The sequence below is a fragment of the Ruegeria sp. CL6 genome, assembly GCF_056536465.1.
This window is the reverse complement of sequence record NZ_JBQFPR010000004.1, coordinates 401,232-458,902: the sequence shown is the minus strand read 5'-3', so window position 1 is coordinate 458,902 and position 57,671 is coordinate 401,232. Positions and strand designations below refer to the sequence as shown.

50 protein-coding genes and 1 tRNA gene (2 of these 51 cut by a window edge) are annotated in these 57,671 nt (G+C 55.5%); 33 read left to right on the top strand and 18 right to left on the bottom strand.

The window, feature by feature from the left end:
* The 6 genes from ACR0LH_RS14355 to rpmH all read right to left on the bottom strand — a co-directional run.
* Positions 1-25 carry the start of a putative bifunctional diguanylate cyclase/phosphodiesterase gene (locus ACR0LH_RS14355; protein WP_480721495.1) on the bottom strand. It extends 1,520 nt beyond the left edge of the window, so only the first 25 of its 1,545 coding nucleotides appear in the window; the start codon lies at positions 23-25; the stop codon falls past the left edge of the window.
* 71 nt (positions 26-96) lie between these two features.
* Positions 97-990 carry a tRNA 2-thiocytidine(32) synthetase TtcA gene (gene ttcA, locus ACR0LH_RS14350; RefSeq protein ID WP_480721494.1) on the bottom strand — a complete coding sequence of 298 codons (894 nt, stop codon included), beginning with the start codon at positions 988-990 and terminating at the stop codon, positions 97-99.
* A 44-nt stretch (positions 991-1,034) separates the two neighbouring features.
* Positions 1,035-2,651: an acyl-CoA dehydrogenase family protein gene (locus ACR0LH_RS14345; RefSeq protein ID WP_480721492.1), complete on the bottom strand. Its 1,617-nt coding sequence runs from the start codon at positions 2,649-2,651 to the stop codon at positions 1,035-1,037.
* A gap of 56 nt (positions 2,652-2,707) precedes the next feature.
* Complete coding sequence (gene yidD / locus ACR0LH_RS14340) at positions 2,708-2,965, bottom strand: membrane protein insertion efficiency factor YidD (protein WP_480721490.1); 258 nt, start codon at positions 2,963-2,965, stop codon at positions 2,708-2,710.
* The gene (gene rnpA / locus ACR0LH_RS14335; protein WP_480721488.1) at positions 2,962-3,387 is read right to left on the bottom strand and encodes a ribonuclease P protein component; all 426 of its coding nucleotides are present in this window, start codon (positions 3,385-3,387) and stop codon (positions 2,962-2,964) included. Before rnpA ends, yidD begins: the two co-directional genes overlap by 4 nt.
* Before the next feature lie 25 nt (positions 3,388-3,412).
* Positions 3,413-3,547, bottom strand: coding sequence for a 50S ribosomal protein L34 (rpmH, locus tag ACR0LH_RS14330; RefSeq protein WP_005980833.1), 135 nt, complete (start codon positions 3,545-3,547; stop codon positions 3,413-3,415).
* A 297-nt stretch (positions 3,548-3,844) separates the two neighbouring features.
* On the opposite strand from rpmH, the gene ACR0LH_RS14325 reads away from it, so the two are divergent.
* From ACR0LH_RS14325 to ACR0LH_RS14310, 4 genes are all read left to right on the top strand, one after another.
* Positions 3,845-4,576, top strand: coding sequence for a TVP38/TMEM64 family protein (locus ACR0LH_RS14325; protein WP_480721522.1), 732 nt, complete (start codon positions 3,845-3,847; stop codon positions 4,574-4,576).
* 4 nt (positions 4,577-4,580) lie between these two features.
* Complete coding sequence (locus ACR0LH_RS14320; protein ID WP_480721487.1) at positions 4,581-5,999, top strand: dihydrolipoyl dehydrogenase family protein; 1,419 nt, start codon at positions 4,581-4,583, stop codon at positions 5,997-5,999.
* An 18-nt stretch (positions 6,000-6,017) separates the two neighbouring features.
* Positions 6,018-7,400: a sensor histidine kinase gene (locus tag ACR0LH_RS14315; RefSeq protein ID WP_480721485.1), complete on the top strand. Its 1,383-nt coding sequence runs from the start codon at positions 6,018-6,020 to the stop codon at positions 7,398-7,400.
* A 64-nt stretch (positions 7,401-7,464) separates the two neighbouring features.
* Positions 7,465-7,541: transfer RNA gene (locus tag ACR0LH_RS14310), tRNA-Arg, on the top strand.
* Positions 7,542-8,400: 859 nt separating this feature from the next.
* Here ACR0LH_RS14310 and ACR0LH_RS14305 read toward each other — a convergent pair.
* Complete coding sequence (locus ACR0LH_RS14305) at positions 8,401-8,985, bottom strand: RES family NAD+ phosphorylase (protein ID WP_170387141.1); 585 nt, start codon at positions 8,983-8,985, stop codon at positions 8,401-8,403.
* 67 nt (positions 8,986-9,052) lie between these two features.
* Here ACR0LH_RS14305 and ACR0LH_RS14300 point away from each other — a divergent pair, with 67 nt between their 5' ends.
* A complete protein-coding gene (locus ACR0LH_RS14300; protein WP_480721483.1) occupies positions 9,053-10,594 on the top strand; it encodes a M81 family metallopeptidase in 1,542 nt (513 codons plus the stop codon).
* On the opposite strand, the gene ACR0LH_RS14295 is transcribed toward ACR0LH_RS14300, so the two are convergent.
* A complete protein-coding gene (locus tag ACR0LH_RS14295) occupies positions 10,591-11,502 on the bottom strand; it encodes a LysR family transcriptional regulator (RefSeq protein ID WP_170387145.1) in 912 nt (303 codons plus the stop codon). The genes ACR0LH_RS14300 and ACR0LH_RS14295 overlap by 4 nt on opposite strands.
* A gap of 181 nt (positions 11,503-11,683) precedes the next feature.
* On the opposite strand from ACR0LH_RS14295, the gene ACR0LH_RS14290 reads away from it, so the two are divergent.
* The 8 genes from ACR0LH_RS14290 (at position 11,684) to ACR0LH_RS14255 (ending at position 21,733) form a co-directional block, all read left to right on the top strand.
* Positions 11,684-13,264 (top strand): ABC transporter substrate-binding protein, encoded by a 1,581-nt coding sequence (locus ACR0LH_RS14290; protein ID WP_170387147.1) that lies wholly within the window; start codon positions 11,684-11,686, stop codon positions 13,262-13,264.
* A 60-nt stretch (positions 13,265-13,324) separates the two neighbouring features.
* On the top strand, positions 13,325-14,302 hold the full coding sequence (locus ACR0LH_RS14285) for an ABC transporter permease (RefSeq protein ID WP_170482633.1): 978 nt from the start codon (positions 13,325-13,327) through the stop codon (positions 14,300-14,302).
* The gene (locus ACR0LH_RS14280; RefSeq protein WP_170387150.1) at positions 14,299-15,222 is read left to right on the top strand and encodes an ABC transporter permease; all 924 of its coding nucleotides are present in this window, start codon (positions 14,299-14,301) and stop codon (positions 15,220-15,222) included. Before ACR0LH_RS14285 ends, ACR0LH_RS14280 begins: the two co-directional genes overlap by 4 nt.
* A complete protein-coding gene (locus tag ACR0LH_RS14275; protein ID WP_170387152.1) occupies positions 15,219-16,196 on the top strand; it encodes an ABC transporter ATP-binding protein in 978 nt (325 codons plus the stop codon). The genes ACR0LH_RS14280 and ACR0LH_RS14275 overlap by 4 nt, the downstream gene beginning before the upstream one ends.
* The gene (locus tag ACR0LH_RS14270) at positions 16,193-17,197 is read left to right on the top strand and encodes an ABC transporter ATP-binding protein (protein ID WP_170387154.1); all 1,005 of its coding nucleotides are present in this window, start codon (positions 16,193-16,195) and stop codon (positions 17,195-17,197) included. Before ACR0LH_RS14275 ends, ACR0LH_RS14270 begins: the two co-directional genes overlap by 4 nt.
* Before the next feature lie 20 nt (positions 17,198-17,217).
* Positions 17,218-18,624: an amidohydrolase gene (locus ACR0LH_RS14265; RefSeq protein ID WP_170387156.1), complete on the top strand. Its 1,407-nt coding sequence runs from the start codon at positions 17,218-17,220 to the stop codon at positions 18,622-18,624.
* Between the two features lie 12 nt (positions 18,625-18,636).
* The gene (locus tag ACR0LH_RS14260) at positions 18,637-20,022 is read left to right on the top strand and encodes a M20 family metallopeptidase (protein ID WP_480721480.1); all 1,386 of its coding nucleotides are present in this window, start codon (positions 18,637-18,639) and stop codon (positions 20,020-20,022) included.
* 400 nt (positions 20,023-20,422) lie between these two features.
* Positions 20,423-21,733, top strand: coding sequence for an MFS transporter (locus ACR0LH_RS14255; protein WP_170387160.1), 1,311 nt, complete (start codon positions 20,423-20,425; stop codon positions 21,731-21,733).
* Positions 21,734-21,938: 205 nt separating this feature from the next.
* On the opposite strand, the gene ACR0LH_RS14250 is transcribed toward ACR0LH_RS14255, so the two are convergent.
* Entirely contained in the window at positions 21,939-22,490 is a 552-nt protein-coding gene (locus ACR0LH_RS14250) for a 2OG-Fe(II) oxygenase (RefSeq protein ID WP_170387162.1), read from the bottom strand.
* 520 nt (positions 22,491-23,010) lie between these two features.
* Between ACR0LH_RS14250 and iadA the strand changes: the two genes are divergently transcribed.
* The 6 genes from iadA (at position 23,011) to ACR0LH_RS14220 (ending at position 31,418) form a co-directional block, all read left to right on the top strand.
* On the top strand, positions 23,011-24,177 hold the full coding sequence (iadA, locus tag ACR0LH_RS14245; RefSeq protein ID WP_170387164.1) for a beta-aspartyl-peptidase: 1,167 nt from the start codon (positions 23,011-23,013) through the stop codon (positions 24,175-24,177).
* 55 nt (positions 24,178-24,232) lie between these two features.
* The gene (locus ACR0LH_RS14240; RefSeq protein ID WP_170387166.1) at positions 24,233-25,123 is read left to right on the top strand and encodes a cyanophycinase; all 891 of its coding nucleotides are present in this window, start codon (positions 24,233-24,235) and stop codon (positions 25,121-25,123) included.
* 20 nt (positions 25,124-25,143) lie between these two features.
* Entirely contained in the window at positions 25,144-27,945 is a 2,802-nt protein-coding gene (gene cphA / locus ACR0LH_RS14235) for a cyanophycin synthetase (protein WP_480721478.1), read from the top strand.
* Between the two features lie 14 nt (positions 27,946-27,959).
* Complete coding sequence (locus ACR0LH_RS14230) at positions 27,960-29,696, top strand: Mur ligase family protein (protein WP_480721476.1); 1,737 nt, start codon at positions 27,960-27,962, stop codon at positions 29,694-29,696.
* 486 nt (positions 29,697-30,182) lie between these two features.
* Positions 30,183-31,004, top strand: a complete 822-nt coding sequence (locus ACR0LH_RS14225) for an ankyrin repeat domain-containing protein (protein WP_170623321.1) — start codon at positions 30,183-30,185, stop codon at positions 31,002-31,004.
* Between the two features lie 237 nt (positions 31,005-31,241).
* The gene (locus tag ACR0LH_RS14220; RefSeq protein WP_170586705.1) at positions 31,242-31,418 is read left to right on the top strand and encodes a hypothetical protein; all 177 of its coding nucleotides are present in this window, start codon (positions 31,242-31,244) and stop codon (positions 31,416-31,418) included.
* 487 nt (positions 31,419-31,905) lie between these two features.
* Here the strand turns inward: ACR0LH_RS14220 and ACR0LH_RS14215 are convergent, their stop codons facing one another.
* The 3 genes from ACR0LH_RS14215 to ACR0LH_RS14205 form a co-directional block, all read right to left on the bottom strand.
* Complete coding sequence (locus ACR0LH_RS14215) at positions 31,906-32,406, bottom strand: VapE domain-containing protein (protein WP_480721475.1); 501 nt, start codon at positions 32,404-32,406, stop codon at positions 31,906-31,908.
* On the bottom strand, positions 32,339-32,920 hold the full coding sequence (locus ACR0LH_RS14210; RefSeq protein WP_480721474.1) for a flavodoxin domain-containing protein: 582 nt from the start codon (positions 32,918-32,920) through the stop codon (positions 32,339-32,341). Before ACR0LH_RS14210 ends, ACR0LH_RS14215 begins: the two co-directional genes overlap by 68 nt.
* A gap of 336 nt (positions 32,921-33,256) precedes the next feature.
* Positions 33,257-34,561, bottom strand: a complete 1,305-nt coding sequence (locus tag ACR0LH_RS14205; protein WP_170697088.1) for a ferredoxin reductase family protein — start codon at positions 34,559-34,561, stop codon at positions 33,257-33,259.
* Positions 34,562-34,925: 364 nt separating this feature from the next.
* On the opposite strand from ACR0LH_RS14205, the gene ACR0LH_RS14200 reads away from it, so the two are divergent.
* Positions 34,926-35,345, top strand: coding sequence for an Hsp20/alpha crystallin family protein (locus ACR0LH_RS14200; protein WP_170697089.1), 420 nt, complete (start codon positions 34,926-34,928; stop codon positions 35,343-35,345).
* Between the two features lie 219 nt (positions 35,346-35,564).
* Positions 35,565-37,157 carry a S1 family peptidase gene (locus ACR0LH_RS14195; RefSeq protein ID WP_170697090.1) on the top strand — a complete coding sequence of 531 codons (1,593 nt, stop codon included), beginning with the start codon at positions 35,565-35,567 and terminating at the stop codon, positions 37,155-37,157.
* Here the strand turns inward: ACR0LH_RS14195 and ACR0LH_RS14190 are convergent, their stop codons facing one another.
* Both ACR0LH_RS14190 and ACR0LH_RS14185 read right to left on the bottom strand, forming a co-directional pair.
* On the bottom strand, positions 37,158-38,774 hold the full coding sequence (locus tag ACR0LH_RS14190; RefSeq protein WP_170697091.1) for an MFS transporter: 1,617 nt from the start codon (positions 38,772-38,774) through the stop codon (positions 37,158-37,160).
* A gap of 43 nt (positions 38,775-38,817) precedes the next feature.
* A complete protein-coding gene (locus ACR0LH_RS14185; RefSeq protein ID WP_480721472.1) occupies positions 38,818-40,185 on the bottom strand; it encodes an APC family permease in 1,368 nt (455 codons plus the stop codon).
* 290 nt (positions 40,186-40,475) lie between these two features.
* Here ACR0LH_RS14185 and ACR0LH_RS14180 point away from each other — a divergent pair, with 290 nt between their 5' ends.
* Together ACR0LH_RS14180 and ACR0LH_RS14175 are read left to right on the top strand one after the other, a co-directional pair.
* Positions 40,476-42,080, top strand: coding sequence for a Na/Pi symporter (locus ACR0LH_RS14180; RefSeq protein WP_170568048.1), 1,605 nt, complete (start codon positions 40,476-40,478; stop codon positions 42,078-42,080).
* A gap of 160 nt (positions 42,081-42,240) precedes the next feature.
* On the top strand, positions 42,241-42,648 hold the full coding sequence (locus ACR0LH_RS14175) for a c-type cytochrome (RefSeq protein ID WP_170697093.1): 408 nt from the start codon (positions 42,241-42,243) through the stop codon (positions 42,646-42,648).
* Positions 42,649-42,663: 15 nt separating this feature from the next.
* Here ACR0LH_RS14175 and ACR0LH_RS14170 read toward each other — a convergent pair whose 3' ends face one another.
* The gene (locus tag ACR0LH_RS14170) at positions 42,664-43,821 is read right to left on the bottom strand and encodes a cation:proton antiporter domain-containing protein (RefSeq protein ID WP_170697094.1); all 1,158 of its coding nucleotides are present in this window, start codon (positions 43,819-43,821) and stop codon (positions 42,664-42,666) included.
* A 200-nt stretch (positions 43,822-44,021) separates the two neighbouring features.
* Between ACR0LH_RS14170 and ACR0LH_RS14165 the strand changes: the two genes are divergently transcribed.
* From ACR0LH_RS14165 to ACR0LH_RS14155, 3 genes are all read left to right on the top strand, one after another.
* Entirely contained in the window at positions 44,022-44,471 is a 450-nt protein-coding gene (locus ACR0LH_RS14165; protein WP_170697095.1) for a phasin family protein, read from the top strand.
* 57 nt (positions 44,472-44,528) lie between these two features.
* Entirely contained in the window at positions 44,529-44,936 is a 408-nt protein-coding gene (locus ACR0LH_RS14160; RefSeq protein WP_170697096.1) for a universal stress protein, read from the top strand.
* Positions 44,937-45,531: 595 nt separating this feature from the next.
* Complete coding sequence (locus ACR0LH_RS14155; protein WP_480721470.1) at positions 45,532-46,164, top strand: glutathione S-transferase family protein; 633 nt, start codon at positions 45,532-45,534, stop codon at positions 46,162-46,164.
* Positions 46,165-46,444: 280 nt separating this feature from the next.
* Here ACR0LH_RS14155 and ACR0LH_RS14150 read toward each other — a convergent pair whose 3' ends face one another.
* Entirely contained in the window at positions 46,445-47,407 is a 963-nt protein-coding gene (locus tag ACR0LH_RS14150; protein ID WP_480721469.1) for a PLP-dependent cysteine synthase family protein, read from the bottom strand.
* Between the two features lie 494 nt (positions 47,408-47,901).
* Between ACR0LH_RS14150 and ACR0LH_RS14145 the strand changes: the two genes are divergently transcribed.
* Positions 47,902-49,881, top strand: coding sequence for a bifunctional 2',3'-cyclic-nucleotide 2'-phosphodiesterase/3'-nucleotidase (locus tag ACR0LH_RS14145; RefSeq protein WP_480721467.1), 1,980 nt, complete (start codon positions 47,902-47,904; stop codon positions 49,879-49,881).
* A gap of 229 nt (positions 49,882-50,110) precedes the next feature.
* On the opposite strand, the gene ACR0LH_RS14140 is transcribed toward ACR0LH_RS14145, so the two are convergent.
* Entirely contained in the window at positions 50,111-51,172 is a 1,062-nt protein-coding gene (locus ACR0LH_RS14140) for a LacI family transcriptional regulator (protein WP_170387231.1), read from the bottom strand.
* A gap of 170 nt (positions 51,173-51,342) precedes the next feature.
* On the opposite strand from ACR0LH_RS14140, the gene ACR0LH_RS14135 reads away from it, so the two are divergent.
* The 6 genes from ACR0LH_RS14135 to ACR0LH_RS14110 all read left to right on the top strand — a co-directional run bounded on the left by ACR0LH_RS14135 (position 51,343) and on the right by ACR0LH_RS14110 (position 57,451).
* On the top strand, positions 51,343-52,569 hold the full coding sequence (locus tag ACR0LH_RS14135) for an ABC transporter substrate-binding protein (protein WP_170387233.1): 1,227 nt from the start codon (positions 51,343-51,345) through the stop codon (positions 52,567-52,569).
* 69 nt (positions 52,570-52,638) lie between these two features.
* Positions 52,639-53,532, top strand: a complete 894-nt coding sequence (locus ACR0LH_RS14130; protein ID WP_170387234.1) for a carbohydrate ABC transporter permease — start codon at positions 52,639-52,641, stop codon at positions 53,530-53,532.
* The gene (locus ACR0LH_RS14125; RefSeq protein WP_170387236.1) at positions 53,525-54,430 is read left to right on the top strand and encodes a carbohydrate ABC transporter permease; all 906 of its coding nucleotides are present in this window, start codon (positions 53,525-53,527) and stop codon (positions 54,428-54,430) included. Before ACR0LH_RS14130 ends, ACR0LH_RS14125 begins: the two co-directional genes overlap by 8 nt.
* 6 nt (positions 54,431-54,436) lie before the next feature.
* Complete coding sequence (locus tag ACR0LH_RS14120) at positions 54,437-55,513, top strand: ABC transporter ATP-binding protein (protein ID WP_170620711.1); 1,077 nt, start codon at positions 54,437-54,439, stop codon at positions 55,511-55,513.
* Positions 55,514-55,565: 52 nt separating this feature from the next.
* Entirely contained in the window at positions 55,566-56,306 is a 741-nt protein-coding gene (locus tag ACR0LH_RS14115; protein ID WP_170387240.1) for a sugar phosphate isomerase/epimerase family protein, read from the top strand.
* 11 nt (positions 56,307-56,317) lie between these two features.
* Positions 56,318-57,451: a Gfo/Idh/MocA family protein gene (locus ACR0LH_RS14110; RefSeq protein WP_171240538.1), complete on the top strand. Its 1,134-nt coding sequence runs from the start codon at positions 56,318-56,320 to the stop codon at positions 57,449-57,451.
* 36 nt (positions 57,452-57,487) lie between these two features.
* Here ACR0LH_RS14110 and ACR0LH_RS14105 read toward each other — a convergent pair whose 3' ends face one another.
* On the bottom strand, positions 57,488-57,671 hold the 3' portion of the coding sequence (locus tag ACR0LH_RS14105; protein ID WP_480721465.1) for a hypothetical protein. It continues 1,253 nt past the right edge of the window; the window shows 184 of its 1,437 coding nt (coding positions 1,254-1,437); its start codon lies off the right edge, out of view — the gene reads right to left on this strand; it ends in the stop codon at positions 57,488-57,490.

Here is a 57,671-nt window from a genome sequence, read left to right as displayed (position 1 = left end):
TGTTAATAGAGAAATGTTTCCACATCAGTTTTCCGGGCCTTTCCCTTGGGCATCGCACGCTCAGGGTAACCGTAGAAAACCATTCTGAGTCAGTCGTTAACGCAACCGAGGAATTTTGTCCTCATTTTCGTCATTTTTGTCAGTGTTCAGGCTCAGACCTGCGAAATCGAAAAGCTTTGGGTCCAGAAGGTGCGAAGGTCGTGCGTTGGTCAGCGCGCGAAACATCACTTGTCTGCGTCCCGGGCTGTTCTTCTCCCATTGATCCAGAATCTGTTTTACCTGCTGGCGTTGCAGCCCGTCCTGACTGCCGCACAGGTCACAGGGGATGATGGGATAGTTCATTGCGTTGGCGAATTTCTCGCAATCGGCCTCGGCCACATGTGCCAGAGGACGATAGACAAACAAATCGCCCTCTTCGTTCACCAGTTTGGGCGGCATCGTCGCCAGACGTCCGCCGTGGAACAGGTTCATGAAGAACGTCTCGAGGATATCGTCGCGGTGATGGCCCAGCACAACGGCTGAACAACCTTCCTCCCGCGCGATGCGATACAGATTGCCCCGGCGCAGGCGCGAACACAGAGCGCAATAGGTGCGGTCCTGCGGAACCTTGTCCATGACGACGGAATAGGTGTCCTGATATTCGATCCGGTGGGGAACGCCCATCCGCTCTAGGAATTCAGGCAGGACGGTGGCGGGAAAGCCGGGTTGCCCCTGATCCAGATTGCAGGCCAGCAGGTCAACCGGCAGCAGGCCGCGCCACTTCAGCTCATAAAGAACGGCCAGCAGGGTATAGCTGTCTTTGCCGCCCGAGAGACACACCAGCCAGCGAGGGGGCTTGCCGTCTTTGTCATGGGCCGAAGAATCCACCATCCCGTAGTGTTCGATCGCTTCGCGGGTCTGGCGCACGATGCGCTTGCGCAGCTTCTTGAACTCGGTCGTCGAGGGCGCGCCAGCAAAGAGCGGATGGATATCGTCAGCTTCGTCAAACATGCGCAGCCCCTACAATAGTTGGCGGAACCCGGCAAGTGGGCGGGTCATTCCAAGCGCCCGAGCAGCGCGTTCGTATCCAGACCTGCGACCGACCCTGCGATCCGACCGCTGTGTTCCGCGATTCTGGTGGCGACAAAGCCATCGGCTACGGGGCCGGGCGCATGTCGCAGCAACTGGGACGCGGTCAACAATAGCGCTGTTCGTTCTGCGAACCAGCGCGCCTCGGTTTCGGGGGGGATGCCCGGCCAGCGGTCGCGATGTGCCTTTAGCGCAGCGTCGTATTCCCGATCCGCACCCGTTGTGGCGTTCAGTTCCGCTTGCAGAACCTCGGCGGCCAGCGGCTCTCGCGCCAAGGTTCGCAGGATGTCGAGGCAGATCACGTTCCCGGACCCTTCCCAGATCCCGTTCAGGGGGGCTTCGCGGTAGATCAGCGGCAGGGCGGTGTCTTCGACGTATCCCATGCCGCCCAGAATCTCCAGGGCTTCAACGGCGACGACGGGACAACGTTTGTTGTTCAGAAACTTGGCCAGCGCGACACCGATGCGGGCCAAAGCGCGGTCCTCGGCAGAGGCGCCGTCAAACGCTTGGGCGACGCGCAGTCCCAGCGTCAGTGCGCCCTCCCAGTCCAGCACCAGATCGGCAAGAACGGCGCGCATCAGCGGCTGGTCGATCAATCGGCGCTGAAAAGCACTGCGATGCAAGACCCAGTGATGGGCTTCGGTCAACGCGGCGCGCATCAATCCGGCGGGGGCGATGGCGGTGTCCAGCCGGGTGTGATGCACCATTTCCAGAATCGTGCGAACTCCGGCCCCTTCGTCGCCAAGCTGATAAGCCAGCGCGTCGTGGTATTCGATCTCGGACGAGGCATTCGCCTTATTCCCCAGCTTGTCTTTCAGGCGCATCAGGTGGATCGCGTTGCGCTCGCCTTCTAACCAGCGGGGGACAAGGAAACAGGTCAAGCCGCCCGGAGCTTGCGCCAAGGTCAGGAACCCGTCCGACATAGGGGCCGAACAGAACCATTTGTGCCCGCGCAACCGCCAGTGATCTCCGTCCCGTGTGGCGGTTGTGGTATTGGCCCGCACATCCGAGCCGCCCTGTTTCTCGGTCATCGCCATCCCCAGCGTGGCGCTGCTTTTGTTGGCTATTGCTTCAGCTGTCTTGTCGTATCCGAAGGCCGACAGTTTTGGACGCCAGATCGAGGCCAAGTGCGCGTCGGCTTCGATCGCGGGAATTGCGGCGTAGGTCATCGTCAGCGGGCAGCAATGTCCGGGCTCGACCTGACTGGCCAAATATACCATTGCCGCGTGGGTGGTGTGGCCACCGGCCTGTCCGTCCCAGGCTAGCGCTGCGTAGCCAGCAGTTTGGCTGATCTGCATCATCTGGTGATACGCAGGGTGGAACCTGACTTCGTCGATGCGACGGCCACCTTGATCGAACGGTACAAGTTCCGGCGGGTGCCGATTGGCCTCGCGCCCCAATTCGCGCGTTTCGGCGCGCCCGAGTATGTCACCATAGGCCGATACCGGGTCGGCGCGTCCACCGAAATCGCGCAGAAGGTTCCGCAGAACCGGATCAGTCCCCCAAAGGTCGCTATCGCCACGCGTGGGAGGTTGGTTCACGACTTCATGCGTGGGCAGGGTGTGGCGCGCTTGGGATGTCATTCGGGCCTCCGGCTGAATAGGCCAACTGTTCAGCGCGGATCGGAACGGGTCAAGTGTTACTGCGGGTCGCGCGTCGGGCGTTCACGGTCCGAACAGTCCGGCACTGGGTCATAGCCGGTTCCGCCCCAGGGGTGGCAGCGGCCGATGCGCCGGACAGTCAGCCACGTCCCTTTGATCGGGCCGTGCTTGTCCAATGCTTCGAGGGCATAGGCCGAACAGGTCGGTTGATACCGGCAGTTAAAACCGACCCAAGGGCTGAAAACCAACCGATAGATTCGGATAGGCAGGGCGAGGATATGGGAAAACAGTGTCACGTCTTCGCGCTGTGAATTTTGCGCAGCGCGTATCGCAAATCGCCCAGCAGCGCGTCATAGGGTCGTCCTGCGGTGACCTCGGCGCGACCGATAAGGACGTAGTCCCAGCCGTTCTTTCCATGGGCCAGCAGAACCGCGCGTGCGGCCTCGCGCAATCTGCGCTTGGCGCGGTTGCGTGCCACGGCATTGCCAACTTTCTTGGAGCAGGTAAAGCCGACGCGAATTCCGCCGGCTTCATCATCGGCGCGCTTGCGGGCCTGAACCATCATCGACGGCGTTCCCTGCCTGCGTGCGCGGGCGGCTTTCAGGAAATCGGACCGCTTTTTGAGAACGATAAGAGTTTCAGGCGCGCAAACGGACGCCGCCGGGGGCTTTACCCTCGGTTGGTTGTTACCATCCTCAGGGGCCTCCGGCGGCGTCATGTTCATAACCTGATCGGTGAGCGGTTTATGCGCTCAGCGATTTGCGGCCGCGTGCGCGACGTGCATTCAGGATTTTGCGGCCGGCTTTGGTAGCCATGCGCGCGCGGAAACCGTGGCGGCGTTTGCGAACCAGGTTCGAAGGCTGATAGGTGCGTTTCATCGCTCCGTCTCCAATCTATAGCGGTCGGGTGCGGCGCGGATTCGCCTGGCCCTAGTGTTCGAAGCCCGTCCTCTACTGGGTAGCGGGGGGTAAGTCAAACCCCAAGGTGGGGGTTTTCGTACCTTTTGCAACAATTCTGTATCTGCGTGGGCCGAAAGGTTTCAAAATCACTGTTTTGGTGCCCTAATTCCTCACATTACCTGCCGTCAACATCAAGGCAGCGTGAGGCATCTGTTTCCCATCGGTCAGGCAGCGCATGTTGGAAGCAGAATGAAACGCACAAAACCGGACAGCCATATGAGCGATACGACTCAGGCGCCGCGCACTGGGCTTGCGCGGCATATTCCTTTGCTGGTGATTCTCGCCGTGGCGACCGTGGGGTTTTTCGCGCTGGGCGATTACCTGACCTTTGAAACTCTGCGTGACAACCGCGAAGCGTTGCTGGCGTGGCGCGACACCCACTATTGGGCCATGGCAGGGGCGTTTATCGCGATCTATATCGTGATCGTTGCCTTTTCACTGCCCGGAGCGGCGGTAGCCTCGATGACAGGCGGGTTTCTGTTCGGCCTGTTTGCAGGCACGGTCTTCAACGTCTTTTCCGCGACCATCGGCGCCTGCGTGATATTTCTGGCCGCGCGATGGGGGCTGGGGGAAACCCTGACTGCTCGTCTAGAGGCTTCGGAAGGTGCCGTCAAAAAGCTGAAGGACGGGCTGCGCGAGAATGAAATCTCGGTTCTGTTCCTGCTGCGCCTTGTGCCGGTGGTGCCGTTTTTCGTGGCCAATCTTGTACCCGCGCTGGTGGGGGTGAAATTCCGCAACTTCCTGATCACCACCGCGCTGGGCATTATTCCCGGCGGCATCGTCTACACCTGGATCGGCGTTGGTCTAGGTGGTGTGTTCGACCGGGGTGAATCGCCGGATGTGTCACTGCTGTGGGAACCCTTTGTGATTGGTCCGATCATCGGCTTGTGCGCGTTGGCGGCTTTGCCGATAGTTATCAAAGCGGTACGTGGTAAGAAGGACGCCTGACCTCATGCAAGACCTGAAGACAGATATCCTGGTGATCGGTGCCGGGTCGGGTGGCTTGTCCGTCGCCGCCGGTGCCAGCCAGATGGGTGCAGACGTGATCTTGCTGGAAGGTCACAAAATGGGAGGCGATTGCCTGAATTTTGGCTGTGTGCCGTCAAAGGCGCTGATCGCCAGTGGCAAGGCGGCCTATGGTCAGGCCCAAGCCTCGGCGCTGGGCGTGGCGGATGTGATGCCGCAGGTGGACTATGCTGCCGTCAAGGATCATGTCCACGACGTCATCGCGCAGATCGAGCCGATGGACAGTCAGGAACGGTTCGAGGGGTTCGGCGTCCGGGTGATCCGCGAATATGGTCAGTTCATCTCACCCACGCAGGTGCAGGCGGGCGACCACCTGATCACCGCGCGGCGGGTTGTGATTGCGACCGGCTCGTCGCCTCTAGTTCCGCCGATCCCCGGCCTGGATCAAGTGCCATATTACACCAACGAGACAATATTTGACCTGCGCGACAAGCCCGAGCATCTGCTGATCATCGGCGGCGGCTCCATCGGGATGGAGATGGCGCAGGCCCATATCCGTCTGGGCTGCAAAGTGACCGTGATCGAGGGGATGCAGGCGCTGGGCAAGGACGACCCCGAGGCGGCGGCCATCGTACTGGATACATTGCGCGCCGAAGGTGTCGAGATCCATGAGCAGGCTATGGTTGCGCAGATTCGCGGCTCGGACGGTAAGGTCGAAGTGGTGACCGAGACAGGGCAGATATTCTCGGGCTCGCACCTGTTGCTGGCCGCAGGGCGCAAGGCCAATACCGACCGGCTGAACCTGAAGGCTGCTGGGATCGAACCCACGCGGACGGGGATCAAGGTGGACGACGCCCTGCGCACCACCAACAAAAAGGTCTACGCCATCGGAGATGTGGCCGGTGGGATGCAATTCACCCATGTGGCGGGCTATCATGCGGGGGTCATCATCCGTTCGGCCCTGTTCGGCCTGCCTTCAAAGGCGAAAACTGCGCGTATCCCTTGGGCCACCTATACTGACCCCGAATTGGCGCAGGTCGGCCTGACCGAGGCGCAGGCCCGCGCCCAGCATGGCGACAAGGTGGAAGCCGCCCGCTTTGACTATCACCACAACGACCGCGCCATTTCCGAACGCAAGACGAAAGGCTTTATTAAGGTCATGGTCGTGAAAGGCCGCCCAGTAGGGGCTACAATCGTGGGGCATCAGGCGGGCGAATTGATCAACTTGTGGTCGCTGGCCTTGGCCAATAACCTCAAGATGGGGCAGATCGCCGCGATGGTTTCGCCCTATCCGACGATCGGAGAGCTTAACAAACGGGTGGCGGGTGCCTATTTCTCGCCAAGGCTGTTTGAGAATCAAATGGTTAAACGAGTGGTCGGGCTGGTCCAGCGTTGGATGCCCTGACCGGGAAGGGAGAGCAGATTGAACTCGCTTTCGGGCCGATTTCTGATCCTGACAACGGTCTTCGTGATGTTGGCCGAGGTGTTGATCTTTGTCCCGTCGATTGCGCGTTTTCGCGAGGACTTTCTACTCAACCGTCTTGAGCGTGCTCAGATCGCATCCCTGGCGTTGCTGGCGGATGATATGCTGGCCGATGATCTTGAGGCCGAACTGTTGGCCAATGCGGGTGTCTACAACGTGGTGCTGCGGCGCGATGAGGTGCGGCAGTTGATGCTGTCCTCGCCCATTCCTGATCAGATCGCCAACACATACGACCTGCGCGATGCCGCCCCGTGGATTCTGATACGCGACGCAATGGCTCGGTTGTTTACCCCTGAAAACGAAGTGATCCGCGTGATCGGAGAGCCGGTGAAAGATGCGGGCTTGCTGATTGAAGTCACGACGGACAGCGAGCCGCTACGCATGGCGATGACAGATTACGGGTTGCGAATTCTGGGGCTGTCTTTTGTCATCTCGATCATCACGGCGTTTTTCCTGTTTCTGGCCGTGCGCGTTGTGCTGGTTAAGCCAATTAAAAGTGTCGTGGGTTATATGCAGCGCTATGCCGGTGCGCCCGAGGATGCGCGGGGCATCATCTCTCCCAACTCGAAAGTGACCGAACTGCGCGAGGCTGAGGAGGCTCTGGAGCAGTTGCAGAAGGAACTGACGCAAGCTCTGAAGCAACGCGAGCGTCTGGCGCAACTGGGTGGCGCGGTCGCCAAGGTCAGCCACGATCTGCGCAACATCCTCACGTCGGCGCAGCTTTTTACAGACCGGATCGAGGCCAGCGATGACCCCTTGGTGCGACGTATGGCGCCCAAGCTGGTGAACTCGATCACCCGTGCGGTTTCTCTGTGCGAAAGCACATTGGCTTTTGGTCGCGCCGAGGAACCCGCGCCGACACTTACCATGGTGCCCCTGCGCAGCGTTGCCGACGACGTTGTCGCCAGCGAACAGTTGGCCGTTGCAGATGCCTGCGTAGAAATTGTCAACGAGGTGCCCGAGGACCTTGTGGCGCGTGCTGACCCCGAGCAGATATTCCGGGTCATACTCAACCTCGTGCGCAATGCGCGTCAGGCTTTGGTCACGTCGGGCAAACCGGGCAAGATCACCATCAAAGGCTGCGAGTATGAGGCCAATTGGTGCATCGAGATCACCGACACAGGCCCGGGCCTGCCGCCGAAAGCGCGCGAGAACTTGTTCACCCCGTTTCAGGGAGGGGTGCGGAAAGGTGGCTCTGGACTTGGGCTTGCTATCTCGCAGGAGCTGGTGCGCGGGCACGGCGGAGAGTTGGTTCTAACCGAAACTGGACCTCAAGGGACAACCTTTGAAATAAGGCTTCCACGGGGTGAGGGGACTTTTTGAAATATTTTTGAAGAATCAGCTTGCACGTCCCGAATACCGGGTCTACATAGCGCCTCACCAACGCGGACCGATAGCTCAGCTGGATAGAGTACTTGACTACGAATCAAGGGGTCGGGGGTTCGAATCCTCCTCGGTCCGCCACTTTTCTTAAATATTTCAAGTGATTGCCCTTGGGCGTCTGAGAAATCTAGTGTTTTGTGCGTGTGAATCGCCACCGAGTCGCCACCATGGATTTGCGTATCAGGCCAAAAAAATGGAGTCTGGCCAACAAATCAGATGCAAGTTTGTCGAATCCCTCTTGGTTGTTCAGGAAGGTGATGCACCTCAGTGAGCGAAGGTCAAACGGGACATCGTTCATGGATTGCGTAATTAGAATAACCTCTTTGCCCAACGTGTGGGCAATACCAGCCTCATAAAACACGTTCGGATTCTTGTCCGACAAATCGCAAATTGCGACTGAAGAAGTGCAAATTAGCTCTGGGATGTCTTGAATGATATTGTGGTTGACCCAAAAGTCATCAGCACGTTTGCGCTGGTAACCCTCGGCCTCAACTGCTGCCTTCACGATCTGATACCGGTCTCAACGGCAGCTTTGACCCAGAGCAGACATTGGCGAAAAATGCGGCTATGACCGAGTTGCGGACGAACAAGACAGTCGGGTCGCAAGCCTCAACGTCAACAAACGGCCGATACTGTTGAAAAACTCCAAAATACAGAAAGCGGCGATTTTCGCGAAACGGCGACCAATCGAGAAAGTCCACTGCCACCATCATTGGCGGGCTTTGAGACGGCCGCTGGCCGCCAGCATCAGATGTTGGCCGACCCCTCAGCTGAAAAATTCTTCCGGGCCTGTACGGGCAATTTTTCACTCGGAACTGCGCAAAACAGGAGTTTTTCAACAAAATAGGCCCTTAACGGATTATCAGCAGCCTTTAGCATTACTGCGGTCGTAATCCGCAAAGCCGCCATTCGCTGCGACAGGAAAAAGCAAAGCGAAAAGTCATCGATAGTCCAGCAGGACGGTAACCGGTTTCACTTCACTACGCCGAAATACGCCAGGTGCGCTCGCCTCGTTCCATCGAAAAAGAGTGATGTGCCAAAGGCCCGGGCGCCTTCGTGAGGGATCAATCAATCCGATATGCCCGTCTGCTCTGATCCGATCAGCAGCGAACCATGAGGACGGATCCCTACCGGCAGCTACGAGTTTGCGCCAGGGTTGACTGGCAAGCGCATAGATATCTGCGGCTTCGGGGCTGCGCAAATCGAACAACGCGCATCGTTCCACCTCGAAAGTCAACACAACCCGCGGGCGATCATCCTTCCTGACGTCCTGACCAATAGCGACTTTTGCGCTTTCGACATCAGGGCTCAGATACAAAGCGTCCTGCCCCCGGCGATTGAACCGGGCGGGTGGGCGATCCGGTGCGCCGCGCATGAGGTGAACGTCTGGGTCATCGGCCCAAACAATCTTTACGAATTCTCCGGAAACTTCTGTCAGCATAACGGGTGGCACTGATCGTTTGCGCGTCGCGTTATAGGAAAGACGCAGGGCGGCAGGGGTTTTCCTAGAAAAGAGAAGACGCATGATACCTTGATTGAAATCACCTACTCATGTTTCCTCGCATTGTGTTGCATTTCCAAAGGCCTCTCGCATGAAGGTTCCAAAGATCGCCCTCCTTGGCGCGATTCTCGAGTCAAATCGTTTTGCACCGCCGGCTGATTTGTCGGACTTTAAGTCTCTGACATGGCTTTCAGGCGATGCTTTGATGTCTGAAGCGAGATCCGCGACACCAAAGCTGGCAATAGAATTTGCAGCCTTTGTCAGGGCGATGGATGCTACGGGCGACTGGACGCCGGTACCCTGTATCTTGGCAGCCAGCCACCCGGCGGGTCCAGTACGAAAATCTGTAATCGAAGAGGTCATAGCGACTTCGGAAGACATGCTGCGCTCAGCTGGCCCTGTTGACGCAGTCTACATCTGCAACCACGGCGCGATGGTTGCCGAGCATGACCACGACCCTGACGGTTTGTTGATGTCACACATTCGGGGAGTTGTAGGACCGGACATACCTGTCATTGCGACACTCGATCTGCATGCAAATATCTCACAACGGATGGTCGATGCCTGTGACCTGATCGTCGGCTATCGGACCAATCCTCACGTCGATCAGATAGAACGTGGCGAGGAAGCCGCCTTTTCGCTGCGCCGGGTTTTGGCGTCGGGCGTCCGGCCCCAAACCGCGCATGTCAAACTGCCTCTTGTTCCGGCATCCGTGACCCTGCTAAGTGCCGAGCACCCGAATGGCACGCTGATCGACCATGGTCAGCGACGACAAGCCGAAGGTCGAGGTGAGATTCTAAACGTATCGATCTTCGGTAATTTCCTTTTCTCCGACACGCCCGACAACGGTCTGAGCATCGTTGTCACCGCGCGTGAGGACCAGAAGGCGGCCAATGCACTGGCGGAAGAATTGGCAGACATGGCCTGGTCATTGAGGAAGGATTTCGTTCGGAAACTGACATCCGTGACGGAAGCGATCTCAATTTCCGCTGACCAAGCGCGCACGCCTGTGATTTTCTCCGATGCCGGTGACAATCCTGGTGGCGGCGGCAGTGGCAGGACGACGGAACTGTTAGCCGCTCTTCATGCGGCAAAAGTCGAAGTATGCCTATTCGGTTCCTTTTGTGATCCGGAACTTGCGAACGAAGCCCATGGCATCGGTGTCGGCGGCAAATTCAGGGCACGATTCAACCGGTCTTCCGATTCCAGCGCTTTCTGGGCGCAATGGGATGTGCCTTTTGAGGCGGATGCAGAGGTCTTGGGTCTCCATAATGGAGATGTGGTAGGTGAACTGGGCATGACGGCAGGTCGGAGATTGGCCCTAGGGCCATCCGCTGCGCTTCGTATTGGTGGTATCACCGTGGTGGTGATCACCGATCGCACACAGACTGCCGACCCCGTGTTCTTTCATATGTTCGGGCTGGATATTGCGTCTGCCCGGACTGTTGTTGTGAAATCCAGAGGCCACTTTCGGGCCGGGTTTTCCAACTGGTTTGGGCCAAACCAGGTATTTGAGGTCGACACGGGCGGGCTTACGTCGCCAGTTCACGACCGCTGGCCGTTTGCGAATTTGCCACGACCGAACTTTCCGATGGACGTCGACACCTCGTGGTCGGCTAAGATGCTGCGCTAGACGGGCTCTGAGTATTTGTCCTGCGGCGTCGTCAACTTGACAAATTGCATGAACTGGCGGGCAAGCTGAGAAGGTGGCCTGCCTGATGGAAGTACAAAGCTCGTGTCATAAAAAATGGCGGCGTCAAATGGCCTGACGACGACACCTTCCATCCCTGACGACAACAGCGGGAAGGGATTGATCAGCGTCACGCCCAAACCCTCGCGGACGAGCTCCAGTGCGGCCATGTTCGTTGCCGTTTCTGCGACTTGTTTCGGCCGAATTCCAGCGCGCGCAAAGATCTTTTCTGTGATCGCTCGCGTCCCCAGCCTTCGCAGAAACTCGATCAGCGCGACGCCTTCAAGGTCGTGCGGCGTCACCACTCGTTTTTCCGATAGCGGATGGTTGCTCGGCATGGCGCAGACCACCTGACTGCGGCGCCAAGGCATGAGATGAACACCAGTTCTTTGGATCATCGCACTCGTCAAACCAAGATCATAGCGGAGGTCGAGAATGCCGGCGACCAGCACGTCCGTGGCCTGAATATCCAATTGAAGCTGCTTTCCTTCATTCTTCTTGAGAAAACTGGCCACCCTGGAGATGACAAAGTGATGTGCCAGAGTCGGCGGCACGATCAGGCGTAACGGCTCGTTATCCGGAGTAGCCCATTCTGCGCCCTCAATGTCCGCCAGCGTCTCGAAAATTGGGTCCAGTTTTTCGTTGAGACGCAAGGCTTCGTCTGTTGGGTCGATACGTCCCGATCGCCGGAGAAAGAGCGATCGCCCAACACGGGCCTCGAGTTGTGATAAGGACCGGCTCACGGCAGACTGCGAAATCCCGAGACGCCGCGCGGCGCCGATGGTTGTCCCAGTCGTGATCACGGCTCTTAGCGACTCGAACTCGCGCAGTCTGTGTCTGTGTTCTGTCATGCTACATTACTCCCCCGGTACGAGCGGCTGAACATCCAAACTCTTGGATTGGTCTATGCAAAGACGCATAGCAATAAGTATTGGCAATGATTTTTGCGGTAGCTAGCCTTTTTTAATAGGGCGCGGGATCGGCCAAAGATTCGCCCATTCACAAGCGCCAAACAAACAGGGAGTCTTTTTGATGAGGAAACTCACATCTGCGACAGCCGTCGCTGTCAGCATTTTGGCTTTCGGCGCCAGTGCTGTTTCGGCCGAAAAACTAACGATCGGCCTCGCTTCGGAGCCGACGTCACTCGATCCGCATTTTCACAACCTGGGTCCGAACAACGCGATGTCCGTGCACATCTTTGACCGGCTGATCGCGCAGGATGAGAAGCAGCGCCTATCGCCGGGTCTTGCCGTGTCATGGGAGCCGATTGATGAATTGACTTGGGAGTTCAAGCTGCGTGAGGGCGTAAAGTTTCACGACGGAAGTGACTTTACGGCAGACGATGTAGTCTGCACCATGGCGCGCGCGCCGGACGTACCGAACTCTCCATCGGGATACGGCACCTATCTCAAGGGTAAGGAAGTCGTCAAAATCGATGACTACACGGTGCATTTCAAAACGGCCGCACCTTATCCGTTAATGGGCAACGACATTTCCACGATCCCTGTGATCTCAGAAGTGGGCTGCGAAGCAACGACGGAAGACTTCAACGCGGGTACGGCCACCATCGGCACAGGGCCGTTCAAGTTCCAAAGTTACACGCCGGGTGAAAGCATCGTGCTGGTACGGAACGACGACTACTGGGGTGATGCACCGATCTGGTCCGAGGTGGAATTCCGCCCAATCACGTCCGGTCCGAGCCGTGTTGCATCGCTTCTTGCCGGTGATGTGGACATGATATCGGGCGTACCAACGACCGATATCACAACACTTCAGGGCAATGACGGTATTCAGTTGAGCCAGGGCGTGTCCAACCGAGTGATCTATCTTCACATGGACCAATTCCGCGAGGATTCACCCTTTGTGAAGGCCAACGGTGGCGGCGATATCAAGAACCCCCTCATGGACGTCCGCGTCCGTAAGGCGATCAGCATGGCGATCAACCGCGATGCAATCGTTGAGCGTGTCATGGAAGGGGTTGCCCTGCCCGCCGGTCAGCTTCTGCCCGAGGGGTTCTTTGGCGTGTCTGACAATTTGGACGTCGTGGCCTATGATCCAGACGGTGCTAAAGCGCTTCTGGCTGAAGCCGGTTATCCCGATGGATTTGAAATGACAATCCATGGGCCGAATGACCGTTACATCAACGACGCCAAAATTGCCGAGGCAATTGCGCAAATGTTGACCCGTGTTGGCATCAAGACAGCCGTCGAAACCATGCCGCGTTCGGTATACTTTGGGCGCGCTTCCAAAGGCAGCCCAGAGGGTCTGCCGGAGTTCAGCTTTATCCTCGTCGGATGGGGCGCGGGGTCCGGCGAAGCGTCCTCGCCTCTCAAATCGCTGATCCACACCCATGACAAGGATGCGGGCTTTGGATCATCAAACCGTGGCCGACACTCGGATGCTGAAACCGACGCGTTGATCGAAGAAGCCCTGCGAACAGTCGATGACGCAAAGCGGCAGGAACTGCTCGCCGCGGCAACAGAGCGCGCGATCGAGAACGTGGCGATCATTCCGACGCACTTCCAGGTCAACACCTGGGCGGCCAAAAAAGGTCTGAGCTACATCCCTCGGACCGACGAATACACTCTCGCGACAGGCGTCGTGAAAGAGTAACCGCAATGCATCCGGGCCGCCTTCGCAGCGGCCCGCAGCCTTTGCCCAGGGAATGTCCTCATGACCGTTTTTGTCATTCGCCGATTGCTGCAAGCAATGCTTGTTGTCTTCCTGATGTCGGTGATTGTCTTTTTTGGCGTCAACATCGTTGGTGACCCGGTCTACATGCTGGTAAGCCCCGACGCGGATCAGGCTGACATCGAAGCGGCCATTCGACGGCTTGGATTGGATCGGCCTATTTGGGAACAGTACTGGTTGTTCCTCAAAGGTGCGGCACAGGGTGACCTCGGCGATAGCTTCGTCTTCGGTGAGCCCGCGCTCAAACTGATCCTGCACCATATGCCTGCCACGATGGAACTGGCCTTCAGTGCACTCTTTCTTGCCATCGTGATCGGAATTCCATTGGGGCTTTATGCCGGGCTCTATCCCGACAGCCCGCTTTCCAAAGGCGTTATGGCTGGCTCGATTCTCGGTTTCTCGCTGCCGACCTTCTGGGTCGGACTAATGCTCATCATGCTGTTTGCCGTAGAACTTAGATGGGTCCCTGCGACAGGTCGTGGCGACATCGGCTCGTTTCTTGGGATTCACAGCAGCCTTTTTACGCTCGATGGGTTGAGCCACATCTTCCTGCCTGCTCTCAACCTGGCACTTCTTAAGATTTCGCTGGCAATCCGTCTCACCCGAGCGGGTGTCAGGGAAGCGATGGGACAGGATTACGTTAAATATGCCCGGGCCAAAGGGCTTTCGACCCGACGCATCATTCTGGTGCATGTAATGAAGAACATTATGATCCCGGTAGTGACCGTCATGGGCCTCGAATTCGGCAGTTTGATCGGGTTCTCGGTGGTGACTGAATCAATCTTCGCGTGGCCGGGAATGGGCAAACTGCTGATCGACGCAATACTGCAATTGGATCGGCCTGTCGTCGTCGCCTATCTGATGATCATCGTACTGTTCTTCGTGCTGATCAATCTGATCGTCGACATACTTTACTCGATCCTCGATCCGAGGGTTCGTTTGCAGGATCAGGGCGCATGACCGACACCGTCACAGATCATTCGCTGACCACCGCCAAATCCCCTAAGGTCGAGACGCCGTTCCAGCGATTTCGGGCCGAGTTCTTCGAAAGCAGGATCGCGACAGCGGCGCTCGGCATATTCCTGATCATCGTTCTTTTGGCCATCCTGGCACCCTGGATCACACCGCAGAACCCCTACGATCTTGGTCAGGTCAGCGTCATGGATGGGCGCTTGCCGCCAGGTTCCGAAGCCTTCGACGGATATACAATGTGGCTCGGCTCGGACGGGTCTGGGCGCGATCTCTACTCGGCAATTCTCTATGGTTTGCGTATCTCTCTGACCGTTGGGCTTGCATCTGGAGTGATTGCCCTTCTGATCGGTATGGCGATCGGTCTGGTCGCGGCCTACGCTGGTGGCCGGACCGAAGCGTTCATTATGCGCATCGTGGATCTTCAACTTTCGTTCCCGGCATCGCTGGTTGCGCTGATGATGGTTGCGGCACTTGGTAAGGGTGTCGACAAGATCATTCTTGCCCTCGTAATTGCGCAATGGGCCTACTACGCCCGCACGGTGCGCGCGACCGCGCTTGTCGAGCGCGGAAAGGAATATGTTGAAGCCGCACAATGTCTCGGCATTTCGCGTTCGCGGATCGTCTTTCGGCATATTCTCCCGAATTGCATGGCGCCTCTGATTGTCGTTGGCACGGTACAAACCGCCAGTGCGATCTCATTGGAAGCGACGCTTTCGTTCCTTGGCGTAGGACTTCCACAGACTGAGCCGTCGATCGGGGTGCTGATCGCAAATGGATTCGAATACATGCTTTCAGGACGCTACTGGATTTCCGTTTTTCCCGGCGTCGCGCTGTTAATGACGGTGGTGTCCATCAACCTTGTTGGCGACCATTTGCGCGATGTTCTGAACCCGAGGTTGAAGAGATGACTGAAGTACTCGAAGTCAGCGGGCTGAAGACCCACTTCTTCACGCACGCGGGTGTGGTCAAGGCCGTAGATGGTGTGGATTTCACCGTCTCCAAGGGCGAGGTAATGGGTCTGGTGGGTGAGTCCGGGTCGGGCAAGTCGATCACCGGGTTTTCCATCCTTGGGCTGATCGAACCTCCCGGGCGCATCGTCGATGGGTCAATCCGTTTTAATGGTGACGAGATCGCGAACGCACCGGAAGAGCGACTCAAGACCTTGCGTGGCAACCGAATCTCGATGATCTTTCAGGATCCGATGATGACGCTCAACCCGGTCCTGCGCGTCGATACGCAGATGATCGAGGCCATTCTCGCCCATGAAAACGTAAGCCGCCAAACCGCCTGGGAAAGAAGCCGTGATGCGCTTGGTTTGGTTGGCATCCCATCGCCGGAAGAGCGATTGCAAGCCTATCCGCATCAGCTTTCCGGTGGGATGCGGCAGCGCGTGGCGATTGCGACAGCCTTCTTGAACCAGCCGGACCTCATTATTGCCGACGAGCCGACGACAGCGCTCGACGTGACAATTCAGGCGCAGATCATCCACGAGGCACAGAAGCTGACGAAACGCACGGGAACTGCGATGATCTGGATCACGCATGACCTTGCCGTTGTGGCAGGGCTCGCGGACCGGATTTCGGTGATGTACGCAGGACGGATCGTTGAGCAAGGCGGTATCGACGATGTTATCGACCGTCCGTTGCATCCCTATACGGTCGGGCTTCTCGGATCGGTTCCGACGGCGAACCGGCGTGGGCAGCGTTTGTTCCAGATCGAAGGGATGACGCCAAACATGCTCGCCCTGCCTGAAGGATGCGCCTTTGGACCGCGTTGTCAGGCCCTAACGGCAGCGTGTTCCAAGCGCCCCCCGATTAAGGACGTGGATGGCCGCAGCCTTCGCTGTTTCAATCCGCAACGCACCAAGGAGACGACGCTTTGACTGAGCCGCTCGTTGAAATCCGAGGCGTTTCGAAGCGCTTCACCAAACGTTTGGACGTCGCGGGGAAAATCGCACAGCGACTTGGCGCAAACATCCGGGAAGAAACGGTCCATGCTGTCGATAACGTGAACCTGTCGATTCAAAAGGGTGAGGTTCTGGGATTGGTCGGCGAGTCCGGCTGCGGCAAGTCCACTTTGGGACGTGTTGTTGCCGGCATTCACCCTGCAAGTGACGGACAGATGTTCTACGGAGGCAAAGATGTTGCGACGTTGAACGGCACCGACAAACGCGCGGCGACCCTCGCAATTCAGATGATCTTCCAGGACCCCTTTGCCAGCCTAAATCCGCGAATGCGCGTCGAAGATATCATCGGCGAAGCACCGCGTATGCATGGGATCGTCAGCAAAGCAGAGAGTGCGGAATACGTGGACGACGTGATGCGCAAGGTCGGCCTCGACCCGTCGCTCAAGCGGCGTTACGCGCATCAGTTTTCCGGCGGTCAGAGGCAACGGATTGGAATTGCACGTGCGCTCGCCGTGAAGCCGAAGTTCCTTGTCTGCGACGAAGCCATCGCTGCGCTGGACGTGTCGATCCAGGCGCAGGTTATCAACTTGTTCATGGATCTGCGCGAAGAGCTGGGCCTGACCTATCTGTTCATCAGCCATGACCTGAGCGTCGTCGAACACATCGCCGACCGCGTGGCGATCATGTATCTGGGCCGCATTGTCGAGAGCGCATCGACTGAGGAAATTTTTTCGGACCCGCGCCATCCCTACACGAAAGCGCTGCTTGCAGAGGCTCCGCGCCTTGATCAGCGCCGGCGTGATTTTGCCCCGATTGAGGGGGAAATTCCGTCGCCGCTAGATCCGCCATCTGGATGTACCTTCCACCCGCGTTGCCCCGTGGCGACCGCTGAGTGCCGCACCACTGTTCCTGAACTGAAAGCGGGGCGCGGCGGGCGCGAAACGGCTTGCCTGCTGGAACACGCCGAAACCGTTTGAACGAGAAGCTGGAGAGCCCCTTGAAAAACGCCGATCCGATCTGGGACCACGTCGACCGCCATCGTGATGATTTTATCGCCTTGTCAGATCGAGTCTTTGACACGCCCGAGACGCTTTATGCCGAGTACAAGTCCGTCGCCGAACATGTGCAGATGTTACGCGCTCAGGGGTTCAAGATAACAGAGAACGCAGCTGGCATTCCTACGGCCGTGATTGGCGAAGCAGGAGACGAGGGTCCGGTGATTGCCATCCTCGGTGAGTTCGATGCGCTGCCATATCTGAGCCAGGCGCCGGGTGTGGCTGAACATCAGCCGCTTGAAGAGGGCGGCAACGGGCATGGGTGTGGTCACAATCTGTTAGGGGCCGCCGCACTCTTGGCCGCGACGGCGGTGAAAGACTGGCTGGCCGAAAACGGCATCAAGGGCCGTGTGCGATACTATGGCTGCCCCGCTGAAGAAGGGGGCGCGGCCAAGACATACATGGTGCGTGAAGGACTGTTCGATGATGTCGACGCAGCCATCTCGTGGCATCCAGCGACCTTCACAGGCGTGAATGAGGCCAGATCGCTCGCAAACACCCGGATCGATTTCACTTTTCATGGAAAAGCTGCCCATGCGGCGGGTGCACCGGAATTGGGTAGGTCGGCGCTTGATGCGGTTGAACTGATGAACATCGGTGTAAATTACCTGCGCGAGCACATGCCCGACAGCGCCCGGGTGCACTACGCCTATCTCGATGCAGGTGGTGTTGCGCCGAACGTGGTGCAGGCCAAGGCCACGGTGCGCCAGCTCGTCCGCGCCAGTTCGCTACCCGACCTCGCCGATCTGGTTACGCGTGTCAGAAAGATTGCAGATGGTGCGGCGCTGATGACCGGAACGCAGGTCACAAGTCAGGTCTTTTCCGGCGTTTCAAACCTGCTTGGAAACCGTCCTTTGGAAGAAACCATGCAGCACGAGCTAGAGAAACTCGGACCCGTCGCCTTTGACGAGTCAGACCTCAGCTTTGCCCGTGAGATTCAGACTACATTGACCACGGCTGACATCAACACGACCTTCAAGCGGATCGGAGCTAAGCCCAGAAAGGATCTCGCACTCTGCGACTTCATCGCACCTCTTGATCGCCACAGCGATGGTGGCGAAGGCTCAACAGATGTCGGGGATGTGAGTTGGGCTGTTCCGACGGTTCAGGCTCGGGTCGCGACCTGCGCAATTGGAACGCCATTTCATACCTGGCAAACAGTTGCACAAGGCAAGGCACCCGCAGCGCACAAAGGCATGATCTACGCCGCAAAGGCAATGGCCGCGACAGCCTGTCGACTGGTTGAGGACCCGTCACGCATCGATGCTGCGCGCGCGACGCATCAAGACCATCTGGGCGAAACGCCGTACACATGTCCGATCCCTGCAGACGTGCGCCCACCTGTCTGAGGGAAAGTGAACATGACCCGCGCTGCTGCCATAGACAACGTCGCCGAATATTTTGACAGCGGTCGATTTGCAACCGATCTTAGCGAACTGGTTGCCCATGAGACGGAGAGCCAGACACCAGAGAAAGCGGCGGAACTTCCGCGCTATCTTGAAGAAGCCCTCGTTCCGCGCCTGCACAGTCTTGGGTTCTCCTGTGCAATACACCCGAACCCTGTGCCAGATGCAGGTCCTATCATTGTCGCTGAACGCATCGAGGACGACACAGGCCCAACGATCCTGTCCTATGGGCATGGCGACGTGATCCGCGCCCAAACCGATCAGTGGCGCAACGGGCTTTACCCGTTTCGTCTTGTGGATGAGGGCGATTGCCTCTTCGGACGCGGTACCGCTGACAACAAGGGACAACACCTCATCAACTTGGCTGCGTTGAGCTCCGTCATCGACGCTCGTGGATCACTCGGCTTCAACATTCGAATCCTTATTGAAATGGGTGAGGAGATGGGGTCGCCGGGGCTGTCGGAGTTTTGCGCCACGCACAAAGAAAACCTTGCCGCGGATGTCCTGATCGCATCGGACGGACCACGCCTTCAGTCAGACACGCCGACGATGTTCATGGGTGCACGGGGCGGCAATTCGTTCGACCTCATCGTTGACCTTCGAGACGGCGCGCATCATTCCGGTAACTGGGGCGGTTTGCTTGCCGACCCCGCGATGATCCTTGCGCAAGCCCTCTCGACGATCACCGATGTGAGGGGCCAAATCCAAATACCAGAGTGGCGGCCGACCAGCCTAACCGAAGACATCCGGCATACCCTGCGCAATTTGCCGGTAGGCGGAGATGGCGGTCCGAAGATTGACGAAGACTGGGGCGAAGAAAGTCTGACACCGGCCGAACGGGTCTTTGGCTGGAACAGCTTTGCGATCCTCGCAATGAAAAGCGGTGTCCCCGAAGAGCCGGTTAACGCGATCTCGGGATATGCCAAGGCCGCCTGTCAGCTCCGCTTCGTTGTTGGCACCGATCAAGCCGGTATCCTGTCGGCCCTTCGTCGCCACCTTGATGCAAGAGGATTTCAGATCGTTAAGATCAAACCTCACGACCGCGGATTTTTCGATGCGACGCGGACATCGCCGGAGCATCCTTGGGTGTCGTTTGTCGCGCGTTCGCTGGAAGAAACGTCTGGAAAGCGGCCACATATTCTGCCAAATCTCGCCGGTTCCCTGCCCAATGAGGTCTTTTCCGATGTGCTCGGCCTCCCAACGATTTGGGTGCCTCATTCCTATCGTGGCTGTTCACAGCACGCGCCAAACGAACACGTGTTGAAGTCGGTGTCGCGTGATGCATTGCGGGCAATGGCCGGTCTTTTCTGGGATATTGGTGACCTTGCCAGGCCACTCTGACCGCGCGCCACAAAGGCTTTCATCCATACCTGGATCGGGCGGGTATCGCACTCCCGACTTTAACAGACCGCTTTGCGGACAAAACCGACTTTTGTAGCCACGACTATTGCTCATACTGAAAGTGCTTGCATCCGCAGCGGTAGATTTTTCGGTCGAGCAATGATTTCCGGTTTGCGGCCATTCTACTGGGCCAATCCAGCCCGAGTTCAAGCTATCCTTTCGGTGTAATCAGCGTTGAAAATTGAACGCCAGCGAAGCGGGCTCCCAAAAAGAGAAAACGAAATTCCGTTTTTGAATTTTTTTAACTTGCACGATTAGCAAAAACGACATCGGGTCGCTGGCAGGAAAGATAAAATGAGGAAACAGGTTTGACTAGTTCCCAGTCCATTGAGCACTTCTCATGCACGAACGTCGAATACCAGAATGGCTTCGCCATGCGCCAGCACCCAGCGTGCGGGGATTCGCCATTCTGGCGGGAACGGAGGCGATTGCCAGGGGTATTTTGATCTCTGTCTTTCCGGTAGCGATGTACAACGCGCTGAAGGATGCGCGATTTGTATCCGAAATTTATTTCGCCATTGGCGCGGTATCACTCTTGATCGGTCTTCTGGTTCCCTACCTGATCCGGTTTGTCCCACGGAGATGGGTCTATGTGTTCGGCACTCTTTCGTACGTCGCGGGTGCGGTTGTGACGACCGTTGCGACCCCTGCTGCCGTTATTGCGGGGCTCGCACTCACGACTTTCGCCGTTGTGACGACATTTGTGTGCTTCAACGCCTATGTACTCGACCATGTTGCCAGGATTGAACTGGGACGTTTTGAGACATCGCGGCTTTTTTACAGTGCGCTGGGTTGGACGGCTGGGCCTGCACTTGGCGCGATATTGTACGAATGGTGGCGACCTGCGCCGTTCCTGATTGCAGCCGGTGCGGCGATTGTCATGCTGCTCATCTTTCTTGTTATGCGCCTCGGAAACGGCAGGCTCATCACCAGAAGCCAAAGCGCTCCCGCAAATCCGTTCGCCTATTTCGGGAGGTTTTTTGCGCAACCGCGATTGGTTGCCGGATGGGTATTCGCGGTCGTTCGTTCCTGTGGGTGGTGGATTTATGTCGTATACCTGCCCATCTATGCGGTTCAGAACGGGCTAGGCAGCCAGCTTGGAGGGATTGCTTTATCGATTTCCAATGCCGCCCTGTTTTGCACCCCACTGATGCTTCGTTTCATGCAGCGCAGTTCGGTACGCGCAGCAGTCAGAACCGGATTCCTCATGTCCGGGCTGCTGTTTCTTTTTGCTGGAGTTCCATTCGGAATCCCTGAAGTCACAATCGCATTCTTAATGATGGGCTCGATTTTCCTGATCTTGCTCGATGTTTCCGCTGGTTTGCCGTTCCTTCTCGCAGTCAAACCTTCCGAACGAACTGAGATGTCAGCAATATACGCGAGCTTTCGCGACGTTTCGGGTATTATTACACCTGGTGCCGCCTGGCTGGTTCTTCTCGCTGCACCGCTCTCTGGCGTGTTCGCTGCGGGTGGCGCAGGTTTGCTTTGGACGTGGGTTCTGGCTCGTAAGCTGCACCCCCGGTTGGGCCAGACACGCATATCTATCGAAAGTACTTCAAAGGAAGCTGGCAAAGTTGCTTCTGATATGGTGAGCCTGCCAAACTTAGTCCATGAGAAATCAGTCGCCAGTCGCTTACCGACTGATACATAATAGAAGCCAGCCATTGAGTGACCAAAGCAACTCAGGCGTCAGTACCGTGCAGCTTCTAGGATTTAGCAGAGACGTTGGACTACAAGAAATGCCATTTCAGCGAATGTGTTAAAGGCAAGCTTAACTCTTTCGACTCTGTTTCCTACACGAAAGGAACGGTTAGCCTTGTAGTCTCGGACTCTTAATCAAACGAGTACGGAAATCATCACCGAAACGTCGGGCCATGCGCCCAGACCGTCAACGAATACCGATCACCATTCTCAACCGGTGTCACCTGATGCAACAAGAAGCTGGGAAAGATGGTCGCGCTGCCCTGATGTCGGCTGGCCGTTACAGCATAAGCGCCCGGCATTATCTCCAAGTCTCCGCCGTCGTACATTCCGGGTTTGCTGAGTTGAACCACCAGCGACAGCTTTCTTTTTCGGGCAACAGGCCCGTCGCCGATATCGGAATGCCACGCAAAATGACCACCATCTGATGCTTTATAGCAGGCAATCTGCGGACTTTCGGCGAACTCGCTCAGATCAAAGCCAAACTTGTCGGTGTTGGAGCGACGGACAACATTGATCAGGCGTGACATCACCCAATCAGAGCCTTCGACGTCGTCCAGCCAGGTCACATCCGCTCTGCGCAGATTATGATCCTTGTTTTGCCCGACAAGCAGAGCCTCGTTCGCCGGGGCTTTTTGTGATGCAGCAACAATCTGCTCACATTCCCGCGCGGTAAATGCACCGGGAATCGAATGAACTTCCAGCATTCTGTACACCATTTTTGATTGGAACTGGATTTTGCCAAAACGCACAGATGGCGCTACGCTGTTTTCGACCTAAGAGGCTGAAAGCGACGTAATTTTTCTACAATCTCAATTGTTTTGGGTCCAGGAATCCGGATTTGGAATTCACCCTAGACGTTCTCGGATCCCAAACGGTATACGATGTGCGGCTATCGCCTGCTATTGGACCTTTCAGCGAGTTGCCGAGGTTTATTCCACGCTGGCTTAAGGTCATTGCGATGGCGCGTACCGTGATGGTCGCCCGGGAGAAAAGCGGACATTCGGCTGTTCCGCAGCATAAGACAGATTGGGCTCGGAGCAACCGTTCGCCGCAACCCTTAAACACGACTACTTCGCGGACAACCTTGCCATCCGCTTCATTTTTCTCATTGTCTGCTAGTGGCGTACGACCGACATCTACGCTTTCCCCGAAAAAGGGGATGGTTCTTCTGCTGCCATTTGGTGCAAAGAAGGACGTCTTCGCTCCTACTGACGGATTTGCAACGTGTTGAAGCTCATCAAGAATGCGCGCCTCTATTCACCTGAACCTGTTGGTTTGGGCCATATTCTCACTGCGGGTGAACGCATCATTTACCTCGGCAGCAATAAACCCGAATTGCCTGTCCAGCTTCAGGCAGAGATCATTGACGTCGAAGGCGCAGCGGTTGTTCCGGGTTTTATTGATGGGCATGCGCATATAACTGGCGGTGGCGGTGAAACCGGACCAGCCAGTCGGGTGCCGCCGCTTGTCCTGTCCTCTTTCACGCGTGCCGGTGTCACTTCAGTCGTTGGAGTATTGGGCACGGACGATCTGACCCGCAACACGCAGACGCTGGTGCAACAGGCCTATGGGTTGCGCGAAGAAGGACTTTCAGCCTGGTGTCACACCGGTGGCTATCACGTCCCACTGACCACCCTCACCGGTTCAGCCCGTGGAGACATTGTGTTCCTTGATCCGGTCATCGGTGTTGGGGAACTGGCGATCAGTGATCACCGGTCGAGCCAACCGACATTGGACGAGTTTCTGCGGATCGCAAGCGAAGCGCATGTCGCAGGCCTGATGACTGGCAAGGCGGGGATTGTGCATTGCCATATGGGAGATGGCGAGCGAGGGCTGTCAATGTTGGAACAAGCTATCGCGACCTGCGAAATCCCCGCACGCGTCTTCAATCCAACCCATGTCAATCGCAACAAACCACTCTTCGAACAGGCCGTGGCGCTAGCACGGCACGGATGTTACATCGACGCTACCGCATTCCCCTGCGGACATGTCGAGCCGGGCATCTCTGCTACTGAGGCCTACATTCAGTTTCGCGATTTGGGCGGTCACGCCGACCGGTTCACCATCAGCTCTGACGGTGGTGGCTGCCTGCCCGCCTTTGACCATGAAGGCAATCTGACACGGTTTGGTGTGGGTTTGTCGGACACTTTGCCGGACACGCTGCGCGAACTCACCAACAGAGGAGTACCAATGCCCGAAGCGCTGGCTCCGCTGACCTCAAATGTCGCCGACCTGCTGAAGCTGCACCAAAAAGGTCGTCTGAACGTGGGTATGGACGCTGATTTGGTCGTTCTTGACGAAAACACTGCCGTGCGGCATGTGATGGCCCGGGGGGAATGGCATGTACGCGACGGCCAGATAGCCCGACGCGGCATGTATGAACAGGTTTGAGCGTCCGCGCGGTCCCCGGTGGCTGCCCGCTATAGCACCGGAAGGTAGTTAAGATATGTGCCCTGCACCCGTTGATGCAGAAACCCCGCGCGGGTTCATCATTCCGATCGGCGGCGGTGAAGACCGCGTAAAGGAAATGCAGATTCACCGAAAGTTCGTAGAACTGTCCGGCGGTGCCGACGCTGATATCGTCGTAATCCCGACAGCCTCGATGCTGGAAGAAACCGGACCGGACTATAACCGCATCTTTTCCGAGCTTGGTGCAGGCAAGGTTGAATTCCTGCCTATCTCGCGCCGCGCCGATTGCGACAACCCGGATTACGCGGGGATGCTGGATCGTGCTACCGGAATTTTTATGACCGGTGGGAACCAGTTGCGCCTGTCAGCGATTCTTGGAGGCACGCTGGTCGCCCAGAAAATCCGGCGCCGAAACGCGGCAGGGGTGCCGGTTGCAGGAACATCGGCCGGTGCTTCGATCATGTCCGAGCATATGGTAGCAGGTGGCAGCAGCAACTCTGGTCCAGCCGAAGGTAACATCACGCTGGCTCCCGGTATGGGTCTGACCAACGCCGTCATCATTGATCAGCACTTCACCCAACGCAACCGCCTGGGTCGATTGCTAACCGCTTCATCTTTTAACCCTTTTCTAATCGGATTGGGCGTTGACGAAGACACGGCGGCCTTCATTGGGCCCGATAACGTCTTTGAAGTAATCGGCAGCGGAACGGTTACCGTGGTGGATGCCAGCCATTTGACCCATTCTTCGATGTGGGATGCCCGTCGCGGCGAAGCACTCAGCCTTCTTGGACTTCGGCTTGACGTTCTGGGTGAAGGGTGCCGTTATGATCTGACGGCTCGCCAGGCTTTTCCGCCAGATGAGCATATGGCGTTCTGCACATTGCCGGATCTGTCCGAGGATGAGGCCGCCAACGGGGGGAAACAATAAGCTAACCAACGGGGAGCCTCATGAAAGTAATCTCGACCAATATCTTTGTCGGCCCGAATGTCTGGGCAAGTTTTCCGGTCATTCGCCACGTCATTGATCTGGGCGTTCTGGAAGATTGGCCTTCGGCCAAAATTGGTTCCGAGTTTATTGATGCATTGACCCAGGCCCTTCCCGGTCTGGCGGAACATGGCTGTTCCTACCGCGAACCCGGTGGTTTCATCCGCCGATTGCGCGAAGATGAAGGCACTTGGCTTGGTCATGTTTTGGAACATTGTGCCATCGAAGTGCAGAACGTGGCCGGTTCGGATGTAACCTTTGGCCGCACGCGCGGCACAGGCGAACCCGGCCAATACAACATGGTTTACGAATACCGCCAGCGCGATGTTGGTCTGGACGCAGGCAAGCTTGCAATGCGGCTGCTGATGCATCTATTGCCGCAATCCCTCAAGGAACAGGTGGACTACGACTTCGACCCGGAATTCAACTGGGATGACGAGTTGCGTAGCTTTGTGCTGCGGGCGCAGCGCAAGGAGTTTGGTCCCTCAACCGGCTCATTGGTTAAGGCCGCGCAAGAGCGTGACATCCCTTGGATCAGGCTGAATTCTGGGTCACTGGTTCAGTTCGGGCACGGTAAATACCAGAAACGCATTCAGGCAACCATAACCTCTGAGACCAAGCATATCTCGGTCGAGATTTCCTGCGACAAGGAAGACACCCACAATCTGCTGAACGATCTGGGCCTGCCTGTGCCGCAGCAACGCATGATCTATTCCGCGCGTGAAGCCGTGCGCGCCGCCGCGCGGATCGGGCACCCGGTGGTGGTCAAACCGCTCGATGCCAATCATGGGCGTGGTGTTTCGATCAACCTGAACTCGGATGAAGAGGTCGAGGCAGGCTTTGCCGAAGCCAAGGAACATTCCCGCAGCCGCGCCATTCTGGTGGAAAGCTTCATCACCGGGTTCGATCACCGGATGCTGGTGGTGAACAACAAGCTGGTCGCTGTAGCCAAGCGCGTGCCGGGCCATGTGGTGGGCGATGGCACGCACACGATTGCCGAACTGGTCGATATCGTGAACGAGGATCCGCGCCGTGGCATCGGGCATGAAAAAGTGCTGACCATGCTGGAGATCGACAATCAGGCCAACCGCCTGATGGAAAATGCGGGCGTGACGGAAGAAACTGTGCTGCCTGACGGCGAGGTCTTCTATCTGCGATCAACCGCGAACCTGTCGACTGGCGGCACGGCCATAGATCTGACGGATGTGGTGCACCCTGACAACCGTGACATGGCCGAGCGTGCCATCATGGCCGTCGGGCTGGATGTGGGCGGCGTCGATTTCCTGATCGACGACATCACCAAATCCTACAAGGATATCGGCGGCGCGATTGTCGAGGTGAACGCCGCCCCTGGTTTCCGGATGCACGTGGCACCGTCCGAAGGTCAGCCGCGCGACGTGGCGGGCAAAGTGATCGACATGCTGTTTCCGGCCACCGAGGAAACCCGCATTCCCATCGCGGCAATCACCGGAACCAACGGCAAGACGACCACTTCAAGGATGCTGGGGCACATCATGAAAACCAGCGGCAAGACCGTTGGCATGACCTCGACCGATGGCGTTTATGTTGACGGCAAGCTGAGCGTGAAGGGCGACATGACGGGACCTAAGTCGGCACAGATCGTTCTGCGCGACCCGGCTGTCGATTTTGCGGTGATGGAAACCGCACGCGGCGGACTTGTGCGCTCGGGTCTGGGCTATCAGCGCTCGAACGTAGCGGCCTGCCTGAACGTCTCGGCAGATCATCTGGGTCTTGGCGGCATCAACACGGTTGAGGAACTGGCCGTTGTCAAACGCGTCGTGGTGGAAAGCGCCACCGACACGGCAGTTCTGAATGCCGATGACATCAACTGTTTGAAAATGGCCGACTATGCCGGTGCAGATCAGATCTTTTATGTCACCACCAATCCGGGGCACAGCCTGGTAAAGGAACATATCAAGGCAGGCGGCAAGGCAATTGTGCTTGAAAAGGGCATGAATGGTGACATGCTGACCATTTATGACAACGGTCTTCATATCCCGGTGCTGTGGTCGCATCTGATCCCGGCGGCATTGGAAGGCAAGGCCATTTTCAACGTCCAGAACGCGATGTTCGCCGCCGCGATGGCCTATAGTTTCGGAGTGGATCTGGACAATATCCGCCATGGGCTGCGCACCTTCGACACCAGCTATTTCCAGGCACCCGGGCGGATGAATGTCTATGACGAGCATCCCTTCAAGGTGATCCTCGACTATGGCCACAACCCTGCCGCGCTCAAGGCGATGGCGGCTCTGGCCGATCAGTTGGAGGTCAAGGGCCGAAGGCTGTGCGTTGTTGCGATGCCCGGCGACCGGCGCGATGAGGATATCATCGACGGGGCCGCCGCATTGGCCGGGCATTTTGATCATTTCATCTGCAAGGCAGATGACCGCCGCCGGGGCCGTGGACACGACGAAGTACCGCAAATGATGCGGCAGGCCCTGATCGACAACGGCGTCGATGATGCCGCGATCACAATCATCCCGGATGAGGTCGAAGCGGTGACTGCAGCGTTGGAACGGGCCGCACCGGGCGATCTGCTGGTGATTTTCGGTGATGACACAACGCGCTGCTGGAAGCAGATCATCTATTTCAACTCCGATAGCGAAGCGCCGGTCACAGAGGCTGCGCCGGTGGCAAGCCCCATCGACACCTCGTTCGAGGACATGTTCGAAAGCGACCAGAACCTGATCCGGGATGCGCGCGGCGTGCGCCTGGCCCGCGACATCAGCGAAGACGCGGATTAAGCGGGGGTACCGGAATGGACCGGATAGAAGAGCTTGAAAACGCGCTGACAATTGAAAGCGCGTACGCCGATCATGTCCGGGTAGACGATGCCCGACGCTTGACTGGGCCGGGACTGTTGTGGAACCGCCCCGGCGCGGTGATGGATGTGTTTTTCACCGATACCGGCACCGCGCAGGTCACTGCTTTGTGGGAAAAACACGCGCGCCGCGTGCTGGACGCACTTGGCTGGCAGGATCAGGACGTAACCCACCGCAGTTTCACCGGTGGCGTCAATCTGGCGATTTCAGCACCGATGGATCAGCTCTATTCCGCTATCTTCGCGGTGCAAACCGTCTGGCATTTCTGTGCTGCCGAACTGTTGACATCCGAGCCCGGCGATTTCGATCAGATGGTTGCGGATGTCAAAAGCGTTATGGAGAAAGAAGCCAATCCCGCGCTGATCGCCCTGATTGCGGCAGCAGAAGCGCATGGTGTGGATATCCTGTGCGATGATGACGAAGTGTCGATCGGGCACGGTACTGGCAGTCAGACCTGGCCGGTCGATGCGCTGCCTACCCCCGATGACTTGGACTGGTCGGCTCTGCACAATATCCCGGTGGCCTTCATAACCGGAACCAACGGCAAAACAACCACAACCCGTTTACTTGAGGCGATCGCGCGCGCTTCGGGCAAGGTTGCCGGGCTGACCTCGACCGAATTTGTGCGGGTGGGAGACGACATTCTCGACCGTGGCGATTATTCCGGCCCCGGCGGCGGGCGAATGCTGTTGCGTGACAAAAGGCTGGAGGTCGCCTGTCTGGAAGTCGCGCGCGGAGGAATCCTGCGCCGGGGGCTGCCGACCCGCGCGGCAACGGCAGCGGCGGTCACCAATGTGGCAAACGACCATCTGGGGCAATACGGGGTCAACACGGTGCCGGAACTGGCTCAGGCCAAATTCGCCGTGCATCGCACGCTGGCCGAGGGTGGCGTGCTGGCACTGTATGCCGATGACTTGTATGTCCGCGCAGAAGCGGAAAATACATCCGCAAATATCTGGTGGTTCTCGCTGGATGCGCAGAACAACCTTGTCCGTCAGGCGCGTGATGCGGGCAAGTGCTGCGCCTATGTGCAGGAGGGAGATATCGTCTTTTTCGACGGTGCGGTCGAACAGGTAGTCATTGCAGTTTCCGATGTTCCCCTGACCATGGGCGGCGCTGCGAAATACAATATCCTGAACGCGCTGGCGGCCCTGTGCCTTGCCTTGGCACTGGACTTGCCCGTTCAGGGGGCTCGGGATGGGTTGGCCGGGTTCAAACCCGACGCCAAGGACAACCCCGGACGCTGCAACGAGTTTAGTTACAATAATGCGCGTGTTTTTGTGGATTTTGCGCATAACCCGCATTCGATTTCGGCCGTTTGCGATGCGCTGTCAAGCCTACCGGCGAAACGGCGTTACATTATGCTCAGCCATGCTGGCGATCGGTCGGATCAGGATATTCGGGACGTTACCGCGACGGCGTTAAATTTCCAGCCCGACGTGGTCGTCGCAGCCGAACTGGAAGGGTATTTAAGAGGTCGCGAATTGGGAGAAATCCCGGACCTGATCAAAAAATCCGCCTTAGAACAGGGATATGACGCGCAACAAGTCCTGAGAGCATCTTCGCCCTCTCTAGCTGCCTCGATGATATTGGAAAAGCTGGAACCGGGTGATCTTGCCTTGCTGTTGGTTCTGTCCGAACGCGACGCCGTGCTCGCGATGCTCGACGGATAAACAGAGCCGGGTGCCGGTGTCACGCAGTTGTAGCTAGCACACGGCGATGTAAGCGCGCGCAAATGCAAACAGGCAGGGAAGTATGCACCAAAAATGTTGCACCTTCGACCTGAGACCGATCGGAGGCGGACTACGGTGCAGAACCCGCCAAGTGATCGTTGCGCAGTATCCGGTACTTTGGGCTCAGTGGAGACTTTGAGTGAATTCCACTCAACGACCGCAGTGCGGAAAATGCTGTCGTTCTGTGCGAAGCAGCAGGCCCTCGAAATTGACTCCGAGCCGACATCCATAAATTGACTCAATTGCTGCGGATGCAGCCCGCTTAGCCATCATGCGTTGCGATGGTGGTAATACTTCTTTTGCGAGCGACCACAAAGCTGACGAACTGGCGCGAACGTCGCACAGGAACCCATTTCTTCCGTAGAATTTGGTACAACGACTCAATCTGCTTATGATTGGCTTAAGCCGTTGAATTCGGAGGCGCATATGTTTCGACTAATTATAGTTACTCTGTCGCTGTTCATCTTTCCGTTTGAGAAGGCATTGGCGGAAATCATCCATCTTCACGCCAAACGTGGAAATATTGAGGGCGTTCTCGCGGAGCTAGAAAAGGGTGTGCCGCTCGAACTTCGCAGTACGAACATGACAAGTGCACCGGGCGTTACACCGCTTTTTGTTGCGGCAAAATTCGGCCATACTGAGTTGGTTGAACTTCTTCTTGAGCGAGGTGCCGATCCCACAATTTTTTTCTATCAGGGAAATGATATTTATACGGTTGGAACCGCTCTCCACCATGCGGCCGGGTATGGTCATATCGAAGTAGTAAAAGTGCTCATTGAGGCTGGGGCGGATCCAGCCAGCTATGAACCATATATCTCAACTCCTTTGCATCAGGCGCTGAGAGCGGGGCACATAGAAATCGCCGAGGTGCTCATCGAAGCGGGAGCGCCACAGCGAGTAGAGAGCCAACCGATTGCCGATAAGTTGCAAGGTGCCAATGTTTCAAATGGAGAGTTTCTAGCCAAGGGGTGCGAAGTCTGCCACGGCAAACCTTCGTCGACGGGGATAACAGGTGATAATGGGCCCAACTTTTGGGGAGTATTCGAACGACCCACTGCGTCCGATCCCGAGTTTTCTTATTCAAGTTATTTGCGCGAATTAGGTTTGGTGTGGGATGCAGATACACTGAATAGCTATCTCGCTAGCCCATATCAGTTTGTACCCGGGACGACCAAAGTGATGCTCGGAATTGAAAATGAAAAAGATCGCGTGGATATCATTGCATATCTCGCAACATTGAAAGATTGAGCTGAATTCGGATGGCGACCAGTTTGTCCCGCTTTGCTGGGAGATGACAAAGTGTAGCGAACGTCTGCATTTCACCCACTCCGAAAATTGTTTGCCATGAAGCATCGGTCACATTGGGCTCAGTGTCGTCATCTGACGGTTTTAGTCGGATGACGGCTTTACCCCGGACTGCGGACATCACTGCGTTGATTCCAAAGGCGACAACTTCGTGTTTCAAGGGTGTCAGGAGGATAGTCCATGTCGCATCTATTCTGGCCGGACCAAGAGCTTCTCAACCGCATCAAGCATATGTTCCTAAAGCCACGGGGGGTTGCTCGTGGAGACGACCGAAAGCTTCTCAGCGGCGTCATCCATGTAATTCGCAATGGCTTGCGTTGGTGGGACGCTCCATCCGACTATGAGTCCAGAGCCTAGGAAGCAATCCTAGGGTTGGATCTTTGATTGCTAGCTGGCACGAGTTGCTGGAACAATCTACGAAGATCGAAATAGGTCTGTTATCGCTGGATGCCCCAAAAACTACGGAAAGCCGGGGCTCCGCGCACCCCCCAGGGGCGGCTTTCTTCTCGGAGGGACCCAAGCGAGGTTTCTCCTTAGGTCATAGCCCCCCCATAAGCACCTTTCCCGCCTACATCGCCACTGCTTGCCACCCACATGGGGGAGCCTCCCCTGCAGGAGGGGCCACGGGAATCGACAACCCGGGGAGTGTAGCCTTCGTGACCCTGTGACCCGTAGATCGCAAATCTCTCCGTGGTACTCTCAACAACCTTTTCAGACCCTCTCGGGATCACTCCCAATCAACCTTCCTAATATTAGGGGTCACAAGGGTCACAATAGTGTAACAGCATGATATAAAATAGGATTGCGTGACTCCTCCAGCGGTGTATGAGGGGCGCGGCAGGGGTCACAACAGTTCATTTGCCCCTCGCATCCAGACTTTCCCGCTCCGCGTGTGGATCTTTTCGAAGCCCATTGATTTTAAGATGACCCCAACCCGCTTGGAATTTGCCATGGTTTGGTTTACCGGCTTCAGCTCCAAAGCATCGCTGAAAACTTCCCCCATGCGGATCACGCAGCGGTCGACGCGGTCATCATCTACGTACCGCTGGATCTTTTCTACCCAAGGGTCGATCTCTCGGGCTACGTCCTGCACCGGGCGGGCGTGTGCGACCTCGAACTCCCGATCCATCCACCATGGTTCGCCGCCCTTGAAGGCGGCCACAGCTTCGGCAAAAAGCTGATCGCGCTCAGTTCGCAGCTGCGGAATATCGATCAACCCTGGAACCTTAATTGGCCAGAAGCGCCGGCCCCCTGTGGGGTCGCGCAGGAACTCATCATCATTGGACGTCCCGATAAAGATGCACGTGCGTGGAACGTTTGTATATTGCCCGATCCTTTTCGCCAAGGAACTCTATCACAATTGACGTTAGTTCATCCCAGTCTGTAAACTCCCTTGCCCCTTCTCGTGGATCGATTTTTCGACCGAGCAAGACGACGTGCTTAAGAATCTCCCTCTCAAAATACCCGTAGTTTTCGGGCCTCACCGCGCCTGCGATCAAAGCCGTCGCATTTGGTTCAAAACCTGTTCGAAGAAGCATTTCGTCAAGATAGTCGCGTGCTTCTTCTCGACCTGACGCAAAAGCAGCTTTTAAACCGACGGAAAGCAAGAGGGACTTTCGCTTCATTAGGGCGCCTCTATTTGAAGCGATAAATGCCTCGAATGAAATGGGGTGCCTACGCTCGTGGACAGGGGCAAGAAGAATAACCTTGACCACATCGTCAAGCGAAACGTGGCTGGGCTTTTTATCGGTATTGATCAGCTTTGCGTCGAAACCGGCGTTCTTCGCGAGATCGGTGATGAAGCGCGCAATCTTTGCTGTTTGGCCTTCGACCGTGGCGAAGGCGATGAGTAAAGTCATTCCGATCCTCCCAAAAATCGGCCTGAATAGATTGCTTATTATGAATAAGTGACGTGCGTTGCCCTTGATCTCCATCAAAGGCGTTTCATAGGGGCATATCTGGATCGTTGCGGTATGCTCATGCTGTCCACGCGGAGCATGTCTTTAAAGAAGTTCGTGACGGCATCCATCTCTAAGAAAACCTGCCTTTTCGGCCGGCAGCCTTGAAGCTAGCCAACCCCTGGCGGTCTAGCTTTCTACCTTAAGCAAAAGGCCAAGACAGCGACGAAGATTGAAATACTGATCAACCACACTGCGAGTTTCACTTGTTGGCGCGCGGGCAGGTTTCTGAGCAGTCTAATCATAGTCAAACCTTTCAGACAAAATCCGGTGTGACGCGGTGCCCCGCTCAATCAGATGATCTTCGACCGTGTCCATCATGGCAGGGGGGCCGCAGAGAACAAAAAGCCAGCTTTCAAATTGTTCAGAAGACAAATTGCGGTCCAACAGATGACCGTCGATCAAGCCTGTCTCTCCGGACCAATCCTCTGGTGGCTCGGATAGAACAAATACTGTTTCTTCTTTGGACAACTCCTGGCGAAAAGCAATCTGCTCCTCCACCCGGTTGCCATAGATAAGCTTGAGATCGTACTGTGTTCCACTCAACCGTACCTGACGCACAATGCTCAACATGGGCGCGATCCCGACACCACCTGCGATCAGAACAATGCCTTTCTCAGTTCGGTGGATGATCGATAGATTTCCGTGCGGGGCATCCAGATAGGCCGTGGTTTGCGGAGCGATCTGTCCGAGGCCGCATGTGAAATCCCCAAGCTCCTTTATCATGAATGAAACTTCGGGGCCTTCGGCTGGTGCCGAAGTAATCGAGAATGGGTTCTCATGCAGTGAAAAAACACTGTGGCCGACGTTTAGCCAAGCAAATTGCCCTGCTTCGAAGTTTAGTCCGTTGTGACCATCTGGCACGACGCGCAACTCCCATTGCTTCGGTGTTAGTCGAGACACAGACGTGACGCGCCACGGTCTCTTCCTCCTACGTAAAGGGCGAACGAGATAGACATACAGCAAAGTTCCAACTGCAATACTGGTTAAGGCAAGCCAGAGATAGGTTAGTAGCGGATGCCCACCGTAGCGCCCAGCATAGACCGTGTGATGCAACAGCAGGCATGCGATCACCAAGGCTCCCAGCCCGTGTAAGAGGCGCCATGTTTCGTACTTGTAATCAAGGGATTTGCGGGCAATTGCCGAGGCGACCAAAATGAACAGCAATAAATATGCGCCGATGCCCGATACCAGCACAGAAAATTCGGTCGAAATCGTAAGTTGGTTTGTTTCATCCCACGGACGGCGTCCGCCCGAAGGCGTGCCCTGATACAACAGCGGGTGTATCAGCGCAAAGCCGAGTGCTGTACGCGCCATCAACTGATGCGCTCGCATGGTTACATCCATACCCAGACCGGAAGAGATGAACCTGAACCGCCCAGACAGCAGGAACTCGACTAGGATTATTGAAAAAGCAAGCATTCCAAGCCCGGACGCGAGCTCTTGATGAAATGATCTTGTTGGCCATCCCAGAGACCAAGAAAAACCCAAGGGAGCCAAGATCAGCAAAACGTAAATCAGCGCCAGATAAGGCCATTTCATACGGTTTTGCTCCACTGCGCTAAAGGTAGGCAACTCGGGCTCATTCAAAATAAACGCTAAGCTGACCTAGGATTCCGATCAAGACTACTAAAAATGGTGCTAACTCCACCACGACATGGCAAGCTTGGTGGGCGATGTTTCCCGTTTCTGTTCGTTCAACCGGTGCGTGCGATCTGGCGAAGGATGAGGTTGCATGCTTGCGCAAGATCAAGGTCCTTGACGGCTTTTTCTGTCATAATGTTGCGCGCGCGAAATCAGACCAAAGGAGGAGGCTCAAAAAATGCTAGAAGACAAAAAATCCCCGCAACTTTTCACTGGAACGCATCCGCTCTCCGACAACTTTCGGCGTGAAATGGAAACCCTGATGTCGCGTTTTTTCGGGGGAGGATCACCTTTCCTACCAATGGAAACGGCTGCGCAACGCACGGGTTTTCCGTCTCTTGACATGACAGGTGCGATTTCACCTGCAATCGATGTCCAAGAAACGGATTCTGCGATTGTCCTGACGGCTGAATTGCCAGGGCTCGAAGAGGATGATGTGGAAATTGAAATCAAGGATCGCAGGCTAATCCTGCGCGGTCAGAAGAAGATTGCGCATGACGAAACGGGCGATCTGCGTGTCAGCGAAAGAAGCTATGGCAGCTTTTCCAGAGCCATGTCGCTGCCAGACACTGTGGAAATCGACAAGATTTCAGCAACATTCGACAAGGGCGTTCTGCATATCGAAATGCCGAAAACTGAGCCTCAGGATCCAAGCCGTAAGATCAAAGTATCGTCGAAATAGACGGTCAGTTGGCTCGATACGAGGCTTGAAAATGCCAAAGCAGAGGGCCGATCATGGATCGGCCTTCTTCGAACTGCGGTCTGATAGATGTTTTGGGTTGAATTCGGTAAACATCGCAGGTGCTTGTTTAAATGTGATTTTTTGTACATTTGCGTCAAACCATGGGTTTGGTGTTGCGGCGTGGTAGAATGCCCTCACGCGTTTGGATAGGGGGCCACAATGCGCAAACCAGAAGTGAGCGACATGACACCCTCAGTGAATGGTGGTGAAGGTGAGGTGCGGGCCTTTCTGGAGAGCCTTACAGGTCCATCGCGCGGAAACGTGAACTGGCTTGTCGATAAAGCCCTGACCGTCTCTGTTGGTGATGGCAGGGTGTTAAGCATTCGACCCAAAGATGACCTGCCTCCCCATGACAACGATATTGCCACACTACAGTGGGCTGACGACGGTTACACAATAGCCGCATCGGTTGGGCGCAATGTATGGGTAAACGGGCAAAAAGCCTCTGCGGCGTCTCTTAGACATGGTGACATGATCGAGTTCGGCGAAAAGGGCCCCATGTCTCGATACAGATTGTGCGATCACTCATTTCCCGCACACCACACAGTCGAAGATATCCTCAGCGATGCATATGCTTACACCCGAACGAGCCGTCGACCCTTCGCCAAAAAGATGTCTGGTGCCTTGCGCGATAGTGGGCGGCGGCTTGCCTCTCAAACCACGATACTGTTCAGGATCACGGTTCTTGCAACGCTTCTTGTGATTGCGGGGTTTGGGTACCTGCTTTACCAAAACGACCGGCGCTTGGCGGATAGTATCGAAAAGGAGTCCCGCAAGATCGAAGCGGTCGCGGTTATGCTTGCCCAGACGCGAGAAGATGCACTTACGCCTGATGACTTAGCTTCGTTGCGTGACGCTTTTGAGAACCAAATTCTGTCGACCGAGCAGCGTCTTGGAACCTTGGAACAGCGGGCGGGGGCACCCACGCGAGTGATAGCTGCCTCCACTCGATCTGTCGCTTTCCTTCAGGGAGCTTATGGATTGCGCCACGTGGAAAGCGGGAAGATACTACGGCACGTTTTGGGACCGAACAGAGAAAACCTGAAAACCCCGTTTGGTCAGCCTTGGATCGAACCGGACGGGACCGGCGAACCTGCAGAGTTTCAGTTCACCGGAACGGGGTTTTTGATCGCTGGGGTCCCGTTGATGGCGACCAACCGCCATGTCGCTTTGCCCTGGACCTCGGGGAACCGAGAAAAAGCGCTGAGTGACGCTGGCCTTGAGCCAGAGATGTTGAGGCTGCTGGCCTATTTGCCTGATCAGACGAAACCAATAGAGGCGCGTTTGGTCAGGTTCAGTGAAGCTGCAGACTTGGCGATTTTGGCAGTTGAGACAAGTCGCGTTCAGGGCCTCGGCATTCCGTTGGCGGATGCCACGTCGCGTGTGGGTGAAGAGCTTTATCTGTTGGGATATCCAACGGGTTTGAAAGCATTGATCGCGCAGGCTGGCCCGGGCTTTCTAGAGGAACTGGAAACAGAGGGGACGTTGAATTTTTGGTCGATAGCGTCCCGGCTTTCAGCACAAAGCAAGATCCACCCGCTAGCAAGCCAGGGGATCGTTGCGCGGACGAGTGGGAGCGCAATCGTTTATGACGCTGAGACTACGACCGGTGGGAGTGGAGGGCCAGCATTGAATCGGCGGGGCGAGGTCGTTGCCATCAATGCTGCGATCCTGCCCGAGTTTGGTGGTTCAAACATCGGCGTCCCGGTCTCACATCTCAGAGTTCTGCTGGGAGAGGTGGAAAGCCAGTAATCATTCGCTCGTTCGGAAGCGTGAGTTTTGAACGAAGAACACTGTAGCGAGTGGAACGATCACTGAGATCATGGCCACGCATATTAGCAGGTATCCAAGTTGACTGTAGTCTGCGGTGGACGTGACCTCACCGGTCTCAGGGTTGGTGACAGCGCGCGTGACTACGTACGTCTGGTTGAGGTACTTGGTGCTGAGGCTGCTGGCCGACAATGCCATGTTTGTGAACGATGCCATCACGGCAAAAAAGGTCGCTTTCAATTGAACTGGGGCATTGCGTGCGATCCAAGCCAACATCGGGACCATGGCAATCTGCCCAAGCGGCGATTCAACCGCTGTATCAAGAATGGCAATAAACCTTGCGTCGACAACTCCGCCGGTATGCGCCGCCGTCCATTCATGTACACCGTAGTAGAGGGCAAGGTTGGGCAGTGAGAGAACGCCCGCGGCGATCGTCAGCAATACTACCACATGCGCGATGGAGCGATTGGCCATAAACGGCCGGAGAACGATTAACCCGAGCAACGCCAGCAGCGAAGTTAACAGAGCCAGAATTGCTAGGAATTGTTCATCGAACCCCAGTTCATCGATTTCAAACCAAGTCAGGCCTGGTCCCGGCAGAGGAACGGCACGGAAAACAAAAATGATTGTCGCTGTCCCGATTAAGGCTTTGGCTTGGGCCGGTTCCAGCTCTTTGAGTAGGCGCGACATGAGGTACAGGATCACCGTTAGAGAAACCGCAAAGACTGTTTCTTGCGCAAACTCGAAATCGGCGGTTCCCAACACGATGCTAAGCACAACGAATGCCAGGCCGCCCAGCAATATGGACCATTTGACTTCGGTGACTTCATCCGGCTTGTAGGGCGGGTGGCCCGATCTTATACGCTGACGCTGGATCAAGCTGTGAAGGACGACGCCGCTTACGGACAATACAGGGATAGCCAGAGCTATCAGGTAAACTTGGCCATAAAGTTTAAGACGATCGGGCTTTTGCAAGTCCTCTGTTCCAGAGAAAATCCAGATGTTTACAGCTGCAACCGCGGCAAACCCGGAAATAATGGAAACTCTGCCCAAGGTTTGCATCGTCGTGTGCTGAGCACGGGTTTCTTCAGGCGAAAATGGTAGGCCGTTTGGGTCAACCTTTGGCACCGCCTCAACCGTCATGGCGTCGGCAACAACGTCCTGAATGGCATAGCCCGAAGGCGCCAAGAGCAAGGCAACAACATACCAGTCTTCCAGTGGCATGAAACTGGACATCTGCGCAGGTGCGGTCACGAGGCCGTACATGGTGAGCAAAGATAACGTGATCAGGGATGCGCCGAACAAGATCAGCAGGGACTTCCAGCGCCAAAACAGGTCCACGACATGACCAAGCGGCATTTTGAGTATCCACGGGATACCAGCCCAAAACGCGAGTCCTGCAACGAAAGAGGCGGATAAATCGAGGTAGTCTTTCAGGAAAAAAGCGCCGACGACTGAGGTCAGGCCGGACACGCCGGCCGCAAAATAGACCATCAATGGCGGCAGATAGGACCATTGCAGCTGCTGAACCAGATCCACAAACGTTCTATGCCACCAGGCCGAAAGTTTTGATCCTATGGAAGTTTGGTCAGTCGTCATATGCCATGGCAGCTCGTGGAGGCCTTTGGGTCGTTTTGTCTAGTTAGAGAAATCCAGATCCGAAAAGCAATGCACTGGTGATCACCGCAAGGATCGGTACCACAAGAGGAACGCGGAAATGCTTGGCGGCCACGTCCGGCTGCATCTTCAGCAGGATCAGCGAAATGTTGACGAGCACAAAGACGCCCAGAACGATCTGGGATGTGCGCTCTGCCAAAGTACCAATCGGTATAGTTTGAGTCAGCAGAACGATTATCGCCACAACCAGCAAAGTAGCAACAACCGGTGTTTGCGTTGCTTTAGGGACTATCGCCAGAACCTTCGGCAAATGGTCACGGTCTGCTAGTCCGTAGATCACCCGCGAGGCCATGATCATCTGGATCAGTACTCCATTGACTGTCGCCACAATCGCGACTGCGGAAAAGCCCTGTTTAATCACCTCGGGGGCGTTTGAAAACACAAGCGCGAGGGGTGCTGCGGACGTCGAAAGAACATCGATCGGAACAACATGTAGAACGGTCATTGAGGTTCCAAGATACAACACGGTCGCCAGAACGAGAGTTAGCATAATCGCTTTTGGGATGGTGCGCACAGGGTCTTTAACCTCTTCAGCGACATTGGCCATGTCCTCAAAGCCAACAAATGCAAAGAAGGCGAGAAGTGATGCTGCGAAAATGCCTTTCCACGCGTCGAGTTCCAGCGGCGGAAGCATCGAACTGATCCCGTATCCCTGCGGATCCTGGATCGACATGCCCCAGCCAATCACAAAGAAAAGACCTGCGATCTCGATGATCGTGATGACGGCCGCAACAAAGACCGACTCAGTGATCCCCCAAAGTGCGATTAAACCCATGGTCAAAACAACACTGATATTCAAAATAGGGATCGAAAAACCGGTCAAAGCGTGAAGGTATGATGCCGCGCCAATTGCAACGGCAGAAGCGGAGATAACGCCCGAGGCTGCCACCGCAAGCCCAACGAAAACCGCCATCCAGTTTTTCCGAAATCCCGCCTCAACATAGGCTGCTTCACCTGCACTGACAGGAAATCGAGTTGCAAGTTCCGCATACGAAAGCGCGGTGAGTGATACAACGAGCGCGGCTACAACGAACGACAACGCCGCAAACGGTCCGGCAATGTCTGCTGTTGCACCGACTAAAACGTAAATGCCCGCTCCGACCGTTACCCCAAGGCCATAAAGCGTGAGCAACGGGGTAGTAAGGGCCCGTCTGAGTTTCTGTTCGTTTGGATCAACAGAGTTCATAAGTGATTTCCGCCAACTGCCCATTCCGAACGTCGTCAGTGGCGTCCTTCTCTTTTTGTCTCGATTGGCGCAGCGGCTTAATCCTATGGTCAAAGCCGCACCGAATGCATTGTGTCTCAACGTCTGGGCGCATTGGGCGCCAATCAACTAACTGGGGGCTCGCCATCACTCCTGCCGAGCCCCCGTGGGTGGAACTTCCGCTCCTTCAAAATTCCATTCACCTTTGTGTCTACTTGGGGACAGGACGGTGAACGTAGAATATGTTGAAACATTCGAATTTCACTATGTAGTTCATGTTGGTGCTTTGATCTATGTCAATCAACTCGCGGCGTCGGGTCTGCGAGGCTGAACGCAAACCAACTGTCGTTTGTCGTCGAACTTAAAGGCAAAGCAAACGTGTTAGTCGGTGTGAGATTTAGGGTGGAAAGCTATTCGTGATGTTTTGGAACCTGTTACCAGCCTTGGGCGGCATCGGCCTGTTCCTTGTCGGAATGCTGTTGATGACGGACGGATTGAAGGCTTTGGCAGGGGCGCGACTGCGGGATATTTTGGGCCGGTTCACGTCGACACCGTTTACCGGGGCCGTAACAGGCGCGGTCACGACAGCTGCAATCCAATCTTCCAGTGCGACCACCGTTGCGGCCGTCGGATTTGTCGCGTCTGGTCTGCTCACGTTTCCCCAAGCGCTTGGGATCATCTTTGGGGCCAATATCGGAACGACCATGACAGGTTGGCTCGTCGCGCTCTTGGGGTTCAAGTTAGACTTGGGGCAAGTGATGTTGCCAGTTGTTTTTATTGGGGCTTTGCTGGCGCTTTCGGGAAGAAAAACAGTTTCCGGCCTCGGACTGGCGTTGGCCGGGTTCAGTTTGATTTTCATTGGGATCGAGCAGCTCAAGTCCGGGCTTGACGCGTTTCGCGGCGTAGTTACCCCTGCCGATTTTCCGCCAGATACACTGCTAGGCAGGCTGAAGCTTGTATTGATCGGCGTCCTGATAACGATGGTGACGCAGTCTTCGAGCGCTGGCGTCGCGACAGCATTGGCTGCGTTAAGCGCTGGTGCTGTGAACTTCCCTCAAGCGGCGGCACTTGTCATTGGAATGGACGTGGGGACGACTTTCACCGCTGTTCTGGCCACCTTTGGTGGGGGCACTATGGCTCGCCGCACCGGTTTTGCTCATGTGATCTACAACGTGATGACGGGTATAATGGCATTTTTCCTGCTGGGGCCGTTTACTTCGGTCCTTGTAAGCGGCGCGGGGGCAGGAAATTCTCTGACTGCGCTTGTCGCGTTCCATAGTTTCTTCAACGCCATAGGCGTGGCGCTGATCTTGCCGTTCGCGAAACCCTTCGCCAGATTTGTCGAGGCGCTTGTACCCGACAGAGGTGCTGAGTTAACGAGATCTTTGGATCCTCTCGTCCTCGGGATGCCGGAAATAGCTGTGGATGCAGCAAAAGCTGCAGTCGAACGTGTTGTAAGGGCCGAAGTGGCGCACCTTCGGTCATGTATTGAGGTATCGCAGTCAAGCGGAGCCGACTATGGGCGGGAGAACATTGAGACTGCTGTATCCGAAGCGCGCTCGTACCTAGACAAGATAGAACCGTCCAGCAGGTCCGATGTAGAGTTATCCAACATCAAGGGTATGTACCATATCCTCGATCATCTTGACCGGCTGCTTTACCGGTGTAGCCAAGATGATCGGATAAGCGAGTTACCAAAAGACCGGCGTTTGAAACGGCTTGCTTCGGTGATGGTTGCAGCAACTGATGGTTACTTGGAAGTCGACAATCCAGTGAAGTGTGAAAGTTCGCTGAACCGCGTTCGCCGTTTTCTGCGGCGACAGAGGAAACTTCGCAGAGACTTGCTCATCTCCGACGCTGCGACTGACAGTCTGCCGGATGAAGTGGTCTGGGCTCGCTTGGATGCCCTCAGATGGTTGCATCGCGTGTCTTATCACCTCTGGCGAATTCGTTGGCATTTGAACGCATTGGAAGGTGTGCCGTCTGGGCGCAAGGGTGGTGGGGTCGATGACGAGGTGGCGTAGTTGGAGGCCGGGCTGGATTAGATTCGGCGCGCGCTCAAACGCTATTTGACTGAAACGCCAATGTTGGTACTGGTGCGAACAACATGAGCAAGGTCAAAGACGTTCCCTAGCTACACCGTTTAATAAGATCTTCATCCGGGGCAGCGAATTGGAGGAGCATATGCAGATTGTTCGCGGGATTTTACTGGCACTGTTGTTCACGGGACCTGCACTAGCGCAGGAGGTCAGCGTCAGTGAGGGAAGTGATTTGTACCGGACGTATTGCTGGCAATGTCACGGTTTCGAAGCGACCGGAGACGGACCAATGGCCGAAATGCTGGCTATTCGAACACCCGACCTAACCAAATTGGCGGGCGAAAACGACGGTGTATTTCCGATAGTTCGCATAGCTGAACAGATTGATGGTCGTTCACAATTGCTCGCCCATGGCGGCGAAATGCCAATCTTTGGCGCGGTGTTTGAGACAGACCAACAAATCGCAGTGGCTCTACCTAATGGGCAACCTATGATGGTAGGCCTGCCGTTGGCGAATGTGCTCGCCTTCCTTGAGTCGATCCAGTCTGAATAGTCACTGACCAATCTGCTAGTCCGTGTCAGCCGTGTGTTTGATTGACATGAGAGTCAGTGGCGGCCCCAACACCTCGAAGACCACAGTACTGGCTAGAGTAAAGGCCATGATCGACGCGGCCCAATGCGGAAATTGTTCTCCAGCTACAAGGGCCATACCTACCGCGACACCAGCCTGTGGCAACAAAGCGGGACCGTACCAGCGGGTCTGACGGCGAGGCAGGCCGCCCAGTTTTGCTCCGCAGTAACCTCCGACAAGGCGGGCCACGGCACGCAAGAATAGGAAAAGAGCACCAGCCCAGCCCATCAAACCGAAGGCTTCAATTTCCAACGTGGCGCCAGCCAGTAGGAAGAACAAAATCATGAACGGCCACTGAATATGTTCGATCTCGTGAAAAGCACGATCATGATGGCGGGCAAGATTCCCGATCACTGCGCCCGCAACCATGCCTGCGACCAAGAATGAAACCTCCAGCCAAAGCGCGAGGCCCGCTGTAAGAAAGACTATTCCCACTGCTTCTGCCTGCATTGGCTCTCCCGGTTTCAAGCGGCCAGTCAGGTAAGCGGATGGCACGCCTAGTGCGGAACCCAACAAAATAGCCCCTCCGAAATCCCAAATCGCCGTGGTCGTGACTGTGGCCCAACCATCCGAATGACCGGCCAGAACTAAGGCGATGCTGAAAACTAACAGACCCCAAGCGTCATCAATTGCGACGACGCCCTTTAATGTCTCGGTGAAGCTGTTGGACACCCCAGATTGATTGATCACGTCTGTCATTGCGGCCGGAGCTGTAGCCGTAGCAATTGCCGCCAGCACCAACGCCAACCCGAAGGGTACGCCAATTGCGGTCAGTCCGGCAGACACAATAACAAGGGTTGCCACCACGATTGAAACCGAAATCGTCAGAATGGCTCGGCCATGCTGGACCAGGTTCTCGCGAGTCAAAGATCCTCCAAGAAGAAACGCGACCATCGTCAAGGCCACAATGGATATCTCGTCGAACCACATTGCAACGTCGAGTGGGATCAACCCTATTCCGGCGTTCCCGGCGATCAGACCGAGGAAAAGCAAGGTTGTAACACGAGGAAGATGCGTGGCCCGGCCAAATTGATCGGCCGCCAATCCGGCAAGGAAGAGGACACCAAGGGTAATCAGAAAGCCGGCAACGTGCATAGAAAACCAAGCGTTAAGTTCTTGTCTAGATTACTCTAACTCCAACCCTGCCTGCTAGGAACCGGTGTCGGAGAGAATGCGAGCGCCCTGTCGCGGTCTAAGCCGAGAGTGCTAAAGATAAGGGTAATTGATCTGTATTAAGGCGAAAGCATGCCGCAGGTGGCACAATAGCTTATTCAGGAAATGAGGAGGAATTTTCGATGCCGCGAAAGAAATCTAGCACAAATAGCCCGACCTCACTTGTGGATGTTTTCAAGCAATTGCAGCCGCCCATGTCTGGTAATCCGGCCTTCGGCGCCCAGATCGAACAGTTTTGGGACGCACAAGAAAAATTGCTCGAAGAAACAGAGGCCTTTGCACAGCATTGGTTCGAACGGCGTCATGAGGCGGTCAGAACGGCTCTAAAAGCTGCACGCAATGTGTCTTCCGCGCACCCGTCCGATCCCTCTAAAGCCGTTCAGAGCATGGTGGAGTGGCAGCGCCATTCGGCGGAGCGGTTGGTTGCTGACGCTCAGGAATGGTTCGAAACCGTGTCCCGTTGTGCATCTTATGTCGCTGAAACCGAAGCTGAAGCTGTTGAGAAAACAGTTGATGAGGTTGTAGCCGCTACAAAGAGCGCGGGGAAATCTTCAAAGTCCGAGCCTGTATAGGTTTCCTGCTGCCGAGGAACCAAACTGGAATCATCGGAGCAGTAGATAGGAGGTCAAATGTACAAGAATATCCTGATCCCGGTTGCTCTGGACCAAGAACACGACACACAAGCGTCGTTTGAAGCCGCGCGCCAATTGGCTGATGCGGACGCTGTATTCACCGTGATACACGTCCAAGAACCAATTCCGGCGTATGTAGGGTCTCAGATTCCCAGCGAAATACTTGCCAATACGCGGCATGAAATCCTGGAAAACCTGCATCAAACTGCTTCTGAAATTCCAGGCGCGAAGGCTCGGCTCATCTCTGGGCACGCGGGTAGGGCTATTGTCGACTTCGCAAATGAGAGTGATGCGGATTGCATCGTCTTGGCTTCGCACAAGCCTGGTTTTGAGGACATATTTCTAGGTTCCACAGCGAACAGAGTCGTGCATCATGCCAAGTGTTCGGTTCACGTAATTCGGTGATCCAAAGCTAGCGATGCGATATCTCTCTGGGGTCTTGTCAGAAGAACTTGGGTAGAGCGCTGCAGGGCGGTTGCGTATCTTTTGCTCATTAGCAGACCTGCCTCTTTCAAGTACTTATAAACGGTCTCGAAATCATCCGCCTTGCGGTGATGTTGTACATCCGTTTCACGCTCATTCTGACGTCAGCAAAGCACATCAAACTGCAATTGGTGCAAGTACCGCGAATCCACACTTCGTCCGCAACGTAGACGTTTCAGCAAGTTGCAGCTAACGTCCGAGTTGTGAACAAACCTGCCGTTGGCGCACGGGACCTGAATGTCTGGTTCAGCTTCAATTGCTGCCTTAGGCGCTCTATCGGCCTCGTGCCAAGAGTTGCCCGTACGACTGATGCGACCTGACGGCTGCTTTCTGCCCGTTTCCGGACTCTCCAGTGGGCATCAGACGGCAGCGGGTTTAGCCCCAAAACTCACCGTAAGCCAAGAGGCAGCTCTTGTGCCGAAGCGACTATACCCCGGACTCTTGCCCGAAAGCTTCACCGAAGCGATGCGTGCCAGTTGCAGCTGTGCTAGCTTTCCAACTCAGGGAGGAAGGTCAAATGGCAAATCTGACTCTTTACGGACCAAGTTACAGCACATACACACGCTCGGTGCGCCTCGTTATGGAAGAAAAAGGGGTCGACTATGACCATGTCGAGGTTGATTTCATGGAAGGCATGCCAGCTGAACAGATTGCTAGGCAACCGTTCGGCAAAGTTCCGGCATTTGAGCACAATGGATTTCACCTTTATGAGACCCGCGCGATTGAGCGTTACATCGACGAAGGGTTCGATGGCACAGCATTGCAGCCCGGTAGCTTGAAACAGCGCGCCCGCATGGCGCAGATGATAAGCATTGTCGACAACTATACATATGGCCCGGTCATTGGTTTGTGCGAGCAAAGAATTTTTGCACCGATGATGGGTGGCGAGACCGACGAAGCTGCCTGCCAAGCCCTTTTGCCCGAGATCCAAAAAGCCCTCGGCACTCTTGAGGACTTGCAAGATGGAAATCCCTATTTGGTTGGGGGCGATCTGAGCCTTGCCGATCTCCACTTGGCCCCCGTGTTCTGGTACTTTGTGCAAACGCCAGATGCAGAACCCATTCTTTCGGACAAACCTGGATTGCACACATGGTGGGAAAGCATGGAGTCAAGGGAAAGCATGTCTAAGACAGAGCCGAAGTTCGAATAGTTCGCGGCATGTGCAAATATGTGTGAGCAGACAAGCGCGCTGTCACTTTGAACGCGAAACTGACACCACCTCTGTTACTCCAAGCCCTCTAACTATTGTCCGACGCGTTTGCCTGGCATGTATTCGTTGTCGGGTCGCAAGTCCAAACCGACACGTTTGCGAATCCCGAGTTGTTCCGCGGATTCCCCTTTGCACCCAAGAGCGGACGTTCGCGAAAACTCGGGCAACGACCGAGTTGCGGACTAAGCAGACGTTTAGCACCCTAAGTCAAAGGGCAGTTCTATGTGAAAAGATCGGTAGAAAGGTACTTCAGCCCGGAGTCGCAAATGATCACGGATACGGTCTGGCCTTTGTGAGGGCCTTTTAGTAGCTCGACAGCACCCGCCACGTTAGCGCCAGCAGAAAACCCAGCGAAAATGCCTTCGAAGCGCGCGAGATCGCGACAGGTCTGACGCGCTGTGTCGCCATCAATTTGAAGAAACCCATCCCACACGAACCCTCGAAGGAAATCGAGATCACCCATAACATACCCTCCTCCCTGAATGGGATGTTCGGGGCTTGTCACTTCCTGACCCGCGATCACAGCAGCGCCTTCAGGCTCAATTGGATAGCATTTGATCTCTGAATTTCGCGATCGCAGGTACTTGGACGTCCCAGCCAAAGTGCCACCCGATCCGACAAAATCACAGAATGCATCGATGTTGCCGCCGGACTGTTCCCAGAGTTCTGGGCCAGTCGTATGTTCATGAGCACTCGGATTACCTGCTCGTTGGAATTGGTCAGCTCGAAATGCGTTGCGTTCAATCGTCAGTTTTGTAGCCACGCGATTAACCTCTGCGAGGTCAGCGCCTGATACTTCCCCAGGGCGACTTCCCGGCATTTGATCTACCAACACGACTTCAGCACCAAGAGCCTGCATCATTTGTGCTCGCTCAGGCGAGTTGCCTTTGGACATGACAGCGACGAATGGGTAGCCTTTGATACTGCAGATGATGGCAAGGCCGGTGCCCATATTGCCACTTGTCAGCTCAACGATTGTCTGCCCTTGCTCCAACGTGCCATTGGCCTCAGCTGCTTCAATTACACCGAGCGCCGCGCGGTCTTTTTTGGAGAATCCGGGGTTCAAGTAATCGAGCTTGGCTAAAATTTTTCCCTCACAACCATAATGCTTTACCAGCCGATCAAGACATACCAAAGGTGTGTTTCCAATCACTCCGAGAATGGAACAAATTGTACCATTCATTTTAAGAGCCCCAACTCTGTTTCGAAGCGAACTTTGGTAGACACTGCAGAGTTTTGCAACATGGGCGCCTGGCGCTCTTCCAGCAAAAAGTAACGGGAGGCTGCTCCGTAGACGACACAGCCTATCGCGGCAATCAGGTTTGGCGTTAGAGACCGGTTCTGAGCGCCCGCTCTGCAGACAAGCTTACTGTTAGTTGTTTCTCTACGGTCTTAAAGGAAGTGAACCAATACACTGCTCAAAAGGCTGTGCAAATTCGGGTAAGTTTTTGCAGCGGTGAAGCTCGAAAGGTTGAATTTGTTTCAGTTATTTGGTCAAGCGACTTCAGGCTCCATGTCATTTTCTACAATAACATAGAAACTACATGAATCTGGTGTATCGTATCGGTACATACTCCGTGCAAAAGACGCGTCAATGTGCCGGAAACTACTGTCATAAGATCGTTGTGCAAAGACGGTAAAAAAACTCGCGTTACCAACCAACTCGAAAGGTGACCAATGTCTTTTTTCAGCTGCTCGTCAATCTCGCGTCGCCAGTTTCTTGCGACAACAACAGCCGGTGCTGCGGTGATCACCCTCCACCCGTTCTCCGCAAGGGCAGCCAACAATCAAGCGCATTTGCGGATTATGGAAACTACTGACATCCATGTTCATGTGTTCCCATATGATTATTACGCCGATAAACCCCGTGATACGGTGGGTCTGTCCCGCACGGCTTCGATCATCAACGATATCCGATCTGAAGCAACGAATTCGATCTTGGTCGACAATGGCGACTTCCTTCAGGGCAATCCGATGGGAGATTACATCGCCTACGAGCGTGGGATGAAAGACGGGGACAGCCATCCTATCATCACCGCGTTCAACACAGTCGGCTACGATGCCGCTACACTGGGCAATCACGAATTCAACTATGGGTTGGAGTTTTTGGACAAGGCTTTGGCTGGGGCTGAGTTCCCAGTTGTGCTAGCCAATGTTGCAAAAGAAAAAGGCGCCGGCCCACGCGACGACAAGACGCTTGTGAATCCCTACACCATTCTAGACCGTACAATCGTAACGGGCGACGAAACCAAGCATCCGATCAAAATTGGTGTGATCGGTTTTACCCCGCCTCAGGTCATGAACTGGGACCGAAAACACTTGGACGGCAACGCGGAGGCGCGCGATATCGTCGAGACCGCTCAGGCCTACGTGCCTGAGATGCAAGAACAGGGATGCGATCTGATCATCGCGCTGTCGCATTCCGGGATCGGCGACGCCAATCATGCCGATGGCATGGAGAATGCATCGGTCGTACTGGCAAGTGTCGAGGGGATTGACGCGCTGGTCACGGGACACAACCATTTGGTTTTTCCTTCAGCCACCTTCGCCGATCGCCCTGGGATCGATGTGGAGAAAGGCACTCTGATGGGCAAACCTGCCGTGATGGGCGGCTTCTGGGGCTCGCATCTCGGTTTGCTCGACTTGCTGCTGGAACGGGACGGAAATGAATGGCGCGTGGTGACCACAACGTCCGAGGCGCGACCGATTTCTAAACGTAATGAAGACCGCTCGATCACCGCTCTGGTCCGTGACGATCAGAAGGTTCTTGAATCGGTTGCCAAGGATCACGACGAAACGCTCGCCTATGTCCGGCGCGCGGTCGGCAAGACGTCTGCTCCGTTACACAGCTATTTCGCGCTGGTCGCGGATGACCCATCTGTGCAGATCGTTTCAATTGCACAGAAATGGTATATCGAAGAGATGCTGAAGGGCACCGAGCATGAAGGTCTGCCCATCCTGTCGGCAGCGGCACCGTTCAAGGCGGGTGGTCGTGGTGGCCCGGACTATTACACCGATGTCCCGGTTGGTGACGTCGCCATCAAAAATGTGGCGGATCTGTATCTGTATCCAAACACTGTGCGCGCGGTCCGCGTAAATGGTGCTCAGGTGCGTGGTTGGCTGGAACGTTCGGCTGGTATGTTCAATCAGATTGAGCCGGGAGCAGAAGACGCAGTCCTGCTGAACCCGGAATTCCCGTCCTACAACTTTGATGTAATGGACGGAGTAACCTATCAGATCGACCTGTCTCAGCCTTCGCGCTATGGACCTAAAGGCGAAGAATTACACCCCAACGCAGCTCGGATTGTGGGCCTCTCTTTCGATGGCGAGCCGATCACGAATGACATGGAGTTCATCATTGCCACCAATAATTATCGCGCATCAGGCGGAGGTTCTTTCCCTGGTGCATTGGGCGATACAATCGTATTCGAGGCGCCAGACACCAATCGCGACGTGATCGTGCGCTACATTGTTGAGCAAGGCACTATTGATCCGAAGGCGGATGCCAACTGGTCATTCGCGCCGCTTGCGGACACGACAGTACTGTTCGAAACCGGCCCAAAGGCCAGGGACTATATTGGCGACGTCAAGGGAGTAGCAATCGAGGACGCCGGGGAAGGCACGGACGGGTTCGCGGCATTCCGAATTAGACTCTGATTGAATTGCTTCGTGTCTTTGATCACTTCGTTAGTCACCTAATGCGGACCGAAAAGGGCTTACACTGACATTCAAGCCGGCACTAATTGAAGTTAAACAAGCTGTCTGCTTTGGGCTAGGCGCGGACATTTAGTGAAATTTGCTCAACGTCTGCTTCGCGGACAAAGCAGTCGCTTGGCGACTGCGGTGCTTCTTTGGAGCTCTGCGTCGCGGCAACAGAGGGTTTCACTCAATGTCGCATTCGGTCAACGGGAATTTCGAGGTGCTGCATGGGCTTTTTCTCGGGTTCCAGTAACAACTGCAAAACGGCTTTGGCTAGAAACCGGCCAGCGTCACTGACATCCTCGAACTCGACGACAATATTCTCACGAAACATTTTCAGGACGGGGATTACTTCTTTGGAATACACGTCGATATCCTCGCCGAGCTTGCGCCCCATCTGTTCAATCGCAACGATTGCCGCAATCGCTGTTTTAGACGACGAACTGACGATTGCGTCAACTTCCGACGAGTTCTGTAGCCTGTGTTTTATCCAGTGCCGGAGCTGGTCCGAGGACTGATCGCTGTCAACGTTTTGAGCGATGCGGTAACTCAAGCCTAACCTGCTGCAGGCTTCTTCCAGCCCGCGCTTCATATCTTGCGAATAGTTCTGATTTAGCGGTGGCAGGATCGCATGGATGTTTTCCCGACCTCTTGCAGCCAAACGATTGATCGCCACACGCATGAAAGCGCTGTTGTCATAGTCGTAGTAGGCGTGCCGCTCGCACCATTTTGTCCGTCCATGCGTTGCAAAAGGGAAGTTGTGCTTAAGCAGGTATTCGACGCGCCGGTCTTCGGGTTCGGTCATGTTGAAGATGACGGCATCAGCAGAGCGTGTCTTGACGATATACTCGATGGGCCGCAGCGAATCTTCGTCGGGGAACCAAGGCAGCACGTTGAGATGAAACCTTGTGCCACGCAGTTCCTGCGCAATCGAACTGGTCAATCTTGAAGTGTTGTTGATGACGTCGCCCTCGGCGGGAACAACAAGTGAAATAACATTTGTACGTCCGGTTCTTAGACGCACTCCAGCGCGGTTCGGAACGTAGCCGATGGCATCCGCAACGTGGCGAACAAGCTGTTTTGTCTCTTGTCCTATGTCCGGTGCATCGCCCAACGCGCGCGAAACTGTGGCCACCGCTAAGCCACTGATGCGCGAAATGGTTTTCTGCGTCGGTCGCTCTCCCGGCAGAACTTGAGAGACCAACTCTTCAGTACTTAATTGCCTGACTTCGGCCACCGTTTTCTTCATCGACCCTCTCCGTTCACCAATAGTTGGCAACTTGCGCAAGATGTGTACTTCCATCGCGACCGGCTTCGGCAGTACTCAGATGGATTTATAGCGAGTCAAAAAAAATGCTTGCAAGGCATTTCTGTAACGATATAGATTTTTACTATAACGTTATAGTAAGGGAGGATGACATGAAGCGGATAAAATATCTGCTCTCGGCAACAGCGCTTGTTGTGGCGACAAGCGCGTCGGCAACTGAATTGGAAGTGATGCATTGGTGGACGTCGGGCGGTGAGGCCGAGGCGGTCAAGGAAATCGCGAACGCGTTCAACGCAACAGGCAACACCTGGGTCGATGCAGCCATCGCGGGCGGCGACAACGCAAGGCCGGTCATGATAAGCCGTATTGTTGGCGGAGATCCGATGGGCGCGTTTCAGTTCAATCATGGCAGGCAGGCTGAAGAGCTGATCGAAGCGGGCCTGCTCCGTGACATCACCGACATTGCCGAAGCAGAAGGCTGGACGGATCTGGTAAACCCGCCTTCTCTACTGGCTTCCTGCACTGTTGATGGCCGCATCTACTGCGCGCCTGTCAACATTCACTCCTGGCAGTGGCTCTGGGTCAGCCACAAGGCATACGAAGATGCAGGTGTTCCCATCCCGACAAATTGGACTGAATTCGTAGGCTCGGCCTCCGCGCTCGAAGCCGCGGGCAAGATCCCCATGGCCATGGGTCAGCAGGGCTGGCAGCAGGCCGGTGCGTTCAGTGTTCTGATCGCAAGCCTCTTGCCAAGTGAAGTTTATAACAGCGTATACGGTGACAAGAATACGGATGTTGCTGGTGGTGCCGAAGTCGCCAGCGTCTTCAAAGCTGCTGCCGATGCGCGGTCAATGGCCGCCAACTCAACGGTTCAGAATTGGAACGACGCGACTGCGCTGGTCATCAAAGGCGAAGCCGGTGGCCAGATCATGGGGGATTGGGCGCAGGGTGAAATGGCAGTCGCAAACGTTACCGCTGGCGAGGATTACAGTTGCCTTCCTGGGCTGGGCATGAATCCGCGTCTTTCAACAGGCGGAGATGCATTCTACTTCCCTGTTCTCTCGGACGAAGCCCAGATCGCCGCGCAAACCGAGCTGGCTAAACTGATGCTCGATCCCGAAACGCAAGTGGCCTTCAACCTCAAGAAGGGGTCGCTCCCTGTGCGCGGTGACGTAAACCTGGACGCGGCCAATGACTGCATGGCGAAAGGCCTCGATTTGCTCAAGGCGGGCGCGCTGTTGCCCGACGTGAACCAGTTGATCACGCCAGACACCAACGATCAGCTGAAAACGCTGTTCACAGAGTTCTTTGCGGATGCGTCGATGACACCCGAAGATGCGCAGAAAGAATTCGTCAAGATCATCGGTCGGGCTGAATAAATACTGACAGTGGATTGCGGGCTCACTTGCCCGCAATCCGACACCAACAGTTGAAGGGAGGGGGAGCAGATGGCTTCGCAACGCCCAAACCAACTGTTCCGCAACCTGAACGCAAAAATAGCCTCGATCCCCATGATCGTTACCGCTCTGTTTGTGTTCGTTGGTGGGACAGCCTGGACAGTGGTTTACAGCTTCACCAGTTCGGGATTGCTGCCGCGGCTGAATTGGGTTGGCCTTGATCAATACGACCGCCTCTGGGGTACGAAAAAGTGGCTGGTTGCGATCGAGAATCTTGCAATTTATGGCTTTTGTATGCTCGCTCTGGTGTTCGTGATCGGGTTCATCCTCGCGGCGCTGATCGATCAGAAAATACGTTTTGAAAACACCATCCGCACCGTCATCCTTTACCCCTATGCCCTGAGTTTTGTCGTCACAGGGTTGGTTTGGCAATGGATACTGAACCCTGAATTCGGCATCGAAGCCATCGTCAGGGGAATGGGGTGGCAAAGCTTCGAATTCGACCCGCTTTACAACCCGGAAATCGCCATATTCGGTGTCCTGATTGCCGGGCTCTGGCAAGGCAGCGGGCTGGTTATGGTCCTCATGCTCGCTGGATTGCGCGGGATAGATCAGGATGTCTGGAAAGCCGCACGCGTGGACGGCATTCCCGCATGGAAAACTTATCTGTTCATCGTCATTCCCATGATGCGCCCGGTGTTTATAACGACATTGGTTCTGACAGTAACCGGCATCGTCAAGCTATATGACTTGATCGTCGCGCAAACCAGCGGCGGCCCCGGTATCGCCACCGAAGTTCCCGCCAAATACGTCTACGACATGATGTTTGGCGCCAGCAACCTTGGTCAGGGCTTCGCTGCCTCGACCATGATGCTGCTCACAGTGGCCCTTGTCGTCATCCCTTGGGCCATCCTCGAGTTCGGAGGAGGGAAGAAACATGGTTGATGTCATGTCTACGACGCTCGAGGGGCCGCAGGGGCCCAAACCCACCAAGATGCTTTCGCGGAGAAACATCTTTCTCTATGGTACCTTGCTCGTCGCTGCACTCTACTACGCGCTGCCCCTCTACATCATGGTCGTCACGTCACTGAAGGGAATGCCGGAAATACGCGTCGGGAACATTTTTGCCCCGCCGCTCGAAGTCACATTCGAGCCCTGGGTCAAGGCTTGGTCCGAAGCCTGTACGGGCTTGAACTGTGAAGGCTTGAAGGTCGGCTTCTGGAATTCAGTCAGAATAACGATCCCTTCAGTCCTAATTTCGATCGTCGTCGCATCGGTGAACGGGTATGCCTTGGCGAACTGGCGTTTCAAAGGTGCAAACGCATTCTTCACCATCCTGATATTTGGCGCCTTCATTCCCTATCAGGTGATGCTCTATCCGATCGTCATCATGTTGCGAGAAGTCGGTCTTTATGGATCACTCACCGGGTTGGTCATTGTCCACACGATCTTTGGCATGCCCATTCTGACCCTGCTGTTCCGCAACTACTTTACCTCGTTGCCGGAAGAGTTGTTCAAAGCCGCTCGCGTCGATGGTGCTGGGTTCTGGCGCATCTACTTTCGCATCATGCTGCCGATGTCTGTGCCCATTTTCACCGTCGCCGTGATCCTGCAGGTCACAGGCATCTGGAATGACTTCCTGTTTGGCGTAGTCTACACCGGCCCGGATACTTACCCGATGACGGTACAACTCAATAACATCGTCAATTCCACGCAAGGCGTGAAGGAATACAACGTCAATATGGCCGCGACCATAATTACAGGCCTTGTTCCGCTGACCATCTATTTTGTCTCCGGCAAACTCTTCGTCCGCGGTATCGCGGCCGGCGCTGTCAAAGGGTAAACCCTCATGAGCAACTCAGTTGAAATCAAAAATCTTGATCTGGCGTTCGGTTCGGTCAAAGTGCTGCAAAACCTCAATCTGGAAATCGGCAAAGGCGAGTTTCTAGTGCTTCTCGGCTCGTCCGGTTGCGGAAAATCCACGCTGTTAAACTGTATCGCCGGCCTGCTTGACGTGACCGCAGGTCAGCTCTTTATCAACGACGAGAACGTGACATGGGCGGAACCTTCCGAGCGCGGTATCGGCATGGTTTTTCAATCCTATGCGCTCTATCCTCAAATGACGGTCGAGGGAAACCTGTCATTTGGTCTGAAAAACGCCAAGCTGCCTAAAGCCGAAATAGCAGCCCGCATCAAACGTGCAGCAGAGATCCTGCAAATCGAATCCTTGCTTAAACGCAAACCGGCCGCTCTGTCGGGAGGCCAGCGTCAAAGAGTTGCCATAGGGCGCGCATTGGTGCGGGACGTCGACGTTTTTTTGTTCGATGAGCCGCTGTCGAATCTGGATGCCAAATTGCGCGCGGACCTGCGTGTCGAGATCAAGCGTTTGCACCAGAACCTTGGAAATACGATGATCTACGTAACCCACGACCAAATCGAAGCCATGACGCTTGCGGATCGTATTGCGATTATGCGCGGCGGTCAGATCATGCAACTGGCATCACCGGAAGAAATCTATGGTCGCCCTGTAAACAAATACGTGGCTGACTTCATTGGATCACCGTCAATGAACTTTCTGGAAGGCCACATCAAAGACGGCGCTTTTGAAACGGGCAACCTTTCGATCCCACTATCGGGGTACGAATTCTCCGCTGGCCCGGCGACAGGTCCTGCGACTTTGGGGATCCGTCCCGAACACGTCATCACCGGCGAACTGGTCGGCAAAGCCCCTTTCCAGACAGATGTTTCGGTCAGCCTTATCGAGCCTACAGGATCAGATACACTCGTCGACTGCGAAATTGCCGGTAGCCCGTTCCGCGTCCGTATGGATGGGCAGGCCAAGATCGCGGTGGGCGAAAAACTGCAGCTCGGGCTCGATCTATCAAAGGCCTCGCTCTTCGACACCAAATCCGAACTGCGGCTGTGAGCCAAAAGCGTCCGCCATCATTGAAACAGTCAGACAATCAAAGGATTGAGTTATGCCTGCCATCTCCTATCAGCTTTATTCTTCGCGCAACTGGGACGTGGAGGAAACCTTTGCCATGCTCGCGGATCTGGGGATCAATGAGGTCGAAGGTTTCGGTCCATACTTTGATGATGTTGAAAAGACAAAATCCCTGCTCGACGCCTATGGCCTGACCATGCCGACGGCACATTTTGCCTTGGATTTGGTCGAAACCGACCCTGATCGTGTGATCGACGTTGCAAAAAAAATCGGCATTCAAACAATTGTCATCCCGTTTGTGGCACCCGAAAATCGTCCATCCTCGGCGCAGGGGTGGAAGGAATTTGGCGAGCGTCTTGTTTCTGCTAGCAAACCTGTCTTGAACGCAGGTCTTGGCTTTGCCTGGCACAACCACGACTTCGAAATGGTGCCCGTCGACGGTCAGACACCTCTAGATCTGATTGCCGCGGCCTCAGAGGATATCCAGATCGAACTTGATCTCGCTTGGGTAAAATTCAGCGGCGAGGACCCAGTCCAATGGATTGAAAAATACTCAGGACGGCTGGTCGCAGTGCACGTGAAGGACATCGCTCCGGTAGGAGAAAACGCGGACGAAGACGGCTGGGCAGATGTTGGCTATGGCACGATGGACTGGCCTGCGATCAAGCGGGCGATGGATGCTGCTCTCGTGCGACGTTACGTGATCGAGCACGATAATCCCAATGATCACAAGCGGATGGCTCAACGGTCACTCGCAACTGTTCAATCATTCTGAGGAAGAACGCGATGCAGGTATATGGTGTCGGAATAATCGGGTGCGGCAACATCTCGACCGCCTATCTGAATCTTGCGCCTTTGTTCAACTATATTGAAATCCGGGCAGTCGCGGACCTGAACATGGAAACCGCGCAGGACCGGGCTCAAGAGTTCGGCGTCCGCGCGGATACGGTCGAAGGTCTGCTGGCAGCCGACGATATCGACATCATCCTCAATCTCACGATTCCAGCCGCGCATTTCAGTGTCACAACGTCGATCCTCGAAAATGGCAAGCACGCCTATTCGGAAAAACCGTTTGTATTGACCCTTGAGGAAGCTGAAACACTGCGGAAAATGGCGCAAGAACGAAATCTGCGGATCGGATCAGCGCCGGACACTTTCCTGGGCGGTGCCCATCAGGCGGCCCGTGCGGCAATCGACAGCGGCGAGGTGGGCGAGATCATCGGCGGCACATGCCATGTCATGTCGCATGGAATGGAGTCCTGGCACCCGAACCCGGACTTCTTTTTTCAACCAGGCGGCGGCCCAATCCTCGACCTCGGCCCTTACTACATCTCCAATCTTGTGCAGTTGATTGGCCCGGTTAAAGCCGTGACGGCCATGGCTTCGGCAAGCTTTGCTGAACGCGAGATCGGCAATGGACCACGATTGGGTGAAATGGTTCCGGTCGAGATCCCAACAAACGTTCACGCGCTCCTGGAGTTCGAAAACGGCGCTTTGATCACATTTGGGGCAAGTTGGGACGTCTGGGCGCATCGCCACGACAATATGGAGTTATACGGCACCAGCGGCTCTTTGTTCATTCCGGACCCAAATTTTTTTGGTGGCGAGGTGTTGATGTCAATGGCGCAGGGCGAAATCACACAAGTACCAGACAACAATCATCCATTTTCTGTAGCAAATGGTTCGGATGGATCCGGGGTGCACCGTGCCAACTATCGTTGCGCAGGCCTCGCGGAAATGGCTCAGGCTATTCAGGAAAACCGTCCACACCGGTGCAGCCTTGAGATGGCGACCCATGTTGTTGAAGTCATGACCAGCATTTTGGCCTCAGCGCAGGATCGCGGCTGGGCATCCATGACGACGACCTGCGACCAACCATCTTGGCTTGGCCCCGAACAAGCAGTCCAACTAATGCGGTGAAAACAATCCGAATATGCGGCGATACTCACGGCTGAATTAAGAGGTGCTTTCATATTCCGCCAAGTTCGTCGCACGTGCGGCGCGATTACTGTTGGTCGGCGAGCTGATTTCCAGGATCTTGTAAGAACAGGCCATCGCTGCGAACAGACCGATCGGCCTGATCATGAACCACGAATGAATAGCGCTGTGACTTGAGAATGCCAGGTACCAAACAAGTATG

Bases quoted from the DNA above. Each gene is read 5' to 3' on its own strand.
- ACR0LH_RS14200 (WP_170697089.1), top strand. From the start codon at position 34,926: ATGTCGCGTTTTTTCGGGGGAGGATCACCTTTCCTACCAATGGAAACG.
- ACR0LH_RS14320 (WP_480721487.1), top strand. From the start codon at position 4,581: ATGCAAGACCTGAAGACAGATATCCTGGTGATCGGTGCCGGGTCGGGT.
- ACR0LH_RS14130 (WP_170387234.1), top strand. From the start codon at position 52,639: ATGGCTTCGCAACGCCCAAACCAACTGTTCCGCAACCTGAACGCAAAA.
- ACR0LH_RS14285 (WP_170482633.1), top strand. From the start codon at position 13,325: ATGACCGTTTTTGTCATTCGCCGATTGCTGCAAGCAATGCTTGTTGTC.
- ACR0LH_RS14190 (WP_170697091.1), bottom strand. From the start codon at position 38,774: ATGACGACTGACCAAACTTCCATAGGATCAAAACTTTCGGCCTGGTGG.
- ACR0LH_RS14145 (WP_480721467.1), top strand. From the start codon at position 47,902: ATGTCTTTTTTCAGCTGCTCGTCAATCTCGCGTCGCCAGTTTCTTGCG.
- ACR0LH_RS14255 (WP_170387160.1), top strand. From the start codon at position 20,423: ATGCACGAACGTCGAATACCAGAATGGCTTCGCCATGCGCCAGCACCC.
- ACR0LH_RS14225 (WP_170623321.1), top strand. From the start codon at position 30,183: ATGTTTCGACTAATTATAGTTACTCTGTCGCTGTTCATCTTTCCGTTT.
- ACR0LH_RS14275 (WP_170387152.1), top strand. From the start codon at position 15,219: ATGACTGAAGTACTCGAAGTCAGCGGGCTGAAGACCCACTTCTTCACG.
- ACR0LH_RS14305 (WP_170387141.1), bottom strand. From the start codon at position 8,985: ATGCGTCTTCTCTTTTCTAGGAAAACCCCTGCCGCCCTGCGTCTTTCC.
- ACR0LH_RS14110 (WP_171240538.1), top strand. From the start codon at position 56,318: ATGCAGGTATATGGTGTCGGAATAATCGGGTGCGGCAACATCTCGACC.
- ACR0LH_RS14280 (WP_170387150.1), top strand. From the start codon at position 14,299: ATGACCGACACCGTCACAGATCATTCGCTGACCACCGCCAAATCCCCT.
- ACR0LH_RS14140 (WP_170387231.1), bottom strand. From the start codon at position 51,172: ATGAAGAAAACGGTGGCCGAAGTCAGGCAATTAAGTACTGAAGAGTTG.
- ACR0LH_RS14150 (WP_480721469.1), bottom strand. From the start codon at position 47,407: ATGAATGGTACAATTTGTTCCATTCTCGGAGTGATTGGAAACACACCT.
- ACR0LH_RS14290 (WP_170387147.1), top strand. From the start codon at position 11,684: ATGAGGAAACTCACATCTGCGACAGCCGTCGCTGTCAGCATTTTGGCT.
- ACR0LH_RS14180 (WP_170568048.1), top strand. From the start codon at position 40,476: ATGTTTTGGAACCTGTTACCAGCCTTGGGCGGCATCGGCCTGTTCCTT.
- ACR0LH_RS14175 (WP_170697093.1), top strand. From the start codon at position 42,241: ATGCAGATTGTTCGCGGGATTTTACTGGCACTGTTGTTCACGGGACCT.
- ACR0LH_RS14205 (WP_170697088.1), bottom strand. From the start codon at position 34,561: ATGAAATGGCCTTATCTGGCGCTGATTTACGTTTTGCTGATCTTGGCT.
- ACR0LH_RS14345 (WP_480721492.1), bottom strand. From the start codon at position 2,651: ATGACATCCCAAGCGCGCCACACCCTGCCCACGCATGAAGTCGTGAAC.
- ACR0LH_RS14170 (WP_170697094.1), bottom strand. From the start codon at position 43,821: ATGCACGTTGCCGGCTTTCTGATTACCCTTGGTGTCCTCTTCCTTGCC.
- ACR0LH_RS14165 (WP_170697095.1), top strand. From the start codon at position 44,022: ATGCCGCGAAAGAAATCTAGCACAAATAGCCCGACCTCACTTGTGGAT.
- ACR0LH_RS14250 (WP_170387162.1), bottom strand. From the start codon at position 22,490: ATGCTGGAAGTTCATTCGATTCCCGGTGCATTTACCGCGCGGGAATGT.
- ACR0LH_RS14295 (WP_170387145.1), bottom strand. From the start codon at position 11,502: ATGACAGAACACAGACACAGACTGCGCGAGTTCGAGTCGCTAAGAGCC.
- ACR0LH_RS14135 (WP_170387233.1), top strand. From the start codon at position 51,343: ATGAAGCGGATAAAATATCTGCTCTCGGCAACAGCGCTTGTTGTGGCG.
- cphA (WP_480721478.1), top strand. From the start codon at position 25,144: ATGAAAGTAATCTCGACCAATATCTTTGTCGGCCCGAATGTCTGGGCA.
- ACR0LH_RS14210 (WP_480721474.1), bottom strand. From the start codon at position 32,920: ATGACTTTACTCATCGCCTTCGCCACGGTCGAAGGCCAAACAGCAAAG.
- ACR0LH_RS14230 (WP_480721476.1), top strand. From the start codon at position 27,960: ATGGACCGGATAGAAGAGCTTGAAAACGCGCTGACAATTGAAAGCGCG.
- ACR0LH_RS14220 (WP_170586705.1), top strand. From the start codon at position 31,242: ATGTCGCATCTATTCTGGCCGGACCAAGAGCTTCTCAACCGCATCAAG.
- ACR0LH_RS14160 (WP_170697096.1), top strand. From the start codon at position 44,529: ATGTACAAGAATATCCTGATCCCGGTTGCTCTGGACCAAGAACACGAC.
- ttcA (WP_480721494.1), bottom strand. From the start codon at position 990: ATGTTTGACGAAGCTGACGATATCCATCCGCTCTTTGCTGGCGCGCCC.
- ACR0LH_RS14260 (WP_480721480.1), top strand. From the start codon at position 18,637: ATGACCCGCGCTGCTGCCATAGACAACGTCGCCGAATATTTTGACAGC.
- ACR0LH_RS14115 (WP_170387240.1), top strand. From the start codon at position 55,566: ATGCCTGCCATCTCCTATCAGCTTTATTCTTCGCGCAACTGGGACGTG.
- ACR0LH_RS14125 (WP_170387236.1), top strand. From the start codon at position 53,525: ATGGTTGATGTCATGTCTACGACGCTCGAGGGGCCGCAGGGGCCCAAA.
- ACR0LH_RS14120 (WP_170620711.1), top strand. From the start codon at position 54,437: ATGAGCAACTCAGTTGAAATCAAAAATCTTGATCTGGCGTTCGGTTCG.
- ACR0LH_RS14325 (WP_480721522.1), top strand. From the start codon at position 3,845: ATGAGCGATACGACTCAGGCGCCGCGCACTGGGCTTGCGCGGCATATT.
- ACR0LH_RS14300 (WP_480721483.1), top strand. From the start codon at position 9,053: ATGAAGGTTCCAAAGATCGCCCTCCTTGGCGCGATTCTCGAGTCAAAT.
- rnpA (WP_480721488.1), bottom strand. From the start codon at position 3,387: ATGACGCCGCCGGAGGCCCCTGAGGATGGTAACAACCAACCGAGGGTA.
- ACR0LH_RS14195 (WP_170697090.1), top strand. From the start codon at position 35,565: ATGCGCAAACCAGAAGTGAGCGACATGACACCCTCAGTGAATGGTGGT.
- ACR0LH_RS14155 (WP_480721470.1), top strand. From the start codon at position 45,532: ATGGCAAATCTGACTCTTTACGGACCAAGTTACAGCACATACACACGC.
- ACR0LH_RS14240 (WP_170387166.1), top strand. From the start codon at position 24,233: ATGTGCCCTGCACCCGTTGATGCAGAAACCCCGCGCGGGTTCATCATT.
- rpmH (WP_005980833.1), bottom strand. From the start codon at position 3,547: ATGAAACGCACCTATCAGCCTTCGAACCTGGTTCGCAAACGCCGCCAC.